At 70.2% G+C, this 55,692-nt stretch carries 54 protein-coding genes and 1 riboswitch; of the genes, 30 read left to right on the top strand and 24 right to left on the bottom strand.

What is annotated here, in order from left to right; genetic code table 11:
- Positions 1-7 precede the first annotated feature (7 nt).
- The 9 genes from ACFOYY_RS00325 to ACFOYY_RS00285 all read left to right on the top strand — a co-directional run bounded on the left by ACFOYY_RS00325 (position 8) and on the right by ACFOYY_RS00285 (position 13,325).
- Positions 8-835, top strand: a complete 828-nt coding sequence (locus tag ACFOYY_RS00325) for a sirohydrochlorin chelatase (RefSeq protein WP_352010668.1) — start codon at positions 8-10, stop codon at positions 833-835.
- A gap of 50 nt (positions 836-885) precedes the next feature.
- Positions 886-1,953, top strand: a complete 1,068-nt coding sequence (cobT, locus tag ACFOYY_RS00320; RefSeq protein ID WP_352010669.1) for a nicotinate-nucleotide--dimethylbenzimidazole phosphoribosyltransferase — start codon at positions 886-888, stop codon at positions 1,951-1,953.
- A gap of 157 nt (positions 1,954-2,110) precedes the next feature.
- Positions 2,111-3,343, top strand: a complete 1,233-nt coding sequence (gene cobA, locus ACFOYY_RS00315) for a uroporphyrinogen-III C-methyltransferase (protein WP_352010670.1) — start codon at positions 2,111-2,113, stop codon at positions 3,341-3,343.
- Complete coding sequence (locus tag ACFOYY_RS00310) at positions 3,340-6,390, top strand: GTPase (protein ID WP_386186704.1); 3,051 nt, start codon at positions 3,340-3,342, stop codon at positions 6,388-6,390. Before cobA ends, ACFOYY_RS00310 begins: the two co-directional genes overlap by 4 nt.
- Positions 6,387-8,027: a YfjP family GTPase gene (locus tag ACFOYY_RS00305; protein WP_352010672.1), complete on the top strand. Its 1,641-nt coding sequence runs from the start codon at positions 6,387-6,389 to the stop codon at positions 8,025-8,027. The genes ACFOYY_RS00310 and ACFOYY_RS00305 overlap by 4 nt, the downstream gene beginning before the upstream one ends.
- A 275-nt stretch (positions 8,028-8,302) precedes the next feature.
- A complete protein-coding gene (locus tag ACFOYY_RS00300; RefSeq protein ID WP_386186702.1) occupies positions 8,303-9,064 on the top strand; it encodes a single-stranded DNA-binding protein in 762 nt (253 codons plus the stop codon).
- Between the two features lie 1,000 nt (positions 9,065-10,064).
- On the top strand, positions 10,065-11,120 hold the full coding sequence (locus tag ACFOYY_RS00295) for a GGDEF domain-containing protein (RefSeq protein WP_352010674.1): 1,056 nt from the start codon (positions 10,065-10,067) through the stop codon (positions 11,118-11,120).
- Between the two features lie 26 nt (positions 11,121-11,146).
- Positions 11,147-12,811 (top strand): energy-dependent translational throttle protein EttA, encoded by a 1,665-nt coding sequence (ettA, locus tag ACFOYY_RS00290; protein WP_352010675.1) that lies wholly within the window; start codon positions 11,147-11,149, stop codon positions 12,809-12,811.
- A gap of 97 nt (positions 12,812-12,908) precedes the next feature.
- On the top strand, positions 12,909-13,325 hold the full coding sequence (locus ACFOYY_RS00285; protein WP_352010676.1) for an acyl-CoA thioesterase: 417 nt from the start codon (positions 12,909-12,911) through the stop codon (positions 13,323-13,325).
- A 62-nt stretch (positions 13,326-13,387) separates the two neighbouring features.
- Here ACFOYY_RS00285 and ACFOYY_RS00280 read toward each other — a convergent pair whose 3' ends face one another.
- The 4 genes from ACFOYY_RS00280 to ACFOYY_RS00265 form a co-directional block, all read right to left on the bottom strand.
- On the bottom strand, positions 13,388-14,917 hold the full coding sequence (locus ACFOYY_RS00280) for a glycoside hydrolase family 13 protein (protein WP_386187644.1): 1,530 nt from the start codon (positions 14,915-14,917) through the stop codon (positions 13,388-13,390).
- Between the two features lie 29 nt (positions 14,918-14,946).
- Positions 14,947-15,345: a globin gene (locus ACFOYY_RS00275; protein ID WP_362773388.1), complete on the bottom strand. Its 399-nt coding sequence runs from the start codon at positions 15,343-15,345 to the stop codon at positions 14,947-14,949.
- A gap of 10 nt (positions 15,346-15,355) precedes the next feature.
- Positions 15,356-16,399 carry a mechanosensitive ion channel family protein gene (locus ACFOYY_RS00270; RefSeq protein ID WP_352010678.1) on the bottom strand — a complete coding sequence of 348 codons (1,044 nt, stop codon included), beginning with the start codon at positions 16,397-16,399 and terminating at the stop codon, positions 15,356-15,358.
- Positions 16,400-16,830: 431 nt separating this feature from the next.
- Positions 16,831-17,007: a hypothetical protein gene (locus tag ACFOYY_RS00265; RefSeq protein WP_352010679.1), complete on the bottom strand. Its 177-nt coding sequence runs from the start codon at positions 17,005-17,007 to the stop codon at positions 16,831-16,833.
- A gap of 450 nt (positions 17,008-17,457) precedes the next feature.
- Here ACFOYY_RS00265 and ACFOYY_RS00260 point away from each other — a divergent pair, with 450 nt between their 5' ends.
- Complete coding sequence (locus ACFOYY_RS00260; RefSeq protein ID WP_362773383.1) at positions 17,458-19,020, top strand: XRE family transcriptional regulator; 1,563 nt, start codon at positions 17,458-17,460, stop codon at positions 19,018-19,020.
- The gene (locus tag ACFOYY_RS00255) at positions 19,017-19,508 is read left to right on the top strand and encodes a GNAT family N-acetyltransferase (RefSeq protein WP_352010681.1); all 492 of its coding nucleotides are present in this window, start codon (positions 19,017-19,019) and stop codon (positions 19,506-19,508) included. Before ACFOYY_RS00260 ends, ACFOYY_RS00255 begins: the two co-directional genes overlap by 4 nt.
- A 173-nt stretch (positions 19,509-19,681) precedes the next feature.
- Here the strand turns inward: ACFOYY_RS00255 and ACFOYY_RS00250 are convergent, their stop codons facing one another.
- Positions 19,682-20,131, bottom strand: a complete 450-nt coding sequence (locus ACFOYY_RS00250) for an NUDIX hydrolase (RefSeq protein ID WP_386186696.1) — start codon at positions 20,129-20,131, stop codon at positions 19,682-19,684.
- 144 nt (positions 20,132-20,275) lie between these two features.
- On the opposite strand from ACFOYY_RS00250, the gene purU reads away from it, so the two are divergent.
- On the top strand, positions 20,276-21,178 hold the full coding sequence (purU, locus tag ACFOYY_RS00245) for a formyltetrahydrofolate deformylase (RefSeq protein ID WP_386186693.1): 903 nt from the start codon (positions 20,276-20,278) through the stop codon (positions 21,176-21,178).
- 48 nt (positions 21,179-21,226) lie between these two features.
- On the opposite strand, the gene ACFOYY_RS00240 is transcribed toward purU, so the two are convergent.
- On the bottom strand, positions 21,227-23,299 hold the full coding sequence (locus ACFOYY_RS00240) for a prolyl oligopeptidase family serine peptidase (protein WP_386186690.1): 2,073 nt from the start codon (positions 23,297-23,299) through the stop codon (positions 21,227-21,229).
- A gap of 346 nt (positions 23,300-23,645) precedes the next feature.
- On the opposite strand from ACFOYY_RS00240, the gene ACFOYY_RS00235 reads away from it, so the two are divergent.
- From ACFOYY_RS00235 to ACFOYY_RS00225, 3 genes are all read left to right on the top strand, one after another.
- The gene (locus ACFOYY_RS00235) at positions 23,646-24,155 is read left to right on the top strand and encodes an HNH endonuclease (RefSeq protein WP_352010685.1); all 510 of its coding nucleotides are present in this window, start codon (positions 23,646-23,648) and stop codon (positions 24,153-24,155) included.
- Between the two features lie 59 nt (positions 24,156-24,214).
- Positions 24,215-25,039, top strand: coding sequence for a GNAT family N-acetyltransferase (locus ACFOYY_RS00230; RefSeq protein WP_386186688.1), 825 nt, complete (start codon positions 24,215-24,217; stop codon positions 25,037-25,039).
- 133 nt (positions 25,040-25,172) lie between these two features.
- On the top strand, positions 25,173-25,391 hold the full coding sequence (locus tag ACFOYY_RS00225) for an FmdB family zinc ribbon protein (protein WP_386186686.1): 219 nt from the start codon (positions 25,173-25,175) through the stop codon (positions 25,389-25,391).
- A gap of 45 nt (positions 25,392-25,436) precedes the next feature.
- Here ACFOYY_RS00225 and ACFOYY_RS00220 read toward each other — a convergent pair whose 3' ends face one another.
- The 3 genes from ACFOYY_RS00220 to ACFOYY_RS00210 form a co-directional block, all read right to left on the bottom strand.
- A complete protein-coding gene (locus ACFOYY_RS00220; RefSeq protein WP_352010688.1) occupies positions 25,437-25,943 on the bottom strand; it encodes a helix-turn-helix transcriptional regulator in 507 nt (168 codons plus the stop codon).
- A gap of 106 nt (positions 25,944-26,049) precedes the next feature.
- Positions 26,050-27,888 (bottom strand): dihydroxy-acid dehydratase, encoded by a 1,839-nt coding sequence (ilvD, locus tag ACFOYY_RS00215; RefSeq protein ID WP_352010689.1) that lies wholly within the window; start codon positions 27,886-27,888, stop codon positions 26,050-26,052.
- Positions 27,889-28,034: 146 nt separating this feature from the next.
- Positions 28,035-28,859, bottom strand: a complete 825-nt coding sequence (locus ACFOYY_RS00210; RefSeq protein WP_352010690.1) for a nuclease-related domain-containing protein — start codon at positions 28,857-28,859, stop codon at positions 28,035-28,037.
- A gap of 299 nt (positions 28,860-29,158) precedes the next feature.
- Here ACFOYY_RS00210 and ACFOYY_RS00205 point away from each other — a divergent pair, with 299 nt between their 5' ends.
- From ACFOYY_RS00205 to ACFOYY_RS00195, 3 genes are read left to right on the top strand one after another with little or no spacing between them, the layout of a single operon-like run.
- Entirely contained in the window at positions 29,159-29,455 is a 297-nt protein-coding gene (locus ACFOYY_RS00205) for a hypothetical protein (RefSeq protein WP_352010691.1), read from the top strand.
- 15 nt (positions 29,456-29,470) lie between these two features.
- The gene (locus tag ACFOYY_RS00200; protein WP_352010692.1) at positions 29,471-29,842 is read left to right on the top strand and encodes a DUF5130 family protein; all 372 of its coding nucleotides are present in this window, start codon (positions 29,471-29,473) and stop codon (positions 29,840-29,842) included.
- Between the two features lie 19 nt (positions 29,843-29,861).
- The gene (locus ACFOYY_RS00195; RefSeq protein ID WP_386186681.1) at positions 29,862-30,491 is read left to right on the top strand and encodes a hypothetical protein; all 630 of its coding nucleotides are present in this window, start codon (positions 29,862-29,864) and stop codon (positions 30,489-30,491) included.
- A gap of 6 nt (positions 30,492-30,497) precedes the next feature.
- Here ACFOYY_RS00195 and ACFOYY_RS00190 read toward each other — a convergent pair whose 3' ends face one another.
- Together ACFOYY_RS00190 and ACFOYY_RS00185 are read right to left on the bottom strand one after the other, a co-directional pair.
- Complete coding sequence (locus tag ACFOYY_RS00190; protein ID WP_362908952.1) at positions 30,498-31,460, bottom strand: hypothetical protein; 963 nt, start codon at positions 31,458-31,460, stop codon at positions 30,498-30,500.
- A 12-nt stretch (positions 31,461-31,472) separates the two neighbouring features.
- Complete coding sequence (locus ACFOYY_RS00185; protein ID WP_386186679.1) at positions 31,473-32,993, bottom strand: serine/threonine-protein kinase; 1,521 nt, start codon at positions 32,991-32,993, stop codon at positions 31,473-31,475.
- A gap of 117 nt (positions 32,994-33,110) precedes the next feature.
- On the opposite strand from ACFOYY_RS00185, the gene ACFOYY_RS00180 reads away from it, so the two are divergent.
- The gene (locus ACFOYY_RS00180; RefSeq protein WP_352010696.1) at positions 33,111-33,830 is read left to right on the top strand and encodes a winged helix-turn-helix domain-containing protein; all 720 of its coding nucleotides are present in this window, start codon (positions 33,111-33,113) and stop codon (positions 33,828-33,830) included.
- A gap of 63 nt (positions 33,831-33,893) precedes the next feature.
- On the opposite strand, the gene pepN is transcribed toward ACFOYY_RS00180, so the two are convergent.
- Positions 33,894-36,461, bottom strand: coding sequence for an aminopeptidase N (gene pepN, locus ACFOYY_RS00175; RefSeq protein WP_352010697.1), 2,568 nt, complete (start codon positions 36,459-36,461; stop codon positions 33,894-33,896).
- Between the two features lie 221 nt (positions 36,462-36,682).
- Between pepN and ACFOYY_RS00170 the strand changes: the two genes are divergently transcribed.
- From ACFOYY_RS00170 to ACFOYY_RS00160, 3 genes are all read left to right on the top strand, one after another.
- Complete coding sequence (locus ACFOYY_RS00170; RefSeq protein ID WP_352010698.1) at positions 36,683-37,303, top strand: mycothiol-dependent nitroreductase Rv2466c family protein; 621 nt, start codon at positions 36,683-36,685, stop codon at positions 37,301-37,303.
- Positions 37,304-37,492: 189 nt separating this feature from the next.
- Positions 37,493-38,902 (top strand): aldehyde dehydrogenase family protein, encoded by a 1,410-nt coding sequence (locus tag ACFOYY_RS00165; protein ID WP_352010699.1) that lies wholly within the window; start codon positions 37,493-37,495, stop codon positions 38,900-38,902.
- A 108-nt stretch (positions 38,903-39,010) separates the two neighbouring features.
- Positions 39,011-39,448, top strand: a complete 438-nt coding sequence (locus tag ACFOYY_RS00160; RefSeq protein WP_362773354.1) for a hypothetical protein — start codon at positions 39,011-39,013, stop codon at positions 39,446-39,448.
- A gap of 13 nt (positions 39,449-39,461) precedes the next feature.
- On the opposite strand, the gene def is transcribed toward ACFOYY_RS00160, so the two are convergent.
- A complete protein-coding gene (gene def / locus ACFOYY_RS00155; RefSeq protein WP_352010701.1) occupies positions 39,462-39,950 on the bottom strand; it encodes a peptide deformylase in 489 nt (162 codons plus the stop codon).
- A gap of 97 nt (positions 39,951-40,047) precedes the next feature.
- Here def and ACFOYY_RS00150 point away from each other — a divergent pair, with 97 nt between their 5' ends.
- On the top strand, positions 40,048-40,515 hold the full coding sequence (locus tag ACFOYY_RS00150; protein WP_352010702.1) for a ribose-5-phosphate isomerase: 468 nt from the start codon (positions 40,048-40,050) through the stop codon (positions 40,513-40,515).
- Here the strand turns inward: ACFOYY_RS00150 and ACFOYY_RS00145 are convergent.
- Positions 40,494-40,691: a hypothetical protein gene (locus ACFOYY_RS00145; RefSeq protein ID WP_352010703.1), complete on the bottom strand. Its 198-nt coding sequence runs from the start codon at positions 40,689-40,691 to the stop codon at positions 40,494-40,496. The genes ACFOYY_RS00150 and ACFOYY_RS00145 overlap by 22 nt on opposite strands.
- A gap of 37 nt (positions 40,692-40,728) precedes the next feature.
- Positions 40,729-41,961 (bottom strand): GNAT family N-acetyltransferase, encoded by a 1,233-nt coding sequence (locus ACFOYY_RS00140; RefSeq protein WP_386186674.1) that lies wholly within the window; start codon positions 41,959-41,961, stop codon positions 40,729-40,731.
- Positions 41,962-42,079: 118 nt separating this feature from the next.
- On the opposite strand from ACFOYY_RS00140, the gene ACFOYY_RS00135 reads away from it, so the two are divergent.
- Complete coding sequence (locus ACFOYY_RS00135; RefSeq protein ID WP_352010705.1) at positions 42,080-43,195, top strand: PP2C family protein-serine/threonine phosphatase; 1,116 nt, start codon at positions 42,080-42,082, stop codon at positions 43,193-43,195.
- Positions 43,196-43,203: 8 nt separating this feature from the next.
- On the opposite strand, the gene ACFOYY_RS00130 is transcribed toward ACFOYY_RS00135, so the two are convergent.
- Entirely contained in the window at positions 43,204-43,809 is a 606-nt protein-coding gene (locus tag ACFOYY_RS00130; RefSeq protein ID WP_352010706.1) for a response regulator transcription factor, read from the bottom strand.
- Positions 43,810-44,002: 193 nt separating this feature from the next.
- On the opposite strand from ACFOYY_RS00130, the gene ACFOYY_RS00125 reads away from it, so the two are divergent.
- Positions 44,003-45,304: a M50 family metallopeptidase gene (locus ACFOYY_RS00125; protein ID WP_386186671.1), complete on the top strand. Its 1,302-nt coding sequence runs from the start codon at positions 44,003-44,005 to the stop codon at positions 45,302-45,304.
- Positions 45,305-45,346: 42 nt separating this feature from the next.
- Positions 45,347-45,865, top strand: a complete 519-nt coding sequence (locus ACFOYY_RS00120) for a MarR family winged helix-turn-helix transcriptional regulator (RefSeq protein ID WP_352010708.1) — start codon at positions 45,347-45,349, stop codon at positions 45,863-45,865.
- Positions 45,866-45,879: 14 nt separating this feature from the next.
- Here the strand turns inward: ACFOYY_RS00120 and prfH are convergent, their stop codons facing one another.
- Together prfH and ACFOYY_RS00110 are read right to left on the bottom strand one after the other, a co-directional pair.
- Positions 45,880-46,524, bottom strand: coding sequence for a peptide chain release factor H (gene prfH, locus ACFOYY_RS00115; protein ID WP_362908942.1), 645 nt, complete (start codon positions 46,522-46,524; stop codon positions 45,880-45,882).
- 7 nt (positions 46,525-46,531) lie between these two features.
- Complete coding sequence (locus tag ACFOYY_RS00110; RefSeq protein WP_362908940.1) at positions 46,532-47,707, bottom strand: RNA ligase RtcB family protein; 1,176 nt, start codon at positions 47,705-47,707, stop codon at positions 46,532-46,534.
- Between the two features lie 316 nt (positions 47,708-48,023).
- Here ACFOYY_RS00110 and ACFOYY_RS00105 point away from each other — a divergent pair, with 316 nt between their 5' ends.
- Entirely contained in the window at positions 48,024-48,164 is a 141-nt protein-coding gene (locus tag ACFOYY_RS00105; protein WP_352010711.1) for a hypothetical protein, read from the top strand.
- Positions 48,165-48,392: a helix-turn-helix domain-containing protein gene (locus tag ACFOYY_RS00100; RefSeq protein WP_386187641.1), complete on the top strand. Its 228-nt coding sequence runs from the start codon at positions 48,165-48,167 to the stop codon at positions 48,390-48,392.
- A gap of 293 nt (positions 48,393-48,685) precedes the next feature.
- Here the strand turns inward: ACFOYY_RS00100 and ACFOYY_RS00095 are convergent, their stop codons facing one another.
- The 4 genes from ACFOYY_RS00095 to ACFOYY_RS00080 all read right to left on the bottom strand — a co-directional run bounded on the left by ACFOYY_RS00095 (position 48,686) and on the right by ACFOYY_RS00080 (position 52,414).
- The gene (locus ACFOYY_RS00095; protein WP_386186667.1) at positions 48,686-49,663 is read right to left on the bottom strand and encodes a coiled-coil domain-containing protein; all 978 of its coding nucleotides are present in this window, start codon (positions 49,661-49,663) and stop codon (positions 48,686-48,688) included.
- Positions 49,664-49,665: 2 nt separating this feature from the next.
- Positions 49,666-49,800: riboswitch (cyclic di-AMP (ydaO/yuaA leader) on the bottom strand.
- A 71-nt stretch (positions 49,801-49,871) separates the two neighbouring features.
- Positions 49,872-50,951: a galactose-1-phosphate uridylyltransferase gene (gene galT, locus ACFOYY_RS00090; RefSeq protein ID WP_386186664.1), complete on the bottom strand. Its 1,080-nt coding sequence runs from the start codon at positions 50,949-50,951 to the stop codon at positions 49,872-49,874.
- Positions 50,948-51,736 carry a DeoR/GlpR family DNA-binding transcription regulator gene (locus ACFOYY_RS00085; RefSeq protein WP_386186662.1) on the bottom strand — a complete coding sequence of 263 codons (789 nt, stop codon included), beginning with the start codon at positions 51,734-51,736 and terminating at the stop codon, positions 50,948-50,950. The genes galT and ACFOYY_RS00085 overlap by 4 nt, the downstream gene beginning before the upstream one ends.
- Before the next feature lie 81 nt (positions 51,737-51,817).
- Positions 51,818-52,414: an HD domain-containing protein gene (locus ACFOYY_RS00080; RefSeq protein ID WP_352010715.1), complete on the bottom strand. Its 597-nt coding sequence runs from the start codon at positions 52,412-52,414 to the stop codon at positions 51,818-51,820.
- Positions 52,415-52,512: 98 nt separating this feature from the next.
- On the opposite strand from ACFOYY_RS00080, the gene ACFOYY_RS00075 reads away from it, so the two are divergent.
- A complete protein-coding gene (locus ACFOYY_RS00075) occupies positions 52,513-52,590 on the top strand; it encodes a 50S ribosomal protein bL37 (protein WP_386187638.1) in 78 nt (25 codons plus the stop codon).
- Here the strand turns inward: ACFOYY_RS00075 and ACFOYY_RS00070 are convergent.
- The gene (locus tag ACFOYY_RS00070; RefSeq protein WP_386186660.1) at positions 52,587-53,159 is read right to left on the bottom strand and encodes a TIGR03086 family metal-binding protein; all 573 of its coding nucleotides are present in this window, start codon (positions 53,157-53,159) and stop codon (positions 52,587-52,589) included. The genes ACFOYY_RS00075 and ACFOYY_RS00070 overlap by 4 nt on opposite strands.
- A 123-nt stretch (positions 53,160-53,282) precedes the next feature.
- On the opposite strand from ACFOYY_RS00070, the gene ACFOYY_RS00065 reads away from it, so the two are divergent.
- Positions 53,283-54,500 carry an FAD-dependent oxidoreductase gene (locus tag ACFOYY_RS00065; RefSeq protein WP_386186658.1) on the top strand — a complete coding sequence of 406 codons (1,218 nt, stop codon included), beginning with the start codon at positions 53,283-53,285 and terminating at the stop codon, positions 54,498-54,500.
- A 1-nt stretch (position 54,501) separates the two neighbouring features.
- On the opposite strand, the gene ACFOYY_RS00060 is transcribed toward ACFOYY_RS00065, so the two are convergent.
- On the bottom strand, positions 54,502-55,692 hold a 1,191-nt coding region (locus ACFOYY_RS00060; protein WP_386186656.1), incomplete at its 5' end, for an ATP-binding SpoIIE family protein phosphatase.

Raw genomic sequence — 55,692 nt, 5'->3', positions numbered from 1 at the left:
TGTTTCTATGAAGCCGCCGCTGCTGCTCATCGGGCAGGGCTCGCACGAGGACAACGAATCCGTCGAGTTCGGCAGGTTCGTCCATCGCCTCCGCTGCAGGCTCGACCGCAGCGCCGCCGAGGTCTCCGGCGGATACCTCACCAGGGCCAGGCCGCGACTGCGTGACTCGGTCGCCTCACTGGTCGCCCGCGGCCACCACCGCATGGTCGCGCTGCCGCTGAGCCTCACCGGCGACCTGCGCGCCGACGCCGAGACCCTCGCGGCGATGACCAGGGAGCAGGAGCGCCACCCCACGCTCACCTGCGACTACGGACGGCCCCTCGGCTCGGACCCCCGGATCCTGGCGCTGCTCGCCGAGCGCCTGGCGGACGCCGCCGCCGAGGTCGCCAGTCTCCGTCTCGTCCCCGCCGCCGCGGCCCCGCTCGACGACGAGCCCGAGCGCATCGAGATCGGCGAGACCGCCGTCGTGCTGGTCGGTGACGGCTCGACCAGTCCCGCGACGAACGCGGACGTGCACCGCGTCTCCCGGCTGTTCTGGGAGACCCACGCCCACGAGTACATGACCGTGGAGACCGCCTTCACCTCGCTCACCCCGCCCGGCGTGCCCGGCGGCATCGAGCGCTGCCGCCGCCTCGGCGCCCGGCGGGTGATCGTCGTTCCCTACCTGCTGTTCGCCGGGGGCGTCCTGGACCGCATCTGGGCCCAGGCCATGGCCTACGCCGCGGGCCATCCCGACCTGGACGTCCGCTGCGCCGACGTCATCGGCGACTGTGAGGGACTGGCCGACGTGGTCGTCGAGCGCTACGAGGAGGCGCTCAGCGGCATCACCTGGTGAACCGCTCCCCGGATGACCGTTCCTTGACCTCTGGCGGGACACTTGGGGACATGACCATCCTTGAGCAGACCCTGGCCGCGATCCGGCCCGCCGACCCGGACGCCCTCGCCGAGGCGAGGGCACACCAAGACAGGCTGACCAAGCCGAGGGGCGCCCTGGGCGTGCTCGAAGAGGTGGCCGTACGGCTCGCGGGCGCGGCGGCGGTGAACCCGCCCCCGCTGCCGGCCCCGGCGGCCCTGGCGATCTTCGCCGCAGACCACGGCGTCCACGCCCAGGGCGTGTCCCCGTGGCCGCAGGAGGTCACGGTCCAGATGGTCGGCAACTTCCTGGCGGGCGGCGCCGTGGCCAACGCCTTCGCGGCCCAGGTGGGCGCCTCGGTGACGGTGGTCGACGTGGGGGTCGCGGCCGAACTCGCCCCGGCCCCCGGCCTGACGCACGGCAAGGTCGCCCACGGCACCGCCGACATGTCCCTCGGCCCGGCGATGACCGTCGAGCAGGCGGTCGCGGCGCTGGAGACCGGGATCACGGTGGCCCGTGACCTCGTCGCCCAGGGGGCGCGCTGCCTGGTCACCGGGGACATGGGCATCGCCAACACCACCGCCTCCGCCGCCCTGATCTGCGCCTTCACCGGCCGCGACCCGGCGGAGGTGACCGGCAGGGGAACCGGCGTTGACGACGAGACGCTGGCCCGCAAGGTCGAGGTCGTACGGCGCGCCCTGCGGGTGAACGGCCTGGACGGTTCGAGCCGGTCCGCGCTGGAGACGCTGGCCGCGGTCGGCGGCCTCGAACACGCCGCGATCGCGGGGTTCCTCCTCGGCGGGGCGGCCCTGCGGGTGCCGGTGATCCTCGACGGTGTGATCGCCGGATCGGCGGCGCTGGCCGCGGCCGGGCTCGCCTCGGACGTGGTCGACCACTGTGTGGCCGGGCACCGTTCCGCCGAGCCGGGTCACGCCGTGGCGCTCGCCCATCTCGGCCTGCGCCCTCTGGTCGAGCTGGAGCTCCGGCTCGGTGAGGGGACCGGAGGGCTGCTCGCCCACCCGCTGGTCTGCGCGGCCGTCCGGGTGATGCACGAGGTGGCCACCTTCGACTCCGCCGGGGTCACCGACAAGGAGGCCTGATCGTGGGGCTTCCGGGAACCCTGTGACGGACCGGGTGCTCCGTTACCTGGAGAACGCCGAACGTTACCCGGGGAGCAGCGAACAACGAGGCATTAACCGGTAGGTTTACCTCCTAACACTTCCTGCACAATTCATTGCGAACGGGAGATCTGTCACCATGTCGCCCTACCTGCTCGGTTTGCACCTCTCCGGGCGGCGGGTGCTCGTCGTCGGCGGGGGGCGTGTCGCCCAGCGACGTGTCCCGGCGCTGCTTGAGGCAGGTGCCCAGGTCACCATCGTCTCGACGAGCGTCACGCACGCTCTCGACGACCTCATCGCCTCCGGCCAGGTGACCTGGGAGGCCAGGCCGTACCGGGTGGGCGACGTGGACGGGGCCTGGCTGGTCCAGGCCTGCACCGACGACCGCGCGGTCAACACCGCGGTCGCCGCGGAGGCCGAGGCCAAGCGTGTCTGGTGCGTCCGCGCCGACGACAAGGACGCCTCAGCCGCCTGGACCCCGGCGAGCGGGCGGGTGGCCGAGGTCAACGTGGCGATCACCGCAGGAGGAGACCCCCGCAGGGCGGCCGGTATCAGGGACGCCGTCGTCGAGGCGCTTCGCGACGGCACGGTCGACGCCCGGCGCAACCGGACGAAGCCGGTCGGGGTCGCGCTGGTCGGCGGCGGACCGGGGGACCCCGGCCTGATCACGGTCCGCGGGCGGCAGCTGCTGGCCCAGGCGGACGTGGTCGTCGCCGACAGGCTCGCGCCACGGGCCCTGCTCGACGAACTCTCCCCCGACGTCGAGCTGATCGACGCGGCGAAGATCCCCTACGGCCGTTTCCTGGCCCAGGAGAAGATCAACGAGCTGCTGGTCGAGCACGCCAAGCAGGGCAGGTTCGTGGTCAGGCTCAAGGGAGGCGACCCGTTCGTCTTCGGCCGTGGCGGCGAGGAGATGCTCGCCTGCGCCCGCGAGGGCATCCCCGTCATCGTCGTTCCCGGCATCACCAGCCCGGTCGCGGTGCCCGCGGCGGCCAACGTGCCGGTGACCCATCGCGGCGTCAGCCAGGAGTTCCATGTGATCTCCGTGCACGTTCCGCCGGGTGACGCCCGCTCGACCGTCGACTGGCCCAACCTGGCGAGATCCTCGGGGACCCTGGTGCTCATGATGGCGGTCGAACGCATCGGAGCGATCGCCGAGACGCTCGTGCAAGAAGGACGTTCGCCGGAAACTCCCGTAATGGTGGTACAGGACGGTACTCTTCCCACCCAGCGCGCTCTTCAGGCCACTCTGGCCACAGTGGCCGAGCGTGTGGCCGAGGCTGGGATACGGCCACCCGCGATCGTGATCGTTGGCGATGTCGTGAAGGTCGGCCAGGAGGTCGAGATGGTTCGAGCGGAGCGGATACCGTGAAATCGGCTGCCAACAGGCCCACGCCTCAGGGCGAGCGTGACCGCCGCGGCGCCGAGGCTCCCCAGGGTTCCTCAGACGATGTCGCCGGAGACGAGGAGTCTCCCGGCGAGCGGACGATGACGTTCCCGGCCATCAGGCCCGACGAGCCCCCGCAGGCCCCCGGTGACGCCTTCGAGGACTTCCGGCGTACGGCGCAGGCCGCCATCTCGTCGGTGAACAAGGTGGTCGAGGCCGTCCAGGCGAAGGGCGACGCGCCCGCCGCCAAGGCTCCCAAGGGCGCTCAGGGTTCCGGCGCCACGGGCACTCCGGCACCGAAGAACCCCGCGCCACCGAAGAGCCCCGCGCCCAGAAGCCAGCCCTCCTCGGGCCGGGCCGCCCCCCTCAGGCGCCCGGCGCCCCCGGTCCCCCCGGCTCCTGAGGCCCCCGCCACTCCCGCCGCTCCTGGTGGAGACGGTGGAGCGGGGTCCATCTTCCGCTCGGGAAGCGGTCGCGGCCGGGGCAACTTCCAGGCCAGGAGAGGCACCACCTCACCCGCGCGGGACGGGCTCGCCGCACCGCAGACGGGCGCCCCGGGCCCCGGTACGGCACGGCCGGCGGGTGAGGCCCCCCAGGGTCCCGCGGCGAGGAGCGGCGCCCCCCAGAGCGACACGGCCCAGGGCGGCACGTTCCAGGACGGCGCTTCCCAGAGCAGGACTTCCCAGGACGGCGCTTCTCGGAGCGGTGCCTCCCAGGGTGGCGTTTCCCGGAGCAGCGTTTCCCAGAGCGGCGCGACGATGCCGGTCGACGACGCCTTCGAGGCCTTCCGGCGCGCCGCCGAGGCCGCCATCTCCTCGGTGAACGAGGTGGTCGCCAAGGCCACGGCCGCGACGGCGGACTCCTCGGCGCCCGTCGGGGCGGACTCCCGATCAGCGAGCGAGCCCCCCGCCGCCGAAGCCCCCGTGGCCAAGCCCGCCACCATCGAACCCCCCGTCGTCGAGACCTCCGAGGAGACCTCCGGGGGTCCGGCCGAGGACTCTCCCGAGGAGGGCGCCGAGGCCACCTCCGGAGAAACGGCCGAGAACACGCCCGAAGAGGCCCCGGAGAACACCCCCGAGGGCCATGACCGGGACGAGGAGACCTCCACCGCCGAGGACATCCCCGAGGAGGTCGCCGACGGCGAGAGCCGTACCGGTGAGGAGAACGATCCCGAGGACGACGAGGCGGCCGCGCTGATCGCGGCCGAGCGCGCGAAGCTCCTCGTCATCGAGGAGGAGGTCGGGGAAGAGGCCGGGGAGGAGACCGAAGCCCGGGGCGACGAACCGGAGGAGCCCGACGAAATCCCCGAGAGCGGACACGAGGACGGGGACGACCGGGTCCGGGAACTTCCGTTGCCGGAGGCCGTCTCCGAGGCCCTGACCAACGCGCTCGCCGCCCTGCGCAACACCGTCACCGACCTGCACTTCGGCCTGGAACTCCCCGGCGCGGAGGAGGCCAGGCGGGCCCAGAGCGAGATCCTGGCCCAGCTCGACGACTACGTGATCCCCAGGGTGCACATGAGCACCGCCCCGGCGCTCGTCGTCATCGCGGGCTCGACCGGGGCGGGCAAGTCCACGCTGCTCAACACCCTGGCCAACGCCAAGGTCAGCGCGACGGGCGTCCGGCGCCCGACCACCGGGACCCCCGTCCTCGCCTGCCATCCGGACGACCGCGAGTGGTTCGCGGGCAGCGACCTGCTCGGCAGTCTGCGGCGGCTCGACGCCCCCGAGGCCACGGCGGAACCGGGCGGCCTCGTCCTCGTCTCGACCGAACGCCTCCCCACGGGCGTCGCCCTGCTCGACACGCCCGACATCGACTCGGTCGTCGAGGAACACCACGAGATCGCCCACCGCATGCTCGACGCGGCCGACCTGTGGATCTTCGTGACCACCGCCGCCCGTTACGCCGACGCCCCCGCGTGGCGGCTGCTGCGCCTGGCCAAGGAGCGTGGTGCCAGGCTGGCCATCGTGCTGTCCCGGGTGCCGGTCAAGTCCCGCGAGGTGGTCACCAAGCACTTCGTCAGGATGCTCACCGAATACGGCCTCGGCGAGGTCGAGCGGTTCGTCGTCGACGAGAGCAGGGTCACCGACGGCATGCTGCCCGACCACGAGGTCACCGACCTGCGGCTGTGGCTGACCGAGCTGTCCGTCGACGACCAGCGCCGGGCCCAGGCCATCAGGACGACCCTGTCGGGGGCGCTCGACAGCTTCCGCATCCGCATCCCCGCGCTGGCCAGGCAACTTGAGGCCCAGGTCGCCTTCAGGAACGAACTGCGCGGCGACGTGGAGGCCGCCTACTCCGGCGCGCTGGCCGAGATCGAGGAGACCACCGGGAACGGCACGCTGCTGCGCGGTGAGGTGCTCGCCCGCTGGCAGGACTTCGCCGGGTCCGGAGACCTCATGCGGACCCTGCACCTGCGCAGGCCCGGCAGGTTCGCGGGCAAGGCGAGCCAGCAGGCGCCCGAACGGCTCAGCGCGCTGAAGTCCGCGCTCAGGGCCGGCCTTGAGTCCGTCGTCGTCTCGGCGGCGCAGCGGGCCGCGGAGGAGGCGGTCACCCGCTGGCTGAGCCGTTCGGGGGCCGGGGAGTCGCTGGCCGCGACCGCCGGGCTCGGCGACGTCTCCGACGACTTCTCCCGCAGGGCGGGCAAGGCCGTGAGCGGCTGGCAGGACCACATCATCGAGCTGATCCGCACCGAGGGGGTGACCAAGCGGGCGGTGGCCAAGCTCGTCTCCTTCGACGTCGAGTCGCTGGCGGTGATCTTCGTGATCGGCCTGCTCGGGTACGGCTCCGCGGAGGCGGAAGGCGCGGGCACCGGCGGGCTGCCGCAGCGGCTGGTGCACGCCCTCCTGGGAGCCGAGTCACTGCGGACCATCGGGGCCAAGGCCCGTAGCGACCTGCGCGCCCGGATCGCCACGCTGTTCGACGACGAGACCTCACGCTACTTCCAGGTCCTCGACGGCGCGGGCGTTCCCGACGAGTCCATCGCCACCCGCCTCTACCAGGCAACGTACAACCTTGAGGTCGCCCGATGAGTGTTGGCACCACCCAGACGCGTCAGGGGCTCGGCGGCCGTCTCGCCGCGCTGTCCCGGATCGTGGAACTGGGGCCGGGCAGGGTCGATCCCAAGCTCCTCACCGACTCGGGGCAGTTGCTCCTGCGCGCCGGTGACAGGCTCAAGCTGTCCTCGGAGCACACGGTGGTCGCGCTCGCCGGAGGAACGGGAAGCGGCAAGTCCACGCTGTTCAACGCCGTCTCGGGCCTGGAGCTCTCCCCGACCGGTGTCCGCCGCCCGACCACGGCCCGCGCCCACGCCTGCGTCTGGGGCCTGGACGGCGCGGGACCGCTGCTGGACTGGCTGCAGATCCAGTGGCGTCACCGATTCGCCAGGGCCAGTGCCCTGGACAAGGGGGAGGGCAGGCTGCACGGCCTGATCCTGCTCGACCTCCCCGACCACGACTCCATCCGCGCGCTCACCGACACCGAGGCCGACCGGCTGATCCAGGTCGCCGACCTCGTCGTCTGGGTGCTCGACCCGCAGAAGTACGCCGACGCCTCGACCCACAGGCGCTACGTGACCGAACTGGCGGGCCACGACGCGGTGACGGTCTTCGTGCTCAACCAGATCGACCGGCTCTCCGCCGAGGAACTGGCCGAGTGCGTCGCCGACCTGAACGACCTGCTGCGCCGCGAGGGAGTCGACGCCCCCGTCATCGTCCCCACCTCCGCGACCAGGGGGGAGGGGGTCGACGAGCTCAAGGCCGTCCTCGCCGAGACGGTGACCAGGCGCGGGGCCGCGGTCCAGCGACTGGAGGCCGACCTCGACCGGATCACGCTCCGCCTGCTGAAGGCCATGCCCGCCGAGGGTGTCCCCGTGCCCGCCTCCTCCGTGGACGACGCCCGCAGGATCGGCCTCACCGACTCCCTCTGCGACGCGGTCGGCGTGCCGGCCGTCGGAGAGGCCATGGAGAACGTGTACGGCGTGCGCTCGGCGGAGTGGGTCGGCTGGCCGTACACCCGCTGGGCGGCCAGGCTCAGGCCCGACCCGCTGAACAGCCTGCGCCTGAACGACCTCAAGGACGAGATCAGGGGAGAGGCGGCCGGGGCGGTCAGCGCGCAGGCCGCCGAGGTCGACAACGCGGTGCGCGCCCTGTCCGACGGGCTCACCGCGGGGATGCACGAGGCCTGGCAGAGCGGCGTCAGGGAGGCCGCGCGCTCGCACTCGGCCGAGCTGCCGCGGCTGCTGTCCGCGGAGCTGTCCGAGATCGCGCCCCGCCTCGACCGGGTCCCCGTCTGGTGGCGGCTGCTGCTGGTCTGGCAGTACTTCCTGGTCCTGCTCTTCCTCGCCGGGATCGCCTGGCTGGGTACGGCCCTGGCCTACGGCGTGTTCGAGGCGGGCACGCTTCCGCCGGGCCTTGAGGTGTTCGGCGAGACGGCCTCCATGCCCTGGGTGGGGCTGATGATCGTCTCCGTCCTCGGGCTCGGCCTGCTCACCGCCGTGGCCAGCCGTAACTTCGTCATGCTCGGGGCGGGCAACGAACGTGACAGGCTGGAGCGGGAGATGCGACGCAGGGTCGGGGCGGTGGCCTCGACCACGGTGATCGAACCGGTCGAGCGGGAACTGGCCAGATACAACGAGTTCTACTCCGCGCTGCGGGGCGTGCGGGGCTGACCCATCAGGTCGGCGGTGCCGTTCCTCGGTAAGGAACATCCTTCGGAGCGCGGGTCTGCCGGGCCGGGCGACCCGCGGCACGAGGCCGCCCATCGGTGGCGGACGAGGAGCTCGGGGTTTCCGATTTCCGGTGGATTATCCGGAAGGTTTTCCACAGCCCCGTCCCGGCGCCTGAGTTTTCCACAGAACGCCGTTCGGCCCGCCGGGTTCCGGTCCGCGCGGGCCACTGTGTCTTTCACACGCCGGGCACCTGGCCCGTTCTCCTGGGAGGCACGATGAACGACATCCACATCACGTTGACCGGCAACGTCGCGGCTGCGCCCCGCCAGCACACCTTCCCGGACGGCTCGCGGGTCACCTCGCTCAGGGTCGCCTCGACAAGCCGTTACTTCGATCGGGAAAGCCAGCAGTGGTGCAACGGCGAGACGACGTATTTCGGCATCCGTTGTTTCCGCGGGCTGGCCGACAACGTCGCCCAGTCGATCCGGGCCGGCCAGCCGGTCGTCGTCCAGGGGCGCCTGCGGATCCGCGAGTTCACCCACGAGGGTGAGCGCCGCTTCCTGCCCGAGGTCGAGGCCAGCTCACTGGGGCACGACCTGCGCTGGGGCCTGGGCAGCTTCAGCAAACCCCAGCGGGGCGGGGCGGCCCCGGTGCTGGGCAGGCAGGAGCGGCACGAGCTCGACAGGGAGACCCACGACTGGGCCATGGGCGGAGGCGCCGCATCCCTCGCCCCCGATCCCCACCCCGCTCTCGCGGACGGTTCCGGCTCCCTGTCCCTGGTGAGAGGCGGTGCCGACGAGGACGAGGCGCCCGGAGACTCCACGGGTTCCGGCGCCTCGGGGGAGTCCGGAGGCTCACCCGGGGGCTCAGGAGGCGGAACGGTGAGCCGGACCGGCACAAGACGCGGTCGGGCGGTCCGCGACTCCGGGCAGACGAGCCAGGGCCCCGGGCGGGCGACGGGCACGGCGCGTGAGCCGGACGAGGCCGAGTCGGAGGACGAGACGCCCTGGCCCACACAGGCGCATCCGGCGGCCTGAACCGCAGACCCGAGTTCCCCCGCACTCGTGGTCGGCATCCTCACCGGGAGTGAGAGGATGCCGACCCTTCGAAGGACGTCATAAGGGACGCCATAAAGGACGAGGTGCCGGAGCGACCGGCGGAGGTGGTCCCACCGGGTGCCCGGAGCACCGTACGGCCCGGCCTGGCAGATCTCCCGGTGGGCCCGCGGGCCGCCCCGTCGGTTCGCCACGGTCCACCGGCGCACCGCACGAGGGCGCGCCGGACGGACCACACGCCACGGAGGTGGCCCGTCCGGCCGGATGGCGGTCGCCATCGCCGGGTGACGCTCGCGTCGGATGGGTGTGGTCGGCAGCGCGTTGATCAGCGGTGTGCGATCGGCGGTGCGCCCGGTTGGTGGTCTGTGTCGGCGATGCTCAGATCAGCGGAGCACCGCGAAAGGAGGGGTCCAACCGGCTGGGGGACCGGGACATCCCGGGTTCCCACGTCGAACACGAAGCTTGCGCGGTGTTTTCGCGGGACGGGGTGGAACGTCGCGAGATGCCGCCTGAAGCGGCCGCGGGAGGTGAGAGATCTAGCGGGCAGGGCCTATGTCCAGGTCACACCTCGCAGCATGGGCTGCTCCTTTCCTCCATGGACCGTTCTTCGGCTGAGCTCGGTCCCCAACGGTGAGCCACCTGACAAGTGGAGCCACTCCGCCAAGGTAGCGGTTCCCATCGCGCGGCGCACACTCCGCAACTATCGTGTTACACATCGTTAGTCGGAGAAGGGGACGACATGGCGGCTCCCAGTCACACCTCGGTCAAATCGCGCGACACTGTGACGACTCTGGCCGATCGGTGGCCCATCCTTGGGCAGCGCCGTCCACTGGTTGTCTATCTTTGCGGCATCGTGGTGCTGGATTTCACGGCAATCGGGTTTTTCGCCGCATCTGCTGACTTCCACTGGCACGATCTACTCACCTTCGTCGCGTTGATGGCCTGCGGTGCCGTCTGTATCGAGGCGACCCGAAGGCTCGGTATGCCCGCGGGTGTCTCCCGTGACCTGTTGTCGGCCTGGTGGCTGCCCGCGGCCCTGCTGTTGCCGCCGGTCTACGCTCTTCTGGCGCCCATTCCGCTGCAGATCCTGCTGCAGAAGCGGGTGCGCGAGACGGTGGTCTACCGGAGGGTCTTCAGCTCCGCCGCCATCAGCCTGGCCGGGGGAGCCGCCTCGGTGCTGTTCCACAGCGTGGTCGGTGAGCTGGACATCCCGACCCAGGGGACGGGCGGGCCGATCCTCGTCGCCATCGGCTGCGCCGTCCTGTTCACGGTCCTGAACACCGCGCTGATCGCCATCGCGGCCCACACCGCCGTCCCTGACACCCGCTGGCGGGAGGTGCTGTGGGACCGCGAGAGCCTGATGCTCGACGTGGTCGAGCTCTGCCTGGGGGTCCTCGTCGCCATCGCGTGCGGGGTGAACCTCGCCCTGCTGGCGCTGGCGCTGCCGCCGGTCGTGCTGCTCCAGCGCAGCCTGCTGCACGCCCAGCTCCAGGCCGCGGCCCGCACCGATCCCAAGACCGGACTGCTCAACGCCGCCGCCTGGCAGCGGGAGGCCGACACCGAGATCGTCAGGGCGCGCCGTACCGGTGAGACGCTCGCCCTGCTGATCGTCGACATCGACCACTTCAAGAGGGTCAACGACACCTACGGGCACCTGATCGGCGACCAGGTGCTGATCGGGGTCGCGGCGACCATCCGCAGCCAGCTGCGTGACTACGACGTGGTCGGACGCTTCGGGGGCGAGGAGTTCGTCGTCCTGCTGCCCAGGGCCGACGTGACCGAGGCCCGCCGGGTCGCGGAACGGCTGCGCTCCCGCATCGGCCGCATGGCCGTACCCGCGGACGAGAACATGGTCACCGTCACGATCTCCGCGGGCGTCGCGATCATGAGCATGCACGGAGACGACCTGATCGAGTTGCTCGCCGCGGCGGACCTGGCCCTCTACCGTGCCAAGGAGCTCGGACGAGACCGGATCTGCCTGCCCGCGACGCCCGTCCCCCCGGCGAGGCGGCCGGGGCCGGAGGCCGCCCCTAGCTGAGTCCGTCAGGCTCTAAGCTAGGGGACATGCCGGAGTACATCTACACACTGCAGCGCGTGCGCAAGGCGCATGGTGACAAGGTCGTCCTCGACGACGTGACGCTGTCGTTCCTGCCGGGTGCGAAGATCGGCGTTCTCGGGCCGAACGGCACCGGGAAGTCGACGCTGCTGAGGATGATGGCAGGCCTGGAGCAGCCGTCCAACGGCGATGCCCGGCTCATGCCCGGCTTCACCGTCGGCATGCTCCAGCAGGAGCCCCCCCTCAACGAGTCCAAGACCGTGCTCGGCAACGTCGAGGAGGGCGTCGCCGAGACCAAGGCCATGCTCGACCGGTTCAACGAGATCGCCGAGCTGATGGCGACCGACTACAGCGACGAGCTGCTTGAGGAGATGGGCAAGCTTCAGGACGCCCTCGACCACCGCAACGGGTGGGACCTCGACAGCCAGCTTGAGCAGGCGATGGACGCCCTGCGCTGCCCGCCGCCCGACGCCGACGTCACCCTGCTGTCCGGTGGCGAGCGGCGCCGGGTCGCCCTGTGCAAGCTGCTGCTGGAGCAGCCCGACCTCCTGCTGCTCGACGAGCCGACCAACCACCTCGACGCCGAGAGTGTCCAGTGGCTTGAGGCGCACCTGGAGAAGTATCCCGGGACCGTGCTGGCCGTCACCCACGACCGCTACTTCCTGGACAACGTGGCCAACTGGATCCTGGAGCTCGACCGGGGCCGCTGCCACCCCTACGAGGGCAACTACTCCACCTACCTGGAGGCCAAGGCCGCCCGCCTCAAGCTTGAGGGGCAGAAGGACGCCAAGCGCAAGAAGCGCCTGGAGGAGGAGCTGGAGTGGGTCCGCTCCAACGCCAGGGCCCGCCAGACCAAGAGCCGCGCGCGTCTGCAGCGCTACGAGGAGATGGCCGCCGAGGCCGACAAGTACCGCAAGCTGGACTTCGAGGAGATCCAGATTCCGCCGGGTCCCCGCCTGGGCACCACGGTCATCCGGGCCGAGAACCTCACCAAGGGTTTCGAGGACCGGGTGCTCATGGACAACCTGTCGTTCGACCTGCCGCGTAACGGCATCGTGGGCATCATCGGTCCGAACGGCGTCGGCAAGACCACGCTGTTCCGGATGATCACCGGTGGCGAGACGCCCGACGCCGGAAAGATCATCGTTGGCGACACCGTCAAGATCTCCTACGCCGACCAGAGCCGGGGTGGCATCGACCCGGCCAAGAACGTCTGGGAGGTCGTCTCCGACGGGCTCGACTACATCAAGGTCGGCCAGGTCGAGATGCCCTCGCGGGCCTACATCGCCGCGTTCGGGTTCAAGGGGCCGGACCAGCAGAAGAAGGCGGGCGTGCTGTCCGGAGGCGAGCGCAACCGGCTCAACCTCGCGCTGACCCTCAAGCAGGGCGGCAACGTGCTGCTGCTGGACGAGCCGACCAACGACCTCGACACCGAGACGCTCTCCAGCCTGGAGAACGCCCTGCTGGAGTTCCCCGGCTGCGCGGTCATCACCTCGCACGACCGGTGGTTCCTCGACCGCATCGCCACCCACATCCTCGCGTGGGAGGAGGGCTCGAACTGGTTCTGGTTCGAGGGCAACTTCGCCGACTACGAGAAGAACAAGATCGAGCGGCTCGGGATCGACGCGGCCCGCCCGCACCGGGTCACCTACCGCAAGCTCACCCGGGACTGATGTCCTCCTCCGAGCTCCCGGCGCGCCCCCGCCGTGCGCCGGGAGCCGGGGAATCGCTACCTTCTTGCTTGTGCTTGAACAGAGCTTGGCAGAGACCGTGAGCGATTCCCGCAGGCATGTGTTCCTCAGGGCGGTCAGGTTCGCCGACATCGACTCCCAGGGCCACGTCAACAACGTCAGGTTCCTCGACTATCTCGAGGACGCGCGCCTGGAGATGTTCCACCTCGACCTGCACCGTGAGGGCGGGGAGATCTTCAGCGGCCTGGTGGTGGCCAGGCATGAGATCGACTACCGGCGTCCTCTCACCTTCCGCGCGGACCCGGTCAGGGTCGAGTCCTGGGTGACCGAGATCAAACCGGTGAAGTTCGTCCTCAACTACGAGATCGTCGACGATGAGACGCTCTTCGTCCGGGCCAGGTCGGTGCTCGTCGCCTACGACGTGGAGAAGGCCAGGCCGCGCAGGCTGGAGCAGCACGAGCTCGACTACCTGGAGCGCTTCCTCATAGCCGGCTGAGCCGTCGCCGGAAACGGCCGGCGCGCCCGCCGTACGACGGGCGCGGGGACCGGAGGCGATCGTCAGGGAGTGTGGAGCCAGGCCGCGGTGTCCGGGGGCAGCAGGTGACCCTCGACCGGGGCGCTGCCGATCACGACGTGGTCGTGCGGCGGCAGCGGTACCGCCTCGACCCCGCAGTTGACGACACACGTCAGCGCACCCCGGCGGAAGAACAACGCGTCCTCCTCGCTCTCCAGCCAGGTGAGGCCGTCGGGCAGCGCGCCGCGCAGTCCCCGGCGGGCGCGCAGGGCCTGCCGGTAGAAGCTCAGGGTCGATCCCGGATCGTCCGCCTGCCGTTCGGCGCTCAGCGCCGTCCACTCGACCGGCTGGGGCAGCCAGGGCGCGGTGCCCTCGGGCGCGAAGCCGTACGGCTGCTCCTGTCCGGACCAGGGGAGGGGCACCCGGCAGCCGTCCCGTCCGGGCAGAGTCCCACCGGAACGGGCGAAGATGGGGTCCTGACGGGCCTCGGCGGGCAGGTCCCGGACCTCGGGAAGGCCGAGTTCCTCGCCCTGGTAGAGGTAGGCCGAGCCGGGCAGGGCGAGCATGGCCAGCAGCGCCGCCCGCGCCCGGGCCAGCCCCGTCGTGGAGTTGGGCAGGCCCTCACCGTACCTCGTGACGTGCCTGACCACGTCGTGGTTGGACAGCACCCAGGTGGGGGCGGTCATGTCGGCGAGAGTGTCGTCGATGACCTTGCGGAAGGCGGTCGCGGACCAGGGAGCCTCAAGCCAGGCGAAGTTGAAGCTCTGGTGCAGTTCGTCGGGCCGGACGTAGCGGGCGAGGTCCTCGGCGGAGTCGGTCCACACCTCGCCGATGGCCATCCGCTCGCCGGGGTAGGAGTCGAGCACCTCACGCCAGCGCCGGTAGATCTCGTGGACCTCGGGCCTGCCCCAGATGGGCGACTCGCCCTTGAACGCCTGATCCGTCGCGGGGGCGTCGGGAAGCCCCTCCGCCTTGTACAGGCCCATCGCCACATCGATCCTGAACCCGTCGACCCCACGGTCCAGCCAGAACCGCAGCACGTCGAGGAACTCCGCGTGCACCCGTGGGTCGCGCCAGTTGAAGTCCGGCTGCTCGGGGGCGAACAGGTGGAGGTACCACTGCCCGTCGGGAGTCCTGGTCCAGGCCGGGCCGCCGAAGGTGGACTGCCAGTTGTTGGGCGGCAGATCCCCGCTGTCGCGGAAGACGTACCGGTCGCGGTTCTCGCCGCGCAGCGCCGCCCTGAACCAGGGGTGCTCGCTGGAACTGTGGTTGGGCACGATGTCCACGATCACCCGCAGGCCGTGCGCGTGGGCGTCGGCGACGAGGGCGTCGAAGTCGGCCAGCGTGCCGAAGAGCGGATCGACGTCACGGTAGTCGGCCACGTCGTAGCCCCCGTCGGCCATGGGGGAGCGGTAGAAGGGCGTCAGCCAGATCGCGTCGACACCGAGATCGGCGAGATACGGCAGGCGCCCCCTGATACCGGGCAGGTCGCCCACGCCGTCTCCCGAGGCGTCGGCGAAGCTGCGTACGTAGATCTCGTAGACGACGGCGTCACGCCACCAGGGGATTTTCATGTGCATGGGCTGCCCCTGCCCGGCGGGGTTTATGCGTCAGGGGCGTTGACCATGCTGTGCGCGGCGTAGACGAGGTAGTCCCACAGGCGCTTCTCCAGCTCCTCGGGCAACTCCAGGGAGATGACCGCGTCGTGCATGTGCTTCAGCCACGCGTCACGCTCGGCGGAGCGGATGACGAACGGGTTGTGCCGCATGCGTAGGCGCGGGTGCCCACGCTGCTGGCTGTAGGTGGTCGGACCGCCCCAGTACTGCATCAGGAAGAGCTGCAGCCGCTCCTCGGCCCCGGCGAGATCGTCCTGGGGGTAGAGCGGCCAGAGCAGGGGGTCTTTGACGACGCCCTCGTAGAAACGGTGGACGAGGAGCCGGAAGGTCTCCTCGCCACCGACGGCGTCGTAGAAGGACTGGGGTTCCTCGGGGTTGGCGGACACGCCCCCAAGCCTAAGCGACGTTCGCTATGGGGATGGAAGCCTGGTCGAGCGCCGACTTGATGCGGATACGCAGCTCCCGCGCGATCTCGCTCTGGTGTGAGGGGATGGTCTTGGCGTTGACCCGGAAGACGACCGCCGTGCCGGAGATCTGCTCGATCCCCCAGACCTGCGGCTCCTCGACGACGACGGAGTCGCGGTAGTCGGGGTCGTTCCAGATCTCCTCGACGACCTTCCTGAGCAGGTCGCGGACCACGGGGATGTCGGCGGTGTAGGCGACCGGCACGTCGACCGTGGCACGGGACCACCCCTGGGACTCGTTGCCGACGCGGGTGATGGTGCCGTTGCGGACGTACCAGACCCGGCCGTCGGCGTCGCGCAGCCTGGTGATGCGCAGGGTGACGGCCTCGACGGTCCCGGACGCGGCACCGGCGTCGATCACGTCGCCGACGCCGTACTGGTCCTCAAGGAGCATGAACATGCCGGCGATGAAGTCCTTGACCAGTTCCTGGGCTCCGAAGCCGATCGCGACGCCCAGGATTCCGACGCTGGTCAGCACGGGGGCGATGGGGACGGAGAGCCGTTCGAGGATGGTCAGGGCGGCGGTGCCCAGGATGATGACCGAGGCGGTCGAGTTGAGCACGGACCCCATGGTCTCGGCCCGTTGCCTGCGCCGCTCGGCCATGATGGCGTCCAGGCCTTCGAGGGGGGCGGGATCCTTGCCCCGTAGCCGTCCCGCCAGGGTCGGCCTGCCGGAGGAGGCCCGCTGCACGATTCCGGTGATCAGGCGGACCGCCACCTTGCGCAGGATCAGCGCGACGGCGGTGATCAGCACGATGGCGATCAGTGTCGCGAGCACGCTCGCGACGAAGGGGGCCCACGCCGGAGGCAGCACGGTCTGCGCGAGTTCGCAGATTATCCCGCCGTCACGTCCGCACGCACCGTTCACTAAGGCCGCTCCCATGTTCGTGAGGTCCTCCAGGCCGGGCAGGCTCGACGGTGACGGTGTGGGGGACGGTGTCACGGTGGGGGTGGGTGAGGGGACGAGCAGGAACACGGAGAAGATCCCTCCCGGATCGGTTCGTCTGGCAAATGGGGGCAAGTCACGTGACCTACCTATATTGCCGAGCGAACCGGCCGTCGTCACATCACGCCGGGGAGGACGGGAACACCGGATCCAGGCCCTGGAGGCTGGTCCGGACAGTCCGGTGACGAACGGCCCGGCGCGGGGCACGCACCCGGAAGCGTGTCCCGTGCCGTTCCGGGAGGAATCCCTCCGATCCCCGTCCGGAGTTTCGTCCGGACGGCGGCTTGTCGTCGTGTCGGCCGCCCCGCGGGGCGCCCACGACAGATTGACCTCGTTCTCGAAGCCGGTGGGGAACCCAGCGTCCCGAGGACGCTCCGCACCGGGCGCCCCACCGGCTCCGCCGCGCCGCGACGGGTACGACGGACCGGATGGCTGCGATCCCATCCGGTTCGCCGCCTAGTTCACTCCCCCACCGCGGCGAGCACTCGGGCGACCTTGGTCGCCGCGCCGGCAGGGTCCTGGGCCGTGTGCATCCGCTCCCCCCAGGACCACCAGTAGTACCAGTCGCGGTGGCTGTGGGCGGTCTGCGCGCGGCAGGTGACGTTCTCCGCCAGGCTGGTCGCGTTCGGGTTGATCACGCGGACGAAGGCGCGGCCCGTATGGGTCCGTACCACCCGGGCGTGAAACCCGCGAGCGTCAAGTTCTGACACCAACCGCTCCAGGTGCCCGAAGCCGTCTTCCCCCACCTCGTTCCTCCTCTTGGATTCAGCCGATTCGTCATCGAACCGTGTTTGGTCGGTTACGCGAATCGACGCTGGTTGGCCAAAGATGACTCACCGAGTCCGATGGGTCAATGCCGGGTTAGCCAAGATCGGGATGCGCATTCTGCCAAGGAGGTTGAAAGAAACAGTCCATCAGAGGACGATCCTTAGCCGGTGGCCTCATTCGCGCGTTCCGGGTGGGGCAACGGTGGTCCATTATTCTCTCTAGGCGCAGTGCGATACCCGAATCACACTGGGTCTACGGGGAGAGGACCGGTCGGGACAAGCGTGCCAACCAGCCCAGCTGGCCGCGAGAGAGGGGCCGGTATGTCCGGCAGGCAGCACAGGGAGACGGAGTTAGCGCGGCGAATCCGCGCCAGGGGCCTCGCAACGGGGCATAACCCGGCCCAGATCGCCGAAGAGATCCACGACAAGTGTGGTCAGCAGTTCGGGACCACCCGCATCAAGGCTCATCGTCTCGCACACGGTGTCGCTCTGGCCGACGTGATCGAACAGATACGGGCGCTGTTCGAGCGCGACGGCAAGGCCGCTCCGGGGATCGGGGAGACGCTTCTGTCCGCCTACGAGAGCGGTCTGAAGCGTCCCGGGCCCGAATACCTCCACTACCTGTGTTCCGCATACCGGGTCGAGCCCCCCTCCCTCGGCTACGAGGGGCCCTGCATCTGTGGCCACGGCCACAGGATGCCGGGTGCCGTCCGGAGTGATCTCCAGGATGGAAGACCCGACACTTCCCCTGGTCCGCGTGAGTCGTTGATCCGGCAGATCGGCGGCGGCCCCTCCGCGGACGGGAGCGAGGAGGACGAGAACGTGTTGCGGAGAACGCTCTTGAGGATTCTGGCGGGCGGCACCGCCGTCGGCCTCGACGGGCAGGTGCTCGGAGCGGTGGAGAACATCCGGCGGAGGATGGACGAGACCCTGGTCTCGGGCACCGTCTCACCCGCGATGCTGGACCAGTGGGAGGAGTCCACCGTCGGCTTCGGCCGCCAGTACATGAACACCCCGCCGTTACGTCTGCTGTGTGACGTTCTGCTGGAGTTCAGCGCCGTGCGCAAGGCCATGGAGCACCGCCAACCGGTCGACCTGCAGGAACGGCTGTGCCGGATGGCGGCCCAGCTCGCCGGCCTCAGCGGCATGATCATGATCAACCTTGGTGACCAGAGAATGGCCCGCTCCTTCTTCAGGACGGGCAGGATCGCCGCGGACGACACCGGTGACCGCGCGCTGCGGGCCTGGGTCATCGCCAGGGAGGCCCTGGTGCCGCTCTACTACGGCGATCCGCGCGAGGCGCTCAACCTCGCCAGGAAGAGCCGCGATCTGGCCGGGCAGACACCGTGCGCGGCCCAGGCCATGGCACCCGTCGTCGAGGCCCGCGCGCTGGCGATGATGTCGAACGCGGGCAAGAAGGACGTGGTCGACCAGGCCAAGCGGGCACTGGCACGGGCCAGAGCGGCCTTCTCCCAGATGGGGGCGGCCGAGCAGGAGGACGCGGCCTTCGGATACACCGAGCGGCAGCTCTACTTCCACCAGGGAGACGCCCTGGTCAAACTGGGGCAGCCCATGGAGGCCGACCTCATCCTGGAACAGGCCCTCACCAAGTACGGCCCCGGCGACTGGCTCGATCCGACGCTCATCAAGTTCGACCGGGCCAAGTGCAAGCTCCTCGAAGGAGACGTCGGTGAGGCGCTGAACATCGCCAAGGCCGCGCTCGCCGGCCTGGGGGAGGGGTTCAAACCCGACATCCTCATGCAGCGGGCCCACGAGGTGGCCAGAGACGTCGAGGGCAAGAATCCGGACAACCCCGAGCTGAAGCTCTATCTGGAGATGCTGCGCGAGGCGGCCCTGCCGGACCCGATCGAGGAGGAGGTGTGAGGATCCGGCGTTATCGCCGGTCCGACCTCGACTCCGTCCGGGCACTGCACCAGGTCTGCCTCGCCCAGGTCGGCCTCTTCCCCGGTGACGGGGTCTACTACGACGACGACCTTCCACGGATCGAGGAGATCTACCTCGCCGACGGGGGAGAGTTCCTGGTCGGAGAGGCCGTCGAGGGGCGAGTCATGGCGATGGGCGCTCTGCGCAGAGTCGATGACGCCTCGGGGGAGATGTGCCGTCTGCGGGTCCACCCCGAGTTCCAGCGGCGCGGGTTCGGCGACCGGATGGTCGCAGAACTGGAAAGCCGCGCGATCGGGCTGGGATACGCCCGGCTTCGCGGGGACACCACACTGAACCAGCCCGCCGCGATCCACCTCTATCGAAAACACGGCTGGCGTGAGATCCGCCGCGAGGGACGCGGTGAGCACACCGTGGTCTACATGGAGAAGGACCCGCTGATTTCTTCCACGGCCGTCTCAACTGAATAACACGGTTTACCGCTTTTAGTTATTATTCGGTGAAATGTCGGGATAATTGCTGTTTACTCCCTCGCGGGGACTTTGTTGAAGCCTGTTCCAGTGGGGCGTCCGTGAAATCCCCCGAGGGTCCGGCGTCGTTTCCCGGTTTCCAAGAAGTCGCTCATCGCCGCTGGGCACGTGGGTCACACCAGCCGGGAGACGATCTCGGGCAGCGCCGGGGGCTCGAGGGCGTCGGGAAGCGCGGCCATCGCCTCAAGTGAGAACCAGCCGTGGCCCAGATAGGTGTCGTTCTCCTCCGCGGTGAACGCCTCGGGGACGACCCGGGGTGTGTGGTCGAACCTCGCCAGATAGAACCGTTCGGTCCGCACATAGCGGACACCGAGCCAGTCGAGCTCCCTGGGCACCGGCAGCCACCGGTCGAGCACCGCCGTACCCGGCAGGCCGGTCTCCTCGGCCAGTTCCCGCCGGGCGGCTTCCAGCGGCGTCTCCCCCGGCTCGATACCGCCGCCGGGTGGCTCCCACAGGGTCCTGCCCGCGACCGGGTCGTGCCAGTGCAGCAGGAGCACCCGCCCGTCGCCCGCCACGCAGACCACCCGGGTCGCGGGGCGGTCGCTCACCTCAGGGTCGTTCATGGATTCCGGACGCTACCAGCACGGCCCATCGGTGGCACCGCGCGGCACCGGGCGGCGTGCGCGGGCGGGTGTGGGTGACGCGCTGTACTCTGCCCAGGTCGGTGTTGTGGCACCGTACGATCCGACCCCTTCGAGAGTGAAGTCATGAGCGAGCGAGTCACAGGGCCCGGCGCGGGCCACCATCGGCTGAACGGGGGCTCCGAGGCCCAGTTCGTCCTGACGCTGTCGTGTCCGGACCGTCCCGGGGTGGTGGCCGCCGTCTCCGGCCTCCTGGCCGGGCGGGAGTGCAACATCATCGAGAGCCAGCAGTTCGGAGACCCCGTCTCCCAGCGGTTCTTCATGCGGGTGCAGTTCTCCTCGCCGCTGTCCGACGCGGCCCTGCGCGAGGCCTTCGCCGCTCTGGCCCCCGACTTCGGCATGGACTTCAAACTGCGCGACACCGCGGTCAGGCAGCGGGTGCTGGTGCTGGTGAGCAAGTTCGGCCACTGCCTCAACGACCTGCTCTATCGGACGCGCTCAGGCCTGCTCGACATCGACATGGTCGGCGTGGTCTCCAACCACCCGGACCTGCGCCCGCTGACCCAGTCGTACGGCGTCGACTATCACCACCTGCCGGTCACCCCGGACACCAAGTCCAGGCAGGAGGCGGAGATCCTCGCCCTGGTCGAGCACTACCAGGCCGACCTTGTGGTGCTCGCGCGCTACATGCAGGTGCTGTCCGAGGACCTGTGCGTCAAGCTGGCCGGGAACGTGATCAACATCCACCACTCGTTCCTGCCGTCGTTCAAGGGCGCCAAGCCGTACCACCAGGCGCACTCGCGCGGGGTGAAGCTGATCGGTGCGACCGCCCACTACGTGACCGCGGACCTCGACGAGGGCCCGATCATCGAGCAGGAGGTCGCCCGGGTCAACCACACCCACTCGCCGGAGGACCTGGCCGCCATCGGCCGCGACGTCGAGTGCCAGGTCCTGGCCCGCGCCGTACGGTGGCACACCGAGCAGCGTGTCCTGCTCGACGGGCACAAGACCATCGTCTTCCCTCGCTGACGTGCCCGCGCGGGGCCGTTCCCGACGGCGGCCCCGCGCGGTGGGCCGTCAGACGGCCAGGCCCGTGTGGTGGGCGAGGAAGGTGAGCTGGTCGGCCGCGAGCTCGACGGTCTTGCTGACCGCCCGCGCCCCGTGACCCGTCTCGGCCTCGTTGCGCAGCAGAATCGGCCGGTCCGAGGCCTGGGCGTGCTGCAGGGCGGCACACATCTTCCAGGCGTGCAGCGGGTGGACCCGGGTGTCGGACTGGAAGACCGTGAACAGCGTCGCCGGGTAGGAGACGCCCTCACGGACGTGGTGGTAGGGCGAGTAGGCGTTCAGCCAGGCGAACTCCTCGGCCTTCGCGGCGGAGCCGTACTCGACGTTCCACGTCGCGCCCAGGCCGAACAGCTCGTAACGGATCATGTCCAGCAGCGGAGCCGAGCAGACGACCGCGGCGTACAGCTCGGGGCGCTGGGTGAGGGCAGCGCCGACCAGGAGGCCGCCGTTCGAGCCCCCGGAGATGGCCAGCTGCTCCGGGCTGGTGATCCCGGTGGCGATCAGGTGCTCGGCCGCCGAGTGCAGGTCGTCGAAGACGTTCTGCTTGTTGGCGAGCATGCCGGCCCTGTGCCACTCCTCGCCCTGCTCGCCACCACCGCGCAGCTGGGCGATGGCGTAGGCGCCGCCCGCCTCGACCCAGGTCAGGATCGACGCCGAGTAGCCCGGGGTCATCGAGATGCCGAAGCCGCCGTAGCCGTACAGGATGGTGGGGCGCGGACCCTCGACGCCCGGCTTGGTGATCACCAGCATGTGGACCTCGGAGCCGTCCACCGAGCGGTAGACCACCTGCTCGGTGTTGACGGCGGGCACCTCGACGGCACCGGGGGAGGCGGCCCACAGGGTGGTCTCCCCGGTGCGTGCGTCGTAGCGCTGGATGCTCGGCGGGGTGGTGTTGTCGGTGTAGACGAACCAGGCCTCGTGACCCCCCTCCGGCCGCTCGGAGATGGCGCCGATCGTGCCCAGCCCCGGCGTCGGCACCCGGCCGACGCGCTCACCCGTCACCAGGTCGTGCACGGAGATCTCGCTGATCGCGTGGCGGGTCCAGCCCGCGAGCATGACCGGGCGGTCAAGGTCGTCGAGGATCGAGAAGTCCGACAGCACGGCCTCGTCGTCCTGCGGGATCAGGTCACGCCAGTGCTCGGGCTGGGGCAGGGCCGGGTCGGCGACGCAGATGCGCGCCCGGGGGGCGTCCAGGTCGGTGAAGACGTAGAGCCTGCCGTCGCGGCCGAAGTGCAGCGCGGTCTGGGCGTCGAGCCCCTCCTGGACGACGACCAGGTCGGGAGAGTCCGGTGCGGAGGCGGCGAGGTCGGCGATCCACAGGTCGTTGCGCGGCGCCGTACCCCTGGAGGCGGAGATCTGCAACCAGCGGCCGTCGCGGGAGACCGCGACACCGTAGTAGTTGGTCTTCTCCATGTCCTTGCCGAAGATCAGCACGTCATCCTCGGTCGAGGTGCCGACCCGGTGCAGGTAGACGCGGCGGTGGAACTGCTCCTCCCCCTCGGGCACCTCGGTCGCGGGCAGCCTGCGTACGTAGTAGAACGCCTTGCCGCCGGGCAACCAGGCGATCGGGGAGTAACGGCACCGGTCGATCGGCCCCTCTACCCGCTCGCCCGAGGCGACGTCGAGCAGGTAGAGGGTGGACTCCTCGTCACCGCCGACCGAGACCTGGTAGGCGAGCAGCCTGCCCTCCTTGTCGGGCTGCCATGAGTCGAGCGTGGTGAGCCCACTCGGGTCGAGCGCCGTCGGGTCGAGCAGCGCGCGCTCGGTTCCGCCGGGGTCGACGGTGTAGAGGACGGCGTGCTCCTGGTCGGGGGTACGCCGCATGAAGAAACGTCGCTCGCCGCGCCAGGCCGGAGCGCCGATCGAGCCCGACCTGAGCAGCTCGGCGACCCGCGCCCTGAGCCGGTCGCGGCCGGTGAGCGCCCCGAGCTCGGCGGAGAAGAGCTTCTCCTGCGCGGCCAGCCACTCCTCGGTCGCCGGACTGTCCGGGTCCTCCAGCCATCGATAGGGGTCGGCGACGGGGACGCCGTGGAGCTCTTCGACGAGGTCGTCACGGCCTGCTGGTGGATATGGCTGTCGGGTCATGGCAGGAACCCTACGACCTCGGGAAGGCTGGTCGAAGCCATTGCGCGAGGGGCGTATTCGATCTTGGAGGGGCCGTGACGTCGATCTTCGGATCGAGGAGTAAAAACTGGTAATGCGGGCATAAAACGTACCAGGCGTCTCTCCTGTCATTTATGGGTGGCGGAAATGACGATGCAGAAGCCAAACTTGGTGGAGGACGGTGCCGTGGTGACCATCCGCTGGGCCGTCCGGCGGAGGTCCCTGTGACGGAAGCATCCGGGCCCCAGGAGGGGCCGCCAATCGGGGTACGCGCCTGCGTGCCCCCTCAGACTCAGACGAAGCGTCGCGCGGCGGGGAAGGCACGCTGATGCGCCAAGTCCTGCTGCTGAACGCAACCTACGAACCCCTGACCACCCTCTCCCTGCACCGCGCGGTCGTGCTGGTGCTCAGGGAGAAGGCGGATGTCGTGCACCGCGACGGGCGGGGCGCGGTCGTCCGCTCGGCGACCCGCACGCTCGACGTGCCGTCGGTGATCAGGCTGCGCCGCTACGTGCGCATTCCCTACCGGTCGCGGATTCCGCTGACCAGGACCGCGCTGATGCGCCGGGACGACTACCGGTGCGCCTACTGCGGACAGCGGGCCGAGACCATCGACCACGTGATCCCGCGGTCGAGGGGAGGAACCCACACCTGGGAGAACTGCGTCGCCTCCTGCACGCCGTGCAACCACCGTAAGGCGGATCGCATGCTGGAGGAGCTGGGCTGGACGCTGGACGTCGCCCCCGTGGTCCCACGGGGCGTCCACTGGCGTCTGATCGGCGCGCACAACGTCGGAGACCCCCAGTGGGCGCCCTACCTGGAGGAAAGCGCCGCCTGACGGTCCACGCCGCGATACCCGTTCGCCCCGGCGGAGTCCGTGTCTGCACAATCGGGTGCATGAGATGGACCTTCACCTCCGATCCAGAGGTGTACGCCGGGGCGGCGGAGCAGTGGTTGTTGCGTGAGCCGGTGCGCAACACGATCCAGCTCACGATGCTGCGCGCGCTGCGTGAGGGGTTGTGGAGTGAGGACCCGCTCATGGGATGGGCGGCGGATCCCGGGGGTGAGATCGTGGCCGCGGCCCTGCACGCCCCTCCCCAGCTCCTGATGCTCGCCGACATGCCGGCCGAGACCGTCCGCGAACTGGCCACCGCGCTCATCGAGGCCGAACGTCCCGTCCTCGGCGTCCGGGGCGGCGTCGCCCTCGCCGAGGTGTTCGCCGCGGCCTGGTGGCGTCCGGAGAGGACGCGACGCTCCGAACGTCTCTACCGCCTGGACACGCTCACCCCGCCGCCTGTCCACCCTCGGGGTGCCCCTCGTACGGCGGGTACCCAGGACCTCGAACTGCTGGTCGCCTGGGGACAGGCCTTCCAGCGGGAGGCGGGCGGCCATTCGTCCGGCGGTCTCGCGGCCGTGCTCGCCGGGCGGGTCGGCAGGCGGGAGATCCTCCTGTGGGAGGTGGAGGGGCGGCCGGTGGCCTACGCGGGCGCCTCGGTGCCGATCGGGGGCGTCTCGCGGGTCGGCCCGGTCTACACCCCTCCCGGAGAACGCGGCAGGGGGTACGGCACCGCGGTATCCCATGCCGTCACGGCCAGGGCACGGGAGTGGGGGGCGGCAGAGGTGCTGCTGTTCACCGACCTGTCCAACCCCGTGTCCAACTCGATCTATCGGACGATCGGCTACCGGCCCGTGGCCGACTACGCCTCCATCGTCTTCGGCTGACCGACGGCCGTGTCCCGGGGTGGGGACGAGACGCGCTCGGGACGCCCCGCCCTTCCCGGACGGGCTCGTGCCGTGATCTCCTCACGACCGTACGGCCGTGCCCGTACGGTCCGAGGCTGAGTAACCTGGTGCCATGCCGCGTTACGACTTCCGCTGCCGCGCCTGCGGATCGACCTTCGAGATCTCCCGCCCGATGGCCCGTTCCGGCGAGCCCGCGCTCTGCCCTCAGGGCCACGACGACACCGTCAAGCTGCTGTCCACGGTCGCCGTGACGGGTGGCTCAGGCGTCACGGCGCCCCGCCCGGCCGGTGGCGGCGGCGGGTGCTGTGGGGGCGGTTGCTGCGGCGGCTAGCCGCTTCGCCGCCCACCACGCCGGTGTCGCCGTGGGGCCGTGGGGTCAGGCAGCCTCGCGGCCCCGCTGGACGGCGCGCCTGCCCTGGAAGGGCAGGAAGTCACCGGCCCTGTGCGGGCGGGCGGGGATGAAGGTCGGCTCGGTGGCCACGATCCGGTCGAACCTGAAGGCGCGGATCGCGCCGCGCATGCGGCACATGCCCACGAGATACCAGTAGTCGCGGTGCACCATGCACGTCACGGGATCGACGTCGCGCACCGTCACCCGCCCGGAGACGTCACGGTAGTGGAGCCGGACGACCAGGTGGGAGGTGATGGCGTTGGCGATGGTCCTGGCCCGGTCGGCGACAGGGTCGGGCATCGGCTCGGTCAGGGTAGCCAGGGTGGTGGAGACGACCTCGTCGTCGATCTCCATGTGCTCGAACGCGTGACGCAGGCCGCTGCGGGCGGCGGTTGCCTGCGGGTCGGAGCCCAGATGGGCCAGGGACAGGGCGAGGGCGGCGATCTCGGCGGTCGTCAACGGGCTGCGTGCGGGCTTCATGACGTTGGCCATGGTCACATGGTATGCTCCGCCACCGACAATTTTCGAACTGCCTGTCGGATACAGCGGCCTTCCCTCGGGAGACACGGCCCAGCCGTACCCCCCGAGGAGACGGTCGTCATCGTGACAGCTGGGACAGGTCCCTTGAGGCGCCGGTCGAGGCCGAGGTGGTCAGCGCGGCGTAGGCCTGCAGAGCCGCGCTGACCGGACGGTGCCGGTCACGGGGGCGATAGCCGCCCAGCTCGGCCAGCAGCCGCTCACGCCTGGTCGCGAGCTCCTCCTCGGCGACCTTCAGCTCGATCGACCGGCCCGGGATGTCGATCTCCACGATGTCGCCGTCCTCGACCAGGGCGATGGTGCCGCCCTCCGCGGCCTCGGGGGAGGCGTGCCCGATGGACAGCCCGCTCGTGCCGCCGGAGAAACGGCCGTCGGTGATCAGCGCGCAGGCCTTGCCCAGGCCCTTTCCCTTGAGGAAGGAGGTCGGGTAGAGCATCTCCTGCATGCCGGGGCCGCCCTTGGGGCCCTCGTAGCGGATGACCACGACGTCGCCGGGCTTGACCCGGTTGTTCAGGATGCCCTCGACCGCGTCGTCCTGGGACTCGAACACCACGGCGGGCCCGGAGAAGCGCCAGATCTCCTCGTCGACCCCGGCCGTCTTGACGATGCAGCCCTCGGTGGCGATGTTGCCGTACAGGACGGCCAGACCGCCGTCACGGGTGTAGGCGTGCTCGGAGTCGCGCACACAGCCCTCGGACCGGTCGAGGTCGAGGGAGTCCCAGCGGGCCTCCTGCGAGTAGGGCTTGACGGTGCGGACGTTGCCGGGGGCCGCGTGCCACAGCTCGGTCGCCTCGGGCAGCACACCCGCCGAGCAGGGGTCCCAGGCGTCGATGTAGTCGCCGATGGTGCCGCCGTTGACGGTATGCGTTTCGCGGTGGATCAGGCCCGCCCGGTCGAGCTCGCCGAGGATGGCCGGGATGCCGCCCGCGCGGTGGACGTCCTCGACGTGGTACTTCGCGGTCGCGGGGGCGACCTTGCACAGGCACGGCACCCGCAGCGAGATCTCGTTGATCTCCTTGAGGCCGAAGTCGACGCGAGCCTCGCGGGCCGCGGCCAGGATGTGCAGGATCGTGTTGGTCGAGCCGCCCATGGCCACGTCGAGGGCCATGGCGTTCTCGAACGCCTCCTTGGTGGCGATGCTGCGCGGCAGGACCGACTCGTCGTCCTGCTCGTAGTAACGGCGGGTGATCTCGACCAGCTGCCGACCGGCGTCCTGGTAGAGCTTCTTGCGCGCCTTGTGGGTGGCCAGAATCGTGCCGTTGCCGGGCAGTGCCAGGCCGATGGCCTCGGTGAGGCAGTTCATCGAGTTGGCGGTGAACATCCCGCTGCACGAACCGCAGGTCGGGCAGGCGTTCTCCTCCATCTCCAGCAGCTCGGCGTCGGAGACGGCGTCGTCGGCGGAGGCGATCATCGGGTCGATCAGGTCGAGCTTGCGGCCCGGGGTCTTGCCGGCCTCCATCGGCCCACCGGAGACGAAGACCGTGGGGATGTTGAGCCTGAAGGCGGCCAGGAGCATGCCCGGGGTGATCTTGTCGCAGTTGGAGACGCAGATCAGCGCGTCGGCGCAGTGCGCGTTGACCATGTACTCGACGGCGTCGGCGATCAGCTCGCGGCTGGGCAGCGAGTAGAGCATGCCGCCGTGGCCCATCGCGATGCCGTCGTCGACCGCGATGGTGTTGAACTCACGCGGGATCGCGCCCGCCTCCCTGATCGCGCCCGCGACCACGTCGCCGACCTCGCGCAGGTGGACGTGGCCCGGGACGAACTGGGTGAAGCTGTTGGCCACCGCGATGATGGGTTTGCCGAAGTCGCCCCCGGCTACGCCCGTCGCCCGGAGCAGGGCCCGGGCACCGGCCATGTTCCTGCCGTGCGTGACCGTACGAGACCTGAGGGCGGGCATGAGGCTTCTCCCATCATCGAAACCGTGTCCTCAAATGGTACGGCCATCGCCCGGTGCGTGAGACGGGCGTCCACGGCGCGAGACACGAACCCCGGGACCTCGGCAGGGAGGAGTCCCGGGGCGCGTGGAGGAACGGTGAGAAGGGGTCAGGGCTCGGGGTAACGGGCGGGCAGGACCCGCTCGGCGGCCTCGTAGATCTCGTCGATCTCGGCGTCGGTGAGCGACCGCTCGCGCTTGGTGATCCACTTACGGACACGGCCGCCGTCGAAGACGTCCACATCACGCACCGTGAGGACCTTCCACGGGATCGCCGGGCCGTAGATCGCGAGGGACGGAATGATCGTCACCTCGTGGCCGAGCGCCTCGCCGATCAGCTCAGAGGCTCTGGAGGCCTCCCAGCGCGCCTCGTCGAGACGGGGCTTCTGGTTGAAGGGGCCGTGGAACAGCTTGCGGTGCGACTGGACGCGGACCGGAAGGCGCTTGTCCCATTTCTCCGAGTCGACGGCGTAGACCCCCGTCGGGCCGACCACCAGGTGGTCGATCTGGGCCTCGCTCTCGGGGATCGCGCGGGCGTGCAGGCTTCGGTAGCCGCCCCGCTCCATCCTTTTGAGCTGCGCCTCGGTCTGACGCTCCGCGACCGAGCCGCGGCGCCAGGCGGGCACGGTCGAGTGGGTGCGGGCCCGCAGTACGGTGTCGACGATCGCGCCGATGATCGCGCAGGTGACGCCCAGCCGTATGTCGGAGAAGAGGATGCCTCCGACGACGCCCGAGGCGACCGCGACCAGGACACGTCGTCTGAGATGGCCGTAGCGGGGGTCGTCGAGCAGGACGCGCAGTGAGGTGCGCTCGACGGGCGCGTACTCGGACGCGGGTGTGGCGGGTCGAGACGGCGGCCTGTCGTCGGCCGTGCGGTCGCCGACCCAAATGGGTGACGTAGTGTTACCGTCTTCTGGTGCCTGACCGGAATCCACGTGACTCACCGTAGCTGACGCCTATGTGGGTGCCTAGTATTGCGTTTCTCATACTTTTGTGGCCTTCGCCTTTCGCATGACGTTTATCCGAACCGGGTATGTCTGTTGTTTCTCTCTAGAGAACCCAGGTCGTTCGCGAGAAGGCGTCGTCCGCTACGTGATCTTACCGTTCCCGGCGTTCCCGGGCCCCGAGAACGCCGGAAGCCGCAGGACGTCACCTGGACGCCATGTGAGGGCCGTGAGCGGCGAGGTCACGGACAGGACTCGACGGGTCGGCGGCGTGGATCTACCGTGGACCTGTGGACACGATCCAGGTCATGGAGCTCCTGTTCGGTGCCTCCGGCGGCCTGTTCCTGATCATCAGTGCCTTTGTCCTGCTTCCCGGCAGGATGCGCGCGAGCGCGATCAGGGGCACCTCGGCGGCCGCGGTGTGGTTCGGCGGTCCGTTCCGCAGCGAGCGGGAGGCGCTCTCCTCGGGCCAGGTCCTGGTCGACCCCGTGCCGTCTGCGAACCTCGCCCCCGAAGTCGACTGGGTGGCCCTGGCCCGGGTCTCCGAGCCGGGCAGACGGGTCGGAGGGGCTTCTGCGGCATGGTGAGGAAACAGTGAGGACATGCTGACGGTCGGTGGCCTCACCTCGACGCAGGCCCGTGACATCCGGCAGGCGATGCGCGTGGCGGAGCGCCGCAGCGGCCTGCGCTTCGCCGTCTACCTCGGCCCCGCGCTCGGGCCGCGCCGCCACTTCTCCGAACGGCTGCACGCCGCGCTGGGGGAGGAGGCGGACACGGCCGTGCTCGTGTTCGTCGACCCCGACGCCAGGGCGGTCGAGGTGGTCACCGGTCCCGTCGCCAGGCTGAGACTGGGCGACGGTGAGTGCCGCGTCGCCGCGGTCTCGATGGCGACGGCCTTCGGTGGCGGCAACCTCGTCGGCGGACTTGTCACAGGAATGTGGATGCTCGCCGATCTGGCTTCCCGGCGCAGGTGAGTTCTCGGATAATGCGGGCGTGCTGAAGATCGGGCGTGATTCCCAAGGCGTCCCGCGGGAGGGCGAGGTGGCCCAGGAGAGGGACGAGGTGCTCTCCTATCTCGACGAGGTCCTGGCGGAGGTGCGCGCGGACAACCGAGGGCAGAACAGGAAGGCGGTCGCGCTGCTGGTCGCGGCCGTCCTCGCCGCGGTCGTCGCGGGGATGCTGAAACCGGGAGTCCTGCCCGGCCAGGTGGAGTGGCTGTGGTGGACGGGAGCGTTCTTCTGCACGATGGGCGCGGTGATGCTCGTCGGCGCGTTGCATCCGCTCAGCTCGGGACTCGCAGGCAGGAGCATCGAGCGCCGCCGTTCGTACGCGGGCCGTCTGCACACCTGGAGCCCGCCCGTCCGGCAGGAGGACGAGGACCGGACGCGGAGCGGCAGGTCGCGCGGAGCCTTCTCCGACGAGGCCCTCGCCGAGCTGTGGGCGAGACTGGGCGGCCAGGACACCCGGGCCGGCGCCGACGACCTGGTGCTGTGGATCAGGAGGCTCGGCGCCGTGGCGCAGGCCAAGGACCGCTACATCCGCAGAGGGATGCTCCTGTTCCTCGTGGCCGCGGCCTGCTGCCTGTTCGCCGTCGCCGTCGGCCAGGCCATCCTGGGCGCCTGAGGGCCTTCAGGAGCGCAGGAGCCGTACCAGGTGGGTGCTGATGTCCGACAGGAGCGTCGAGGGAGTCGTCGGAGCGGTGGCGATCGCGGAGAACAGGCTGGGCAGGCCCGCGAGCGGGAAGCCGTCGTCCTCCGTCGCGGCGTTGCCGATCTCGTTCTTGGCCAGGATCGTACGGCTGCGCTCCCAGGCGTCGAGCACCTCCTCGGGAGAGGGAACGCCGAACCCGTGACCGACAGGGGCGGCGTGGCGCAGCCGTACGAGGGGGGTGTCGGCGAAGGTCAGCGCGACCCTCGCCCGCGTGGACAGGTCATCGCGGCGGGAGGGCTCGATCCATTCCATCGCGGAGCACGGGGTGCGGCAGGTCGCGACACAGGTGGCGAGCGCGCCCGCGACCTGGCTGTGCTGGCGGTCGAAGTAGGCCCGCCAGCCCTCCCCCGGCTCCCCGGCGACCCGCAGGGTCCGGTTGGCCGCCGACTGCTCGGCCTTGGTGTGGTCGCACTCGCGTTCGCCGATGACCCCGAAACGACTGCCCGGCGCGGCCAGCCCGGGCGGCCAGCGAGCCGGGTCGCCGGCGTTGCCGAGCACCGGTTCGAAGGCGAGCAGCGGGAGATACTCGCTGGCGATGTGCAGCGCGGCGACCATCGGGCTCAGTTCACGCCTGTGCCACCGGATCGCGATCACTTCGAGCAGCAGCGCGTAGGCCGGGCGCAGTGACTCAAGCGCTCCGCGCGGCTGCTCCTTCGGTGTCTGCGGCATGGTGCACGCCCGTGCCCGCCGCCTCAGGTCCGCGGGCACGGACCGCGCCTCGGCGGCGAAGTCCTCCGCGTCCAGCGACATGAGCCGCTGCCCGAACTCGCACACCGCCTCGATCTCGTCCGCCCCGGCCACGACGTCCGCCGCGAGTGCCCCGACGTCGGCGAAGGCGTACCTCCGGGCCAGGGATACGAGCAGATCACGGGCCGATTCCACTTGATCACCCTTTCACGGTCGGTGAACGACGGCGATGTCGTACTGCGCAAAATATGGCTTTTCGGCGTCCTCCCAGGAAGTGCCTATTCTTATCATCGTTTGGCGGCCGACCAGACCACGGGGCAGTGACCGGGAACCCGTCAGGGGCAGATAGGCCCTCAGATATAGGCCGACCCTGGCGACGTGCTCACGCCACCGTGCGGGCACCCCTCCAGCCTGCCGTACGGCATCGGACGAGCTGCGGTAGAGACCGGCCAGATTCAGTGCGGGGTCGCCGGGCACGTCCCGTATCCGGGGGCCGAGCGTGCACAGGAACCTGCCGATCGCGGGAATGGCGATCTCCGGGTCCATCGCCCCGGCCAGGGGCGATCGCGAGTAGTTCGGCGGCAGGTAGGCGGCCAGGACGTCGGGTGTCCAGCGGGCGATGCCGTACTCGCCGGCGGTGGCGTCGGCCAGGTCACGGTCGAAGCCGCTCTCCGCCTTGAGCATCGCGGCGACGAGCGCGGGGCTGAGGCCGGGGACACCGGTGCACCAGGTGCCCGCCTCGACGATGGCCGCGCGGTAACGTCCCGGGAGGTCGGCGTCCGGCCGCAGCCACCGTCCGTAGTCCTGGTCGTCCCTGGTCAGGGCCAGCGCGACACCTCCGGCCACGGCGGCCGCGGCCAGGGCGAGCGCGACCGGTGGACGCCACCCCGGCCTGAAGGGGACACGTCGTGCGCGTTCCCGCACCCGTGTGCCGTCCGCGGTCTCGCCGCCCGGGGAGGAGGCCTCCTCACGGGCGGCCCGGGCCAGCGCCGCGGCGAAGGAACGGACGTTCGGCCACCGCTGCGCGCGGTCGTCGGCGAGTCCCCGGGCGACGACGTCGCCGACGGGGCCGGGGAAGGAGCCCGCCATCGCGCCGGGCGGCCCGCCGGTGAACAGGTGGTGGGCCACCGCGGCCAGGCCGTACACGTCGGCGCGTTCGTCGGGGAGGGAGCCGGGCCGCAGCTGCTCGGGCGCCATGTAGCCGGGGGTGCCGCCGCCGACCGTGAGCCCGGAGGTCTGGGCGAGCTCACCCGCGATGCCGAGGTCGGCGACGAGCAGCCGCTCCCCGCCGGCGGGCAGGGAGCGGACCAGGATGTTGGCGGGCTTGAGGTCACGGTGGACGATGCCGTTGTCGTGCAGCGCGGCCACCCCCGCGGCGATCTGGAGCACCTGTTCGACCGCCTCCGCCCACGGCACGGGGCCGACGGCCAGGCGGTCGCGCAGGGTGCCGCGGTCGGCGTAGCCCATGACGAAGAACGGCCGTCCGTCGGGCAGCGCGCCGACGTCGTGGACCTGCACCACGTGAGGGGAGTCGGCCCTGCGGATCATCCGGGCCTCCTGGGTGAAGCGCCTGCGTATCCGCCGGTGGTCGGCCCAGTGGGCGGCCAGCACCTTCACCGCGACGGGAGCGCTCAGGTCGTCGTCATGCGCGAGCCACACCGTGGCGAACGCGCCTTGGCCGAGGAACCGCTCCACGCGGTAGCGGCCGATGGTCGGGGGGACTTCCATGCACTCATCGTTACCATGCCATGACCGTGTGTCAGCGCATCTCGCGGCGCGGCTCGCGGTCCCGTTTTCCTCCCCTTTCCTCTGCGGAGGGTCACCGGGTACGCGAGGATCGTCACCGTGAGTATCCGTAAGCTTTCAGGAATCCTCGTCCAGAGGGGGGAGCAGGTGCTGGAGCTCGCTCCCGGCGAGCATGTCACCTTCGGCAGGGGAGCGGTCGACCTGGTGCTGCCCGACCTTTCCGTCTCCCGGCTCGCCGGACGGATCGACGCGGTTGACGACTACTGGACGATCTCCAACCTGAGCCGCCGCTCCACCTACGTGGTGGACACCCCGGAGGGGGACGGTGAGTTCGTCAGGGTGCCCGCGGGACGGATGCGCGCCCCGATCCCCTTCGAGCTGGGCAGGGTACGGCTGTCCGGGGACCCGTCAGGAGGTATGGCGTCGTTCCTGGTGTTCGCCCCCGAACACGTCCTTCTCCGTCCCGACGCCCCCAGACGCGAGCGGGAGACGGCGCAGACCGTTCCGCTGGACGCCACCGCGACCTACTTCCTGATCCTGGTCGCCCTCTGTGAACCACGGCTGCGCGATCCGCTCTGCGGCGTCGTCCCGACCATTCCGGAGATCATCATCCGGCTGGCCCACCTCGGGCTGGGCCGTTCCGCGGTCAACTTTCACATCGACTATCTCGCCAGGGTGAAGCTCCAGGTGAGGATGCCGGAGCGGCCGGTGAGGCCCGACTGGCGACGCGTCGCGCTGGTGTCCCTCGCGCTGCGGCACGACCTGGTGACGACCGAGCACCTGGCGTTGCTCGAAACGCGAAGCCACATCCTGCCCTGACACCTGACGCCCCTCATCGAACGAGGAGGAGGGGCGTCGGGTCGTCACACGGAACCCGGTCGCTCAGGCTGCGGAGGCGTCCTTCGCCTGGGCGCGCAGGGCACGGCTGATGCCGTCGGCGCCCTCGAGCAGCAGCCGTCGCAGTGCCTGCGGAGGCTGGCTCTCCGAGATCAGGTCCTGGGTCCTGGCCACCGTCTCCGGTGAGATCGCCAGGATGGGGTAGCAGCCGTTGGCGAAGTTCTGGGCGCTGTCGGAGGTCCAGGACTTCCAGATCCCGCCGATCTCCTCGAAGTAGCGCTCCGCGTACGGGTCGAGCAGGTCCGGGTGGCGTGGGTCCACGAAGCCCAGGATCGTCGAACGCAGCAGGGCGCCGCTCAGCCCGCCCTCGGTGATGGCGGCCCACGCGGCGGCCTTGCCCTCGGGCGTCGGGATCGCGGCCCTGGCCAGCGCCGCGGAGCGCTCACCGGTCGCGGTCGCGTCACGCTGCAGCTCCCGCGCGATGTCCTCCTCGCCGAGGACGCCTGCGGACACCAGGGCCTGGACCAGCGTCCAGCGCAGGTCGGCGTCCACGGTCAGCCCTTCGAGGGTGGCCGAGCCGTCGAGCAGGCCCTTCAGGAAGGCCAGGTCCTCCTCGTTGGAGGCGACGGCCGACAGGGCGTTGACGTAGGCGAGCTGGTGGTCGGAGCCGGGCTCGGCGGAGGCGACGAGCGAGCGCAGGCGCGCGGCCAGCGACGCCAGGCCCTCCTCACGCCAGGACGGGTCGGCGTACTGCTGGACGGCCAGACGCGCCTGGCGCAGCACCGTCTGGGCGACGGTGATGTCCTTGACCGACTCGATGCCCGAGTTCACCAGCGCGACGTAGTCGCGGGTGGACATCTCGGCGTCACGGGTCATGTCCCATGCCGCCGACCAGCACAGGGCGCGCGGCAGCGACTCGGTGAACCTGGCGATGCCGCCGTCGACCAGGGTCTGCAGCGAACGCCCGTCGAGCCTGACCTTCGCGTAGGTCAGGTCGTCGTCGTTGATCAGGACCAGGTCCGGCTGGAGCTCACCGACCAGCTCGGCGACCGCGGTGCGGGCGCCGACCACGTCGAGCTCGACCCGCCGGGTGCGGACCAGGGCGCCCTCCCGCAGGGAGTACAGGCCGATGGCGACGCGGTGCGAACGCAGCGTCGGGTAGTCGGCCGGGGCCTCCTGCAGCACGTCGAACTCCAGGAAACGCCCCTCGGCGTCGGTGGTGAACGACGGACGCAGCGTGTTGACCCAGGAGGTCTCCAGCCACTCCTTCGACCAGGAGGACAGGTCGCGTCCCGAGGTGCGCTCAAGCGCGCCGAGCAGGTCGGCGAGCGTCGTGTTGCCCCAGGCGTGCTCGTTGAAGTAGTCGCGGACACCGGCCAGGAAGTTGTCCAGGCCCACGTAGGCGACGAGCTGCTTGAGCACCGAGGCGCCCTTGGCGTAGGTGATGCCGTCGAAGTTGACCTCGACGGCGTGCATGTCGACGATGTCGGCGGCGATCGGGTGCGTCGAGGGCAGCTGGTCCTGGCGGTAGGCCCAGGCCTTCTCCACGTTGGCGAACGTCGTCCAGGCGCCCTGGCCCCAGCGGGTCGCCTCCGCCTGGCACAGCACCGAGGCGTAGGTGGCGAACGACTCGTTCAGCCACAGGTCGTCCCACCAGCGCATGGTCACCAGGTCGCCGAACCACATGTGCGCCATCTCGTGCAGGATCGTCTCCGCACGGCGCTCGATGATCGCGTCGGTGACGCGCGAGCGGAAGACGTAGTCCTCAAGGAAGGTCACGCAGCCCGCGTTCTCCATCGCGCCCGCGTTGAACTCCGGTACGAACAGCTGGTCGTACTTGCCGAAGGGGTAGCGGATGCCGAAGACCCGGTGGAAGAAGTCGAAGCCCTGCCTGGTGACCTCGAAGAGGTTGTCGGCGTCGAGGTGCTCGGCGAGCGAGGCCCGGCAGTACAGGCCGAGCGGGATGCCGTCGTGCTCGGAGGTCACCTTGTGGTACGGCCCGGCGCACAGCGCGGTGATGTAGGTGGAGATCGCCGGGGTCGGCGGGAAGTGCCAGCGCCTGGCGGCCTGGAGTGTGCCGTGACGGCCGCTGTGCTCCTGGAGCTCCTCGGCCGACTCGGGCGCCGCGTTGGAGATCACCTCCCAGGAGGAGGGGGCGAGCACGGTCAGCTCGAAGGTGGCCTTGAGGTCCGGCTGGTCGAAGCAGGCGTACATCCGGTGTGCGTCGGCCGTCTCGAACTGGCTGTGCAGGTAGACGCTGTCGTCGACCGGGTCGACGAAGCGGTGCAGGCCCTCCCCGGTGCGCATGTAGGAGCAGTCGGCGTCGACGCGCAGCTCGTTGCTCTCGGCCAGGTTCGGCAGCGGCAGCCGTCCGGTCTCCGGGTCGTAGGTGTCCACGTCGAGCTCGACGCCGTTCAGCACGGCCTTCCTGACCTTGGCCCCCGCCAGGTCGATGAAGGTTTCCGCGCCGGGACGGGTGCCGGTGAAGCGAACCGTGGTGATACTTTCGAAGCGTTCGTCTCCCTCGGTCAGATCGAGCTCCACGACATACGACTGCACGCTGATCAGCCGTGCGCGCTCCCGCGCCTCGTCACGGGTCAGATTGCCTGCCACTACCGCTCCCTCGTCAACAAATTCCCCCGCTTCGTTGCGAAGGGGTGCCTGAATCCTGCCACGTGAGGCCCTGGATCGTCGCCCCCGCCGGCCTGGGAGTCGACTGTCGATCATGTTCGGGGATAAAGGGGCCGGTCAAGGTGATAACCCGTCGTAGGAATAGGAAACTCGGTGATGCGGGTTGTCGCTGTGCGAAGCCCTCACGATCAGAAAGCTGAGAGATGACTGAGCGCACTCCGGTCGACCTCTGGTTCGACCCCTTCTGCCCCTTCGCATGGATGACCTCCCGCTGGCTGCTGGAGGTGGAGAAGGTGCGGCCCATCGAGCCGCGCTGGCACATCATGAGCCTCAACATCCTCAACGAGGACAAGGACGTCCCCGAGACCTACCGCGAGATGATCGCCAGGGCCATCGGCCCGGTTCGCGTGGTCGCCGCCGTGCAGGACAAGTACGACTCGGAGACGGTCGGCAGGCTCTACACCGAGCTCGGCACACGCCTGCACAACCAGGGCAGGCTCAAGGAACTCGACAGCCTCCGCGAGACCGTCGAGGAGGCCCTTGAGGCCGCCGGGCTTGAGCGGGCCTTCGCGGACGCGATGGACTCCGAGGAGTTCGACGAGATCCTGCGCGCCTCCCACAACGACGGCATCAACCGGGTCGGCCAGGAGGTAGGCACCCCGGTCATCGCCGTCGGGGACGTCGCCTTCTTCGGTCCGGTCGTCTCTCCGGCCCCGAAGGGCGAGGAGGCGGCCAAACTCTGGGACGGCGTCAGGCTCGTCGCGGGCATCGACGGCTTCTTCGAGCTCAAGCGCTCCCGCACCCGGCCTCCGATCTTCGACTGAGCCCGGCCGGTCCGGCGTCCCGCCGTCTCCCGGCCCGGCGGGACGCGCGCCGCCCGGATGTCACGAGTTCTCATGGATCTCAAGGATTCCCCACTCGGGGGAGCGCCTGGCCGTACGCTCATCGCGAAGGCGGACGGACGCGGCCCGTGGAGCCCTCGTCCCGCCACCACTCGCGCGAGGATGAGAGACATGCGTCATCTGTACCTGAACGGAGCATGGCGGCCGTCGGCGTCCGGCGAGGGGTTCGACGTCGTCAATCCCGCGACCGAGGAGACGATCGACCGCGTTCCCGCGGGTTCCCCCGCCGACGTCGAGGTCGCCGTCGCCGCCGCCCGTGAGGCCCTGCCCGCGTGGTCGGCCACGGCTCCCGCGGAACGGGCCCGCCTGTTGAACGCCGCGGCCGGCCTGATCCGGGACCGCGCCGACCGGATCGCGAGCGTCATCGCCACCGACGTGGGCACCCCGTACGGCATCGCGACGCGGGTGCAGACGCTCCTGCCCGCGGAGGTGCTGTCCTCCTACGCCGGACTGGCCGAGAGCTACGACTTCGAGGGCGGCAGGGTCGGCAACTCCCTTGTCCTGAGAGAGCCCGCCGGGGTCGTCGGAGCCATCACCCCGTGGAACTACCCGCTGCACCAGGCCGTGGCCAAGGTCGCCCCCGCCCTGGCCGCCGGATGCACGGTGGTGCTCAAACCCAGCGAGGTCGCGCCGCTGGCCGTGTTCGCGCTGGCCGAGATCCTCGACGAGGTCGGGCTGCCGCGCGGGGTCTTCAACATGCTCAGCGGCCGGGGCCCGGTCGTCGGTGAGGCACTGGTCACCCATCCCGACGTGGACATGGTCTCCTTCACCGGCTCGACCAGGGCGGGCAGAAGGGTCGCGGCCCTGGCCGCGGAGACCGTCAAGCGCGTGACCCTCGAACTCGGCGGCAAGTCGGCCAGTGTCGTGCTGCCGGACGCCGACCTGGAGACCGCGGTCAAGGCGACCGTGGCCAACGCCTTCCTCAACTCCGGCCAGACCTGCTCGGCCTGGACCCGCATGATCGTGCACCGCGACCAGTACGACCAGGCCGTCTGGCTGGCGGCCGAGATCGCCAAGGCCCACACCGTGGGCGACCCCTTCGACGAGGGCACCCGGCTCGGTCCCCTGGTCTCGGCCGCGCAGCGCGAGCGGGTCGTGCGCTACATCAACCGGGGTGAGGAGGAGGGTGCCAGGCTGGTCACGGGCGGCACCGACAACCCCTGTGAGCGGGGCTTCTACGTCGAGCCGACGGTCTTCGCCGGTGTCGAGCCCGGGATGGTCATCGAGCAGGAGGAGATCTTCGGCCCGGTCCTGGTGATCGTCCCCTACAGCCGGGGCGAGGACGAGGCCGTCGCCATCGCCAACGGCACGCCGTACGGCCTGGCGGGCGCGGTGTGGGCGGGGGAGGAGAAGCACGCGCTCTCGGTCGCGCGCAGGCTGCGCGCGGGCCAGGTGACGGTCAACGGGGGCAGGTTCAACCCGCTCGCACCCTTCGGGGGATACAAGCAGTCAGGTATCGGCAGGGAACTGGGCCAGTCCGGGCTTGAGGAGTTCCTGGAGACCAAGGCGATCCAACTGTAGGCCGATGTCCGGTATCGGACGGTCAGCAAGGGACATCCTGGGTAAAACCCTCCGGAAGGATTCGTAAGGACCTGCACGTAAGGCATCGCCTCTGCCGGAGGGCGCCGCATGAGACTGGGCACCACACGTCTGACCGCCTTCGACCTGGTGATCGTCGCCGGAGGACTGCTGCTGGTGGTGCTGGCCGCGCAGAACCTCGGTCCCGCCCTGGCGGCGCTGCGCGGGGTGGGCACCTGGGGCACCTTCACCGCCAGGCGGGTCGAGTGTGTCTCCCACCCCGGCCACGAGCAGTGCACCTGGACGGGGGAGTTCAGAGGCGGCCGGGTCGTCCGGCCGGAGGTCGGTTTCTACGGAGGTGACCGCGACACCTTCACCCCCGGCCAGACCGTCAGGGCGTTCGACACAGGCCGCCAGGGCCACGTGTACGGCGAAGGCGGCTCCAACGAGTGGATCGTGGTCGTCCTGCTGCTGGCCGCGGGGCTCGGCCTGATGTCCTGGCCCCTCCTTCGCCTTCGCCGCCGCCCCTCCGCTGAGCCTTCCCCCTGAGGGGCGGGCGCGCTCAGCGAGCCTGGAGAAGGACCTTGCGGGCGGCGTCCTTGGCGAGGCGGTCGACGTACAGCATGCCGTCGAGGTGGTCGGTCTCGTGCTGGAAGCAGCGCGCGAGCATGCCCCTGGCCTTGATCTGGACCGGGCGGCCGAGCCGGTCGAGGCCGCGCACCGTGACTCCGGCGGCGCGGGGGGTCCCGGCGTAGATCGGGGTGCCGCTGTCCTTACCGGGGATCGACAGGCAGCCCTCCTCTTCGAGGACCTCGGCGTCGTCGTCGACGGTCAGCACGGGGTTGATCACGTGCCCCTTGCGCTTGCTGCAGTCGTAGACGAAGATCCGCTTCGAGACGCCGATCTGAGGACCGGCGAGCCCGACGCCCTGCGCGGCGTACATCGTGTCGAACATCTCGTCGATCAGACGGCGCAGATCACGGTCGAACTCGGTGACCGGCTCGGCCGGCGTACGCAGGACCGGGTCGCCGACCACTCGGATGTCACGCATGAGGACTCTCTCTTGTAAGGGCTGAAGCGGTATGCCGACCGTTACCTTATCCGGGGTGGGGGTCGAGGCGGCCAGCCGTACCTGCGAAACTGGGCCTGTGCGTGTCTACATCGGTGCCGACCATGCCGGCTATGACCTCAAGAACCATCTCGTCTCCTGGCTCAAGGAGCACGGCCACGACGTGACGGACTGCGGGCCGTTCGTCTACGACGCCGAGGACGACTATCCCGTGTTCGTGCTGCGCGCGGCGCAGGGCGTCGCCGACGACTCGGGCAGCCTGGGAATCGTCATCGGCGGCTCGGGCAACGGCGAGCAGATCGCGGCGAACAAGGTGCGCGGCATCCGCGCGGCCCTGGCCTGGAGCGAGGACACGGCCAAGCTCGCCCGCGAGCACAACAACGCCAACGTGATCAGCGTCGGCGCCCGGATGCACACGCAGGAGGAGGCGGTCGGCTTCGTCGAGCTGTTCCTCACCACCCCCTACTCGGGTCAGGAGCGGCACAACCGCAGGATCGCCCAGCTGACGTCCTACGAGACGATCGGTCAGCTTCCGCCGCTGCCCTGACGTTCCTCCCCGGGCCTCGACGTGGAGGCCCGGCGGCGTGCGGAAGCCTGTCCGCGCTGTGTCTCATCCCGCAGGGGCCGTCTGTCGGCGGCCTCCTGCTGCTCACGCGTCGGCCGGGAGACGTCCCTGGCCCGCATGGCGACGGTCGCGTTGATCTGCAAGCTCTGCAGTGCCATGCCTCACCCTAACCCGCGTCGCGACGCAGGGGGAGGCTCAGAAGATCAGTCCGCACCAGGGAGCCGGGTCCCACGACATCGCGGCCGACAGCTGCCTGACCGCTCCCTCCCGCAGCTCGCGCACCACCCCGGCGGCCTGCACCGCCGCCAGCGGACGCCCGCCCAGATAGGCCGCGCCCAGTACGGAGACCGGCAGGACCACGTCGGCCTCGGCGTCGTCAGCGGGAACGCATCGGGCCTGCCGAGTGTCGGCCGACAGCCGCCAGCGGCGCGCGTTCCACGGGCAGACCGTGTCCTCGACCTCGATCACCACGTCCACGGGCGCCGAGTAACGCCGCAGGGGGAGCGCCCGCTCGACGTCCACGAGACGGACCCACAGCTCGTCCATCCACGCCGCGTTGAGGTGGCGGGGCTCGGCCAGCAGGTGGATCAGCGGGTCGTCCGGGGGACGCTGGGCCGTCCTGACCCGGGAGACCAGGTCACGGTCGAGAACGTGCCGCCAGAGCAGGGCGTAGGCGGCCGGGTCGAGGCCGACCAGTTCCTTGAGCCGCAGCTCGCCGTCCGGCACGTCATGGGTGGTGAAGGCCAGCTTGATCCGGAAGATCGCGTAGCCACGGGGGCCCTCGTCGTCCTCGACGACCACGGCGCGCAGCGGGCCGGCGCCGCCCTGGTCGCTCTCCTGGTCCGACAGGAACGTGTCCCAGCGGGCCGGTGTGCGGGCGTAGAGCCCGGGACGGCTGTCGAGCTGGGCCTCGAAGACCTTCTCGAAGACGCTCCTGGCCGCCACGGGGTCGACGACGCGCAGCCGCAGCGAGGGATCGACCGGGGCGTGCCTGACGAAGGCCGAGCCGTGGGTGGGGATGTCGAAGGCGAGGTTGTCCGAGGCCCTGCCGTACCCGAAACGTCCGTAGATCGCGGCCTCGGAGGCGTACAGGGCGGCGATCGCCTCGCCCTGCTCGCGGAGCGCGCCGAGCTGGCGGGTCATCAGGCCGGACAGGACGCCCCTGCGGCGGTGCGAGGGCAGTACGGCGACAGCGGTGATACCCGCGACCAGGACCGGCCCGCCGGGCACCGTCATCGTGAAACCGCAGATGCAGGTGGCGCCGACGAGCTCCTCGCCGTCGAAGGCGCCGAGCGACCGGTCGAAGTCGATCAGTTCCTTGAACAGCTCACGCCGGTGCGGGGGGATGGGGTTGCCGAAGGCCTCTTCGTCGGTCCGGATCCACGCCGGGTAATCGTTTTCGGTCAGGGGACGCAGGTTAAGGCTCATTTGTCCTACGGTATGGCGGACAAACCCTCCCGGCCATTCAATATCCGTCCTTAATGATCAAGGCATTGGTCAAGTGGGCTGCCCAAACGGGGTGTGGGCCGATACAGTCGAGCGCATCATGAGTTCCCGTCCGGTGCCGCTGATACCTCCGGCGCTCCGTGCGTTCCTGGTGAGGGTGCCCTTTCTGGTCCCTCTCGTACGGCTTCTGCGCCGCGGGCCGCTGGCCCGTGACCGTAACCTGCTCGTCACGCTGACCGTGCTCACCCTGGTGCTCGGTGGCCTGGCGGCCAGGGTCTCCGCGGAGTGGTTCTCACCCGCGCTCATGATCCCGATCACCCTCGTCGGCGGCCTGCAGCTCAGGCTCCGCAGCCTGGTCAAGCTGCTGTGCGCGGTCGCCGCCTGCCTGCTCTACGTGGGGATCGCCCTCGGCTTCAGACACATCGGCCCCGGTCTGATGGCCACCTTCGGCTTCACCGGTGTGCTGGCCACGCTGATGGCCCGCACCAGGGGCAAGCTCGGCGTGCAGGGGCTGCGCGGTGACGCGATGCTGCTCGAACTACGCGACCGGCTCAAACGCCAGAGTGAGCTGCCCAGGCTGCCCAAGGGATGGGACTCACGGGTCGTGCTCACCCAGGCGGGTGGCTCCTCCTTCGGAGGTGACTTCCTGGTCTCCATGCGCGAGGGCGACACGGTCGAACTCGCCCTGGTGGACGTCTCGGGCAAGGGGGTCGACGCCGGGACCAGGGCGCTGATGCTCTCCGGGACCTTCGGCGGTCTGCTCGGCTCCGTCTCCGACTTCCTGGGCTCGTGCAACACCTACCTGCACCGTCAACGCGAGGCCGAGGGTTTCGTCACGGCCGTGCACGTACGGCTCAACCTCGCCACCGGCGAGTACGTCATCACCTCGGCGGGTCACCCTCCGGTGGTCAAGTTCGACTCGGGGGCGGGCGCCTGGCGGGTCTCCCCGGCCAAGGGCGTGGTCCTCGGCATCGTCCCCGACCTGCACTGCGAGCCCGACCGGGGGATGCTCCGCAAGGGTGACGCCCTCATGCTCTACACCGACGGGCTGATCGAGCAGCCAGGACGCGACATCGACGCGGGGCTGGACCGCCTGCTCGGGGAGGCGGAACGGCTGCTTCCCTCAGGCTTCCGCAGCGGGGCCCGCAGCCTGGTCTCCTCCATGTCGGCAGGGCACAACGACGACTGCGCGCTGATCCTCATCTGGCGTCCCTGAGCGAGGGCTCACAGCCACCCTGAGTCGCTGGCGATGCGTACGGCGTCGAGCCTGCTGCGGGCCCGGGTCTTGCACATGATCCGCGACAGATGGTTACGGACCGTTCCAACGGAGAGGAAGAGCTGGTCGGCGATCTCGTTGGACCGCGCTCCGAGAGCGGCCAGCCTGAGCACGTCCATCTCCCTGCGGGTCAGCGGGTTCTCCGCGATCTCCAGGGCGGCGACGGCCAGTTCGGGATCGACGACCCGCTGCCCGGCCGCGACCCTGCGAACCCCCGAGGCGAGCTGCTCCGGGCTGACACCCAGGCTCATGAGCCCGAGCGCGTGCGCGGCGAAGGCCCGGCGGACCTGGCCGGGCCTGGGGCGGTGCGAGACCAGCAGAACCCCGCAGCCAGGGGCCCGCGCGTGCAGATCGAGCGTGACGGCGAAGGCGTCGGCGCCGGGCAGGTCGAGATCGACGACGGCGGTCTCGGGGCGGTGTTCGAGGACCGCGGGCAGAACCGCGTCTCCCGTGCCGACCGCCGCGACGACCCTCATGCCCGCCTCGCCCTCCAGTGAGGCCACCAGGCCCCGGAGGACCACCGGCCGGTGCTCGGCAACCAGGATCCCGATCACGTTCGCCCCCTCGACAGCTCTCTCGCTGGGTCACCGAGCGGTCGCTCACTGTCAACGAAGTCTCTCCGCTCGGCAAGGCCCGCGCAAGGGGCGGAACGTGGGGACGTTCGCCCGTGACGCCTGGAACCGCGATAATTCGGCTAATCTCTTAGGGGGCGTTGTCCGCGGCTCCGCGACCGGGGGGTAGGAACCTGTGAGCTGGCTCTTCGGGATCGCTGTCTTCTTCTTCGGACTGATGGCGTCGATCGCGCTGCACGAGGTGGGCCACCTGGTCCCGGCCAAGCTGTTCGGGGTCAAGGTCACCCAGTACATGGTCGGCTTCGGCCCGACGATGTGGTCACGGCGCAGGGGCGAGACCGAGTACGGCGTCAAGTGGATCCCTCTCGGTGGCTACATCCGGATGATCGGCATGCTTCCGCCGAGGCCCGCCGACGACCCGAACAAGCTGCGCGCGGTCTCGACCGGCCCGTGGCGCGCCCTGATCGAGAACGCCCGTGACGTGGCTCTCGAAGAGGTCAAGCCGGGCGACGAGAACCGGGTCTTCTACCGCAAGCCGTGGTGGCAGAAGGTCATCGTCATGGCGGGTGGTCCCGCGATGAACTTCGTGCTGGCCTTCGTGCTGTTCGCGGTCGTGCTGATGGGCTTCGGCGTCGGCGTCCTGACGAACCGGGTCGACGCGGTCCCCGAGTGCGTCAAGACCACCGCCGAGTACACCAAGAACCCCAAGTGCACCTCCGCCGACCCGGCGAGTCCCGCCGCGGCGGCCGGGTTGCGGCCCGGCGACGTCATCGTCTCCGTGGCGGGCAAGTCGACCCCGACCTGGGAGGAGGCGACCCGGGCCATCCGGGGGCACGGCGCAGGACCGGTCGCGATCGGCATCACGCGGGGCGGGCAGGCGGTCACGCTGAACGCCACCCTCATCGCCCAGGACCGCGAGTCGCTGGACGTGCCGGGGAAGATCGAGAAGGGGGTCGGCTACCTCGGTGTCAGTCCCACGACGGTCATCGAACGGCAGGGCATCGGCTCGGTGACCACCCAGATGTGGAACCTCACCGCGGCGACCGCGGGCTCGCTGATGCGCTTCCCCGAGAAGATGGTCGGTGTGTGGAACGCCGCCTTCTCCGGTGAGGAGCGCGACAAGAACGGCCCGATCGGCATCATCGGGGCGGGCCGTATCGGCGGTGAGATCGCCGCCTCCTCCGCCCCGCTGGAGAACAAGGTCGCCACCTTCATCAACCTGCTGGCGGGCTTCAACCTGGCGATCGGCCTGTTCAACCTCATCCCGCTGCTCCCGCTTGACGGCGGGCACATCGCGGGCGGTCTGTGGGAGGGCCTCAAGCGGGCCTTCGCGCGGGTGACCCGCCGTCCCACGCCCGGGCACGTGGACATCGCCAAGGCGCTTCCGCTGACCTATGCGATCGCCTTCGTGATGGTCGTCATGGCCGGTCTGCTGATGTACGCCGACCTGGTCAACCCGGTCCGTCTGGCCGGCTGAATCCTTCCGGGAACCGGTCGTGCGCACCGGTAAGGTTGCGTCGTGAGGGACGTAACGCCGGGAGCGGCGATCGACGTGGCGCTGTTCAGGCTGCGCAGGATCTGGGCGCGGCCGCTGCGTCCGCGCCGGGCCGCCGATCAGCACCGGGCGGTGCAGATGTCGAACGTGATGGTCGTGCACGCCGTGCACAAACTGAACCTGAGCGTTCCCGAGGTGACGGTAGGGGCCGTCGCCGAACAGCTCGACGTCGACCCCTCCACCGCGAGCAGGCTGGTCAACGACGCGGTCGGTGCCGGGTTCGTCGAGCGTGAGGAGTCCGAGGTGGACGCCAGACGGGCCAGGCTGCGGCTGAGCCCGCGAGGCCGCCGGGTGCTTGAGGTGGTCGTCGCCTCCAGGCGAGCCTATGTGGACAGCCTGATCGCCGACTGGGACGAGGGAGACCGGGAGGTCTTCGCCAGGCTGCTCACCCGTTTCGCGGAGGAGAGCGTGGCCCACCCGCCGGACCTGACACATCTCGACCGGCTCATCGCGGAGGCCATCGCGGAGACGGCCGTGGGCTGACCTCGGGCAGGCCGTCACGGCCGTCGGCGGGCCGGTTTCCGCTCCGGCGTCTCCGGACGTTCGACACGGACGGGGTCGCCGCGTACGAGCTCGTCGTGGACGTGCCAGCGGGCGGTGGTGACGGCACGCTCCGCCGTCTCGTCTCCGTCCTCGATGCGCTGCCGCAACAGCCGCATGGCGATGCGGCGGTTGAGGCTGAACTGCCGTTCGGTGTCGACCACGACGACGATCCCCGAGGGCCGGTGGGTCGCCCGTACCGCCGTGCTTGCCTTGTTCCGATGCTGACCGCCGGGGCCGCCGGTACGGCAGGCGACGACGTCGACGTCCGCCTCGGTGAACGTCGTGCGCGGGGCGTCGACCTGGCACGGCTGGGCGATGACGTACCAGTTCTTCCGGCCCGTGCCGGTGCGGTACGGGCTGGCGGCCTGCCAGCACAGGGTTCCGGTCCATGAGGCGGCGAACGCCTCGGCACCGGCTCCCGACATCTGGATCAGGACCGATCGGTAGGTGTCGGGCCGGTCGCCGGGAACGACCTGGACCCGGCGGGTCTCCAGGTTCTGCCGGGCGGCGTCGACTTCCAGGCGGCGCAGCAGCCGGGCCAGGGCCCAGGCGCATTCCTGCGGGCCACGTCCGGCCGACAGGAGCAGGTGGACGCTCACCTCGGCCTCACCGCCGGCCTCGCCTGCGGCGCTGGTCCCGCTGGGGCGCGGACCCGAGGTCGGGTGTCTTGTAGGTGACCAGGGGGACCGTGGTGGCCACAGGCGTGGCCAGGCCGTGGCCGACGAGGTCGGCGATCACCTGCTCGATGCGCTTGTAAGCCGTCGGCGCCTCCTCGAAGAGGAGCTGACGGTCTCCGCACACCACCAGCGAGCCCACCGGCGTGCGGCGCAGCTCCTCGACCGTGTGCTTGGCCCGGCCCCGGCGCAGGGCGTCCGCACGCGACATCTTGCGTCCCGCGCCGTGCGCGACGGAATGGTTGGCGTCCGGCCCGGCGTGGGCGGCCACGAGATAGGAGGGGGTGCCTCGCGTCCCGGCGATGAGCACGTCACGGCCGTCACCCGGTGCCGCCCCCTTGCGGTGCAGGTAGACCCCGTCGCGGACCTCGACCAGGTTGTGGCACTGGTCGAGGAACGGCTCGGCGGGCTCGGCCCCCAGAGCGTGGGCGACCCGGGCCGCCAGCAACCGCCGGTTGAGCGATCCCCAGCGTACGGCGTCGTCGTGCATCGCCAGGTAGGCGCCGGGATCAGGGGCGGGGCCCGCGCCGTGGACCGCGGTGTGCTCCCGCAGGATCCGTTCGCCCAGCCCCCGGGAACCGCTGTGGACGACGAGGACGAGGTCGCCCGCGGCGAGCCCGAGACGGCTCGCGTGGCCCGGGTCGAAGACGGTCCCGATCCGGGCCAGCTCGACGAAATGGTTGCCCCGGCCGACCGTCCCGAGGCCCTCGACGTGACCGGCGGGGATGTCGCCCTCCACGACGGCCCAGGCCGGATCGTCGGCGTCCTGCTCGGGGTCCAGTGCGCGATCGAGGTCGGGGAAGCGGGCGGCGAGCTTCTCGGGCACGGCGCGCTTGAGCTTCATGGGGAACACGGCGATGCCGCAGCCGATGTCGGAGCCCACCAGGAACGGGTACAGCACGGTCGACGCCATGGCGGCGCCGATGGGGGCGCCCTTGCCGGGGTGCAGGTCCGGCATGGCGGCGACGTGCGTCATGCCGTCGAGGGCGGCCACCTGGTGGCACTGCGTGAGGGCGTCGGACTCGATCCAGCTCTCGGGGGAGGCGAACACGGCGACGGTGGCCGGGCCTGCGGCCGTGGACGGCAGAGGGGGGCGTTGTTGCGACAAAAGGCTCTCTTCCCTTAAAGGGGCAGGCTGACAGCGCCGCGGGGCGCGTTGACGCCGTGGCGTCTCGGAGTGGCGGGGCGCTGTCCGTCAGAGCGTCATGGACACGGCGCCATGAACACCACGTTCCCTGAGCCCGCCACGCGAGGGCAAACGGTTTTGCGCCCACCGCCGTCTCGCGACCCGGCCGGCGTACGGGAAGCACGAGGCCGGCGCCTTCATCGAAGCCCGGATGAGCAGGGCGATCGGTAGTGGCGGAGAGTCTTTTTCTGACTGTGTGAATGCTGGTCGGTGAAATCACATCTGGCAGGGCGGTGGCATGGAGGCGTTGGCCTCCAAGGGGCCGGGCGGGGAGAGGTGCCGGCTGGACGAGCGGCGCCTGCAGCGGCTGCGGGCCGGGTTGGAGCGTGGTCCGGCCGCGCACGGATATGTGGAGGACCAGCGTTGGACGCCGGCCTGAATCACCGACCTGATCGCGGTGTTGTTTCACGTCCGCCACACCTTGCGTGGGGTGTCGTGTCTTCTGCACCGCCTGGGCTGGAGTCCGCAGATCCCTGCGCAGCGGGCTGTTGAGCGCGGCGAGGGGGGTGATCACCTCGTGGGTCGTCGAGGAGTGGCCGGCGATAGAGGGCGGCGCTCGACCTGGGCGCCCGGCTGTGCTGGGAAGACGAGCGCGGGCAGAACCTGAGGCCGCCCCGGGGCCTCCTGGACGTGGATCTTTACCTCGCCGTCGACCGGCGGCCTCTCGACGACCAGTGTGCCGGTGTCGGCCCCAGATCGCCTCGGGAGCTTCGTGACCACTTCAACCGTTGGCGGATGCGTTGCCGCGCCCAGAGCGCCGAGACCGTGGGCACGATGGCGGCCGGAGGCTCAGGAACCAGCCACGTTTGTGGGCGCGGTCCAGCCGGTGGCTCGGATCCACTCGACCAGGTCCAAGGTGGCCGGCTCGATCGAGCGCACCGCCGCGGGGTCCGATCTTCTCTAGTACATCGAGATGTGCACGTGGTCGTAGTGGTTGGCGGTCACACCGCCCCGGTTGGACATGGCACGCCAGCCGGAACCGGTGTTGATGCGCTGACGCCAGATGACGTATTTGACGCCGAGCCTGTCCCTGTTCTTCAGCGCCCAGGCGGCGAGCTCGTCGCCGAGCTTGACGTTGGCCGCGGTGGGCATGGACCCGCCGGTGCTCATCATGAAGTCGCAGGCCCGGCCGAGGGGGTGCTCGCCCCCGTCGTTCGCCGATCGGTAGCAGCCCACCTCGTGGGGTAGCTGGAAGGCCTGTCCGACGGCCTCGCGCATGATCCGCGTGCGGTCGGTGATGTTGTCGGACCCGGTGGGCAGCTGGGGTGCCCAGCTGCCGTCGGAGCGGCGCCCCGAGCCTGTGGGAACGAGCTGTTCGAGCTTGTCCTCGATCACGCGGACGACCTTCTCCGCGTCCTCACGCTGAACCTGCACCGTCTTGGCCTCCTGCTCGATCTGCCTGGAGAGCTGGGCCGTCCTGTCCGCGGCCTGTTTCATGAGGTCCCGGCTCCGGGCGAAGCCCTGCAGCTGGGCGATCTGCTGGGCGGTCAGCTGTTCCATGACGGCCGCGCCGCCCACCTCGGGGGCCGACAGGATCGAGGGAAGGTCGAGGGGGCCGTTCTGGTAACGGATCTGGACGATGGAGGCGACCTCCCTGCCCGCCTCGGCGTAGGCCGCTTCCGCCTGGCGCAGGTCGGCCTGCGCGACCTTCTCCGCCTCCTGCGCCTTCTTCAACGACTCCCGTTTGGCGGCGTACGCCTCGATGAGCCGGTCGACTTTCTTGTTGAGCTGGGTCAGTTCGGCGCGGAGCCGGGACTCGTCGGGCTTAGGCGCGGCGCCCGCCGTTCCCGTGCCGCCCAGGGCGAAGGCGAAGGTGAGGGCCGAGGCCAGGCAGGCGGCGGCCGTACGTCGATGGAAAGCGGGGGACAGAGCCGTCACAGCTCTCCTCTCCTCACGCCGACCGGGTTAGCTGACGGGTTCGGGCTGGAGGAAGCCCTTCCACCGAAGTGGTTCACCCCAGATGCATGGGTCCCCGGCTCTCAGGTGAGGCACCTGAGATTAGGCATATCGTGCTGTTTGTCCGATGCGTGAGGATAGTAATGGTAAAAAGGTGACCGCGCGACCCCGAGTCGAGACCGATCGGTGATCATTCCGTGATAACGGCGCGCAGGCGCCGAGCTGTCTCCTCAGGCGGAATGTCGTTCACGAAGGCCCCCATGGCCGACTCGGACCCGGCGAGATACTTGAGCTTGTCCGGCGCCCGGCGGATGCTGAACAGCTCAAGATGCGTGTACGCCAGGTCCCTGCCCACCCGCACCGGTGCCTGGTGCCAGGCCGAGACGTACGGCATGGGCACCCCGAACAGCCCGTCCAGGCGGCGCAGCACCTCGGTGTAGAGCGGTCCGAACGCCGCGCGCTCGGCGGGGTCGAGTCCGTCGAGGCCGGGAACCCCGCGGTGCGGGTAGAGATGGACCTCGACCGGCCAGCGGGCCGCGGCGGGCACGAACGCCGTCCAGTGCTCGTTGGCCGCGACCACACGCTCGGCGGCCTCCCGTTCGGCCGCGAGCACGTCGGCGAAGAGGTCGCCACCGGTGCGCTCCCTGTGCCGCCGCGCCGCGCCGAGCAGGGTCCGGGTACGCGGGGTCACGTAGGGATAGGCGTAGATCTGGCCGTGCGGATGGGGCAGGGTGATGCCGATCTCCGGGCCGCGGTTCTCGAAGCAGAACACCTGCTCGACCCCGGGCATCGCGGAGAGCGCGACGGTGCGGTCGATCCACGCCTCCATCACCAGCTCGACCCGCTCGGGAGAAAGCATGGAGAAGGAGGAGTCGTGCTCGGAGGTGAAGCAGACGACCTCGCACCTGCCGACGCCGGGCCGTACCTCACTCAGGCCGCCGACCTGCGGGTAGGCGCCCAGGTTGGTGGAGAAGGACGGGAAGCGGTTCTCGAAGACGGCCACGTCGTAGGTGGGGGAGGGGATCTCGGTCGGACGGCCGGGCGCCGACGGGCACAGCGGGCACTCGTCGGCGGGCGGCAGGAACGTACGGCCCTGCCGGTGCCCGGCGACCGCGACCCACTCCTCGGTGAGCGGGTCGTAGCGCAGCTCGGAGGCGGCGGGCCTGGGCGGCAGGTCGCGCGTGTCGACCGCGCCGCGCTCCGCGTCGTCCCGCAGGTCGAAGTAGAACAGCTCGCGGCCGTCGGCCAGGTGGGTCGCGGTGCGCCTCATCGGTCGCGGGTCCCGTCACCGGCGACGACCAGCTCACCGACCCTGGCGGCGAGTTCCTCGCGGGCCTCCCGCCCGAGCCCGGAGTCCGTGATCAGGACGTGGGCCTCGGACAGCTCGGCGATCGTGCTGATCCCGACCGTCCCCCACTTGGTGTGGTCGGCGGGCACGACCAGGCGGTGCGCCGAGGCCACGAGCGCCCGGTCCGTCTCCGCTTCGAGCAGGTTGGGGGTGGTGAACCCGGCGCGGGCGCTCATCCCGTGCACGCCGAGGAACAGGGTGTCCACGTGCAGCCCTCTGATGGCCGCGACGGCCACCGGGCCGACCAGCGCGTCCGAGGGGGTGCGCACCCCGCCGGTCAGCACCACGGTGCGGTCGGCGCGCGGTGCGCGGTGGAAGACCTCGGCGATCCGGATCGAGTTGGTGATCACCGTCAGCTCTGGCACGTCGATCACGAAGTGGGCGAGCGTCCAGGTGGTGGTACCCGCGGAGAGCGCTATCGCCGTGCCCGGCCTGACGAGCCCGGCGGCGTGCCTGGCGATCGCCTCCTTCTCCGACTGCTGACGCGCGGACTTGGCGGTGAACCCGGGCTCCTCGGTCGAGCCGGGTCCCGTGGCCGTCGCCCCACCGTGGACCTTCTCCACGAGACCGCGCTCCGCCAGCGCCTCAAGGTCCCTGCGGATCGTCATGTCGGAGACACCGAACTCGCGGACCAGGTCGGCGACCCTGACCCCGCCACTGCCGCGCACCCGTTCGAGAATCACCTGCTGCCGCTGCTGGGCGAGCATCGATCCCTCCTTAATCCACCAGACTCCAGCAAATTACCACAGACTCACAGGAGTGAATGTTGGATTATGGGGGTTAAGTGCTCACAGTCGCTCAAGCTCGGCATGGATGTTGGCCCGCGCCCGCGTCTCAAGGTCCGCGACGTGGAAGATCACGGGAAGGTCGAGCAGCGAGCGCAGCACCGCGGCCCTGCCCTGCCTGAAGAGCTCGTCGGGGACGAAGAAGTACTCCTCCCGCACCGCCGCCGCGTAGACGGCGTACTCCTGAGGAGAGGAGGCGAGGATCGCCAGGTCGGCGTCGCACAGCACGGCCCCGTCGGCGTCCCCTGGCTCGGGGGCGTGTGTGATCGTGAGCCTGACCAGCCGCGCGACCGTCCCGACAGCCTCCGGTGACATCCCGAGCTCGGGCAGCGCCCGCTCGGCGAGCCTGGCGCTGCGCTCCTCGTTGTCGCTGCGCCGGGGGTCGTAGACGGCGTCGTGGAACCAGGCCGCGAGCCGTACCAGGTCCGGGTCGGCGGCACTGCCGGCGAGCGCGTCGACGTGGTCGAGTACGGCCGTCAGATGTGCGGTCGTGTGGTATTTGCGGTGTGGCTCGCCGTACCGGGACAGCAGGTCCGCGCCGAGCCGGTCGGCCTCGGTTCCGGCCAGGAGGCGCCAGCGCTCCATCAGCTTCTCGCTCATGCGAGGCAGCCTAGATCCGCCCTCTTGTACGGCGGGTGCCCCGGGAGGAACGTAAGAGGCGGATCCCGCACCCGGCGGGGTTCACGGAAGGAGGCCGCGTGGGCAAACGAGCGCGTAAGAACCGGGCCCGCAAACGGAACAAGGCCAACCACGGAAGACGCCCGACGTCGCGTTAGCCGCGTCGTCCCCAGGAGGCGAGCAGCCGGGTCTGGGCGTCGGTGCCGGAGGCGATCGGCTGCTGCGCCCCGATGACCCCCGCCTGCCGGTAACCGGCCTCGGCGCCCGCGACCCACGCCGCGCAGGCCTCGACCAGCTCGGGATCGAGCCGTTCGTCGGCGCCGATCGCCCTGGCCAGGTCCCAGGTGTGGATCAGGACGTCGGCGAACAACTCGGTGACGTACTCCCCGCCGGGCACGTCCCCGAAGGAGAGTCTGGCCAGACGGGTCAGCGCCCCCTCCCCGTAGGCGGCCTGCACGGCGGCGGTGGCGGAGGTGTCGAACGCCTTCAACGGGTCGTCGCCGAGCAGGTCGCCGTCGAAGTCGTCCCCGACCTCGGCGGCGGTCCGCCCGCCGAGCAGTTCCGGAGCCCACAGGTTCTCGCCCACCACATGTTCGACCAGATCCCGCACGTCCCAGTCGACACAGGGTGTCCGGTTGTGCCACTGCTCCGGGGTGATCCTGTGAACGAGAGCGCCGAAGTCGTCCAGCGCGCGGCGGTAGGCCTCGCGTACGTCGGTGATCATCATGCCCTCCCAGCTCCTCATTTCGACCGTAACTCCTGGGAGGCCAGTAGTCATCGCGCTTGTCGGGCATGACACCGGGGTGTGACGGACTCGCTCGACGAGCCTCACGATGGCCGATAGTGAGGTATGACGAACTCGCGAGTGGCGATCATCGGTGGCGGCCTCGGGGGGCTGTGCCTGGCGCAGGGGCTGCGCCGGGCGGGCGTGGAGGTGACGGTCTACGAGCGTGACCGCACTCCCGGCGACCGGCTCCAGGGTTACCGCATCCACATCGACCCGACGGGGGCCCGCGCGCTCAACGAGTGTCTGCCTCCGGAGTTATGGGAGACGTTCCTGGCGTCGGCCTCAGGGAGCGGGCGGGACTTCGGCTTCCTCACCGAGAGGATGAACCCCCTGATGGTGATGGAGACCCCGCGCGGGCCGGACCCGCTGGACAACCACCACTCCATCAGCCGGGTCACGCTCAGGGAGCTGCTGCTGACCGGCCTGTCCGACGTCGTACGGTTCGACAGGACCTACGAGCGCTACACCCGGGAACCGGACGGGACCGTGACCCTGCACTTCGCCGACGGGACCACCGAGAACGCGGACGTCGTGGTCGCCGCGGACGGGGGCAACTCCCGGGTCAGAAAGCAGTACCTCCCGCACGCCCGGCGGATCGACACCGGCATCCTCACGGTCGCGGGCAGGTTCCCGCTCACCGGCGAGACACGCGCCCAGGTCGCCCCCCGGCTGTGGCGGGGCCCCAACATGATCATCCCGCCGAGGGGGTGCGGCATGTTCACCGCGCCGCAGGAGTTCGGACAGCGGGACGCCGGAGGCGACGGAGCGGGCGACTACGTCATGTGGGTCTTCGGCGCCTCGGCGGGACGCCTCCCCACCGGACTGTCCGGCATGAACGGTCAGGAACTCAGGGACACCGTCGCCGGGCTGGTCGCCACCTGGCACCCCGACCTGCGAAGGCTGGTCACCGCCTCGGCACCCGAGAGCGTCTCCCTGCTGCCGATCCGCACCGCGGTCCCCGTCGATCCCTGGCCCGCGACGAACATCACCCTGCTCGGCGACGCGGTGCACAGCATGACCCCGATGCGGGGGATCGGGGCGAACGCCGCCCTGCGTGACGCCTGCCTGCTCACCCGCGCCCTGCGCGACGGAACGGACCCCGTCACGGCCATCGCCGGCTACGAGACCGAGATGCGCGAGTACGGCTTCGCCGCCGTGCGCAGGTCGCTCAGGGCCGCCAGGCAGTTCGTCGACGACAGCCGCCTGGCCAGGGTGGCCTTCAGGGGCGCGCTCAGGCTGGCCGGGCGCATGCCCTCCCTCAGGAGAAAAGCCCTGTCCTGACCTACGGCAGGCGCTGCTCGACCCAGACGACCTTCCCCTTGGCGGTCGTCCGGGAGCCCCAGCGGTGGGCGAGCCAGTTGACGAGGTGGAGGCCGCGGCCGGTGTCGTCGTCACTGCCCGCGTCCCGCATCGACGGCAGCACGGTGGAGCGGTCGCTCACCTCGCACACCAGCGTCGGGCCGCGCAGCATGCGCAGTCCGACGCTTCCCGAACCGTGCTCGACGGCGTTGGCGACCAGCTCGCTGACCATGAGCTCGACGTTGTCGACGATCGCCTCAAGCCGCCACTCGGCGAGGGTGGCGCGCACGAAGGCACGGGCCTGCCCCGCGGAGCGGGGGTCGGGGGGCAACAGGAGGTCGACGACGTCGTCCTCGTCCAGCTCGCGCACCCTGGCGAGCAGGAGCGCGATGTCGTCGCGCTCGTGCCCGGGACGCTGCGCGCCGATCGTGAGGTCGCAGAGCTCCTCAAGATCGTGACGCCCGCCGGTGAGCAGGTCGCGCAGCATGCCGATGCCCTCGTCGATGTCCCGGTCACGGCTCTCGACCAGGCCGTCGGTGTAGAAGGCGAGGATCGAGTCGTGCGGCAGCACCAGCTCACGCCGTTCGAAGGGCTCGTTGCCGATGCCCAGGGGCAGACCGGCGGGCAGTTCGAGCAGCTCGGTCTCGCCGCCCGGCCGTACGAGGACGGGTGGGACGTGGCCGGCGCAGGAGATCGCGCAGGCCCGGGTGACCGGGTCGTAGGTGGCGTAGAGGCAGGTCGCGATCTGGGTGGTGTCCAGGTCCTGGCTCATCCGGTTGAGCCGGAAGAGCACTTCGGAGGGGCACAGGTCGAGACTGGCGAGCGTACGGGCGGCGGTGCGCAGCTGGCCCATCGTCGCGGCGGCCCTGATGCCGTGCCCCATCACGTCGCCGACGACGAGGGCGACCCGGCAGCCGGGCAGCGGGATCACGTCGTACCAGTCGCCGCCGACCCCGACCAGGTCGCTGGCGGGCAGGTAGCGGGAGGCGATCGTCAGACCGAGCGGCTGGTAGAGGTCGGCGGGCAGCAGACTGCTCTGCAGGGTCAGCGCGGTACGGCGTTCGCGGTTGTAGAGCCGGGCGTTGTCGAGGCAGACCGCGGTCCTGGCGGCCAGTTCCTCGGCGAGGTTGACGTCCTGTTCGTCGAAGGGCTCGCTGTCCGGCCTGCGGGTGAA

It is taken from the genome of Streptosporangium jomthongense (assembly GCF_042650425.1).
Classification (GTDB): Bacteria; Actinomycetota; Actinomycetes; order Streptosporangiales; family Streptosporangiaceae; genus Streptosporangium.
The sequence above is the reverse complement of the archived record's forward strand: the minus strand, read 5'-3'. Positions and strand labels throughout refer to the sequence as shown.

Bases quoted from the DNA above. Each gene is read 5' to 3' on its own strand.
- ACFOYY_RS00325 (WP_352010668.1), top strand. From the start codon at position 8: ATGAAGCCGCCGCTGCTGCTCATCGGGCAGGGCTCGCACGAGGACAAC.
- cobT (WP_352010669.1), top strand. From the start codon at position 886: ATGACCATCCTTGAGCAGACCCTGGCCGCGATCCGGCCCGCCGACCCG.
- cobA (WP_352010670.1), top strand. From the start codon at position 2,111: ATGTCGCCCTACCTGCTCGGTTTGCACCTCTCCGGGCGGCGGGTGCTC.
- ACFOYY_RS00305 (WP_352010672.1), top strand. From the start codon at position 6,387: ATGAGTGTTGGCACCACCCAGACGCGTCAGGGGCTCGGCGGCCGTCTC.
- ACFOYY_RS00300 (WP_386186702.1), top strand. From the start codon at position 8,303: ATGAACGACATCCACATCACGTTGACCGGCAACGTCGCGGCTGCGCCC.
- ACFOYY_RS00295 (WP_352010674.1), top strand. From the start codon at position 10,065: ATGCCCGCGGGTGTCTCCCGTGACCTGTTGTCGGCCTGGTGGCTGCCC.
- ettA (WP_352010675.1), top strand. From the start codon at position 11,147: ATGCCGGAGTACATCTACACACTGCAGCGCGTGCGCAAGGCGCATGGT.
- ACFOYY_RS00280 (WP_386187644.1), bottom strand. From the start codon at position 14,917: ATGAAAATCCCCTGGTGGCGTGACGCCGTCGTCTACGAGATCTACGTA.
- ACFOYY_RS00260 (WP_362773383.1), top strand. From the start codon at position 17,458: ATGTCCGGCAGGCAGCACAGGGAGACGGAGTTAGCGCGGCGAATCCGC.
- ACFOYY_RS00250 (WP_386186696.1), bottom strand. From the start codon at position 20,131: ATGAACGACCCTGAGGTGAGCGACCGCCCCGCGACCCGGGTGGTCTGC.
- purU (WP_386186693.1), top strand. From the start codon at position 20,276: ATGAGCGAGCGAGTCACAGGGCCCGGCGCGGGCCACCATCGGCTGAAC.
- ACFOYY_RS00240 (WP_386186690.1), bottom strand. From the start codon at position 23,299: ATGACCCGACAGCCATATCCACCAGCAGGCCGTGACGACCTCGTCGAA.
- ACFOYY_RS00235 (WP_352010685.1), top strand. From the start codon at position 23,646: ATGCGCCAAGTCCTGCTGCTGAACGCAACCTACGAACCCCTGACCACC.
- ACFOYY_RS00230 (WP_386186688.1), top strand. From the start codon at position 24,215: ATGAGATGGACCTTCACCTCCGATCCAGAGGTGTACGCCGGGGCGGCG.
- ACFOYY_RS00225 (WP_386186686.1), top strand. From the start codon at position 25,173: ATGCCGCGTTACGACTTCCGCTGCCGCGCCTGCGGATCGACCTTCGAG.
- ACFOYY_RS00220 (WP_352010688.1), bottom strand. From the start codon at position 25,943: ATGGCCAACGTCATGAAGCCCGCACGCAGCCCGTTGACGACCGCCGAG.
- ilvD (WP_352010689.1), bottom strand. From the start codon at position 27,888: ATGCCCGCCCTCAGGTCTCGTACGGTCACGCACGGCAGGAACATGGCC.
- ACFOYY_RS00200 (WP_352010692.1), top strand. From the start codon at position 29,471: ATGCTGACGGTCGGTGGCCTCACCTCGACGCAGGCCCGTGACATCCGG.
- ACFOYY_RS00185 (WP_386186679.1), bottom strand. From the start codon at position 32,993: ATGGAAGTCCCCCCGACCATCGGCCGCTACCGCGTGGAGCGGTTCCTC.
- ACFOYY_RS00170 (WP_352010698.1), top strand. From the start codon at position 36,683: ATGACTGAGCGCACTCCGGTCGACCTCTGGTTCGACCCCTTCTGCCCC.
- ACFOYY_RS00165 (WP_352010699.1), top strand. From the start codon at position 37,493: ATGCGTCATCTGTACCTGAACGGAGCATGGCGGCCGTCGGCGTCCGGC.
- ACFOYY_RS00160 (WP_362773354.1), top strand. From the start codon at position 39,011: ATGAGACTGGGCACCACACGTCTGACCGCCTTCGACCTGGTGATCGTC.
- def (WP_352010701.1), bottom strand. From the start codon at position 39,950: ATGCGTGACATCCGAGTGGTCGGCGACCCGGTCCTGCGTACGCCGGCC.
- ACFOYY_RS00145 (WP_352010703.1), bottom strand. From the start codon at position 40,691: ATGGCACTGCAGAGCTTGCAGATCAACGCGACCGTCGCCATGCGGGCC.
- ACFOYY_RS00140 (WP_386186674.1), bottom strand. From the start codon at position 41,961: ATGAGCCTTAACCTGCGTCCCCTGACCGAAAACGATTACCCGGCGTGG.
- ACFOYY_RS00135 (WP_352010705.1), top strand. From the start codon at position 42,080: ATGAGTTCCCGTCCGGTGCCGCTGATACCTCCGGCGCTCCGTGCGTTC.
- ACFOYY_RS00105 (WP_352010711.1), top strand. From the start codon at position 48,024: ATGGAGGCGTTGGCCTCCAAGGGGCCGGGCGGGGAGAGGTGCCGGCTG.
- galT (WP_386186664.1), bottom strand. From the start codon at position 50,951: ATGAGGCGCACCGCGACCCACCTGGCCGACGGCCGCGAGCTGTTCTAC.
- ACFOYY_RS00085 (WP_386186662.1), bottom strand. From the start codon at position 51,736: ATGCTCGCCCAGCAGCGGCAGCAGGTGATTCTCGAACGGGTGCGCGGC.
- ACFOYY_RS00080 (WP_352010715.1), bottom strand. From the start codon at position 52,414: ATGAGCGAGAAGCTGATGGAGCGCTGGCGCCTCCTGGCCGGAACCGAG.
- ACFOYY_RS00070 (WP_386186660.1), bottom strand. From the start codon at position 53,159: ATGATGATCACCGACGTACGCGAGGCCTACCGCCGCGCGCTGGACGAC.
- ACFOYY_RS00065 (WP_386186658.1), top strand. From the start codon at position 53,283: ATGACGAACTCGCGAGTGGCGATCATCGGTGGCGGCCTCGGGGGGCTG.